This window comes from Enterobacter quasiroggenkampii, from assembly GCF_043972695.1.
GTDB lineage: Bacteria > Pseudomonadota > Gammaproteobacteria > Enterobacterales > Enterobacteriaceae > Enterobacter > Enterobacter quasiroggenkampii.
Genome location: NZ_CP143745.1, coordinates 1,893,629 through 1,951,299 on the forward strand (window position 1 = coordinate 1,893,629; position 57,671 = coordinate 1,951,299).

The 57,671-nt window shown below is 55.7% G+C and carries 52 protein-coding genes and 5 tRNA genes (2 of these 57 running past the window's edge); 38 read left to right on the forward strand and 19 right to left on the reverse strand.

Annotated elements, in window-relative coordinates:
• The 3 genes from fldA to ybfF all read right to left on the reverse strand — a co-directional run.
• Positions 1-294, reverse strand: partial view of a flavodoxin FldA gene (gene fldA / locus V1572_RS09040; RefSeq protein ID WP_008501067.1) — the 5' portion only. It extends 237 nt beyond the left edge of the window; the window shows 294 of its 531 coding nt (coding positions 1-294); its start codon is at positions 292-294; its stop codon lies off the left edge, out of view.
• A gap of 155 nt (positions 295-449) precedes the next feature.
• Positions 450-737: a LexA regulated protein gene (gene ybfE, locus V1572_RS09045; RefSeq protein WP_023310772.1), complete on the reverse strand. Its 288-nt coding sequence runs from the start codon at positions 735-737 to the stop codon at positions 450-452.
• Between the two features lie 128 nt (positions 738-865).
• Positions 866-1,639 (reverse strand): esterase, encoded by a 774-nt coding sequence (gene ybfF / locus V1572_RS09050; RefSeq protein ID WP_048226102.1) that lies wholly within the window; start codon positions 1,637-1,639, stop codon positions 866-868.
• 183 nt (positions 1,640-1,822) lie between these two features.
• Between ybfF and seqA the strand changes: the two genes are divergently transcribed.
• A complete protein-coding gene (gene seqA / locus V1572_RS09055; RefSeq protein WP_008501070.1) occupies positions 1,823-2,371 on the forward strand; it encodes a replication initiation negative regulator SeqA in 549 nt (182 codons plus the stop codon).
• A gap of 24 nt (positions 2,372-2,395) precedes the next feature.
• The gene (pgm, locus tag V1572_RS09060) at positions 2,396-4,036 is read left to right on the forward strand and encodes a phosphoglucomutase (alpha-D-glucose-1,6-bisphosphate-dependent) (RefSeq protein WP_048026964.1); all 1,641 of its coding nucleotides are present in this window, start codon (positions 2,396-2,398) and stop codon (positions 4,034-4,036) included.
• A 104-nt stretch (positions 4,037-4,140) separates the two neighbouring features.
• Here pgm and potE read toward each other — a convergent pair whose 3' ends face one another.
• The 9 genes from potE to kdpF form a co-directional block, all read right to left on the reverse strand.
• Positions 4,141-5,454 carry a putrescine-ornithine antiporter gene (gene potE, locus V1572_RS09065; RefSeq protein WP_008501072.1) on the reverse strand — a complete coding sequence of 438 codons (1,314 nt, stop codon included), beginning with the start codon at positions 5,452-5,454 and terminating at the stop codon, positions 4,141-4,143.
• Positions 5,451-7,649, reverse strand: coding sequence for an ornithine decarboxylase SpeF (gene speF, locus V1572_RS09070; protein ID WP_395299882.1), 2,199 nt, complete (start codon positions 7,647-7,649; stop codon positions 5,451-5,453). Before speF ends, potE begins: the two co-directional genes overlap by 4 nt.
• Before the next feature lie 254 nt (positions 7,650-7,903).
• The gene (gene speFL, locus V1572_RS09075; protein WP_003858645.1) at positions 7,904-8,008 is read right to left on the reverse strand and encodes a leader peptide SpeFL; all 105 of its coding nucleotides are present in this window, start codon (positions 8,006-8,008) and stop codon (positions 7,904-7,906) included.
• Positions 8,009-8,287: 279 nt separating this feature from the next.
• The gene (gene kdpE, locus V1572_RS09080; RefSeq protein WP_008501074.1) at positions 8,288-8,965 is read right to left on the reverse strand and encodes a two-component system response regulator KdpE; all 678 of its coding nucleotides are present in this window, start codon (positions 8,963-8,965) and stop codon (positions 8,288-8,290) included.
• Complete coding sequence (kdpD, locus tag V1572_RS09085) at positions 8,962-11,649, reverse strand: two-component system sensor histidine kinase KdpD (protein ID WP_196364874.1); 2,688 nt, start codon at positions 11,647-11,649, stop codon at positions 8,962-8,964. Before kdpD ends, kdpE begins: the two co-directional genes overlap by 4 nt.
• Positions 11,650-12,225, reverse strand: a complete 576-nt coding sequence (kdpC, locus tag V1572_RS09090) for a potassium-transporting ATPase subunit KdpC (RefSeq protein WP_021241023.1) — start codon at positions 12,223-12,225, stop codon at positions 11,650-11,652. It lies immediately after the preceding gene.
• 12 nt (positions 12,226-12,237) lie between these two features.
• Complete coding sequence (gene kdpB, locus V1572_RS09095; RefSeq protein ID WP_008501077.1) at positions 12,238-14,286, reverse strand: potassium-transporting ATPase subunit KdpB; 2,049 nt, start codon at positions 14,284-14,286, stop codon at positions 12,238-12,240.
• 18 nt (positions 14,287-14,304) lie between these two features.
• On the reverse strand, positions 14,305-15,984 hold the full coding sequence (gene kdpA / locus V1572_RS09100) for a potassium-transporting ATPase subunit KdpA (RefSeq protein WP_252077417.1): 1,680 nt from the start codon (positions 15,982-15,984) through the stop codon (positions 14,305-14,307).
• Positions 15,984-16,073 (reverse strand): K(+)-transporting ATPase subunit F, encoded by a 90-nt coding sequence (gene kdpF / locus V1572_RS09105; protein ID WP_014069365.1) that lies wholly within the window; start codon positions 16,071-16,073, stop codon positions 15,984-15,986. The genes kdpA and kdpF overlap by 1 nt, the downstream gene beginning before the upstream one ends.
• 309 nt (positions 16,074-16,382) lie before the next feature.
• On the opposite strand from kdpF, the gene V1572_RS09110 reads away from it, so the two are divergent.
• From V1572_RS09110 to nei, 7 genes are all read left to right on the forward strand, one after another.
• Entirely contained in the window at positions 16,383-16,589 is a 207-nt protein-coding gene (locus V1572_RS09110; protein ID WP_045630853.1) for a YbfA family protein, read from the forward strand.
• A 592-nt stretch (positions 16,590-17,181) separates the two neighbouring features.
• Positions 17,182-18,594 carry a deoxyribodipyrimidine photo-lyase gene (gene phrB / locus V1572_RS09115; protein ID WP_248220977.1) on the forward strand — a complete coding sequence of 471 codons (1,413 nt, stop codon included), beginning with the start codon at positions 17,182-17,184 and terminating at the stop codon, positions 18,592-18,594.
• A 10-nt stretch (positions 18,595-18,604) separates the two neighbouring features.
• Positions 18,605-19,348 carry a type 2 GTP cyclohydrolase I gene (locus V1572_RS09120; protein ID WP_045909572.1) on the forward strand — a complete coding sequence of 248 codons (744 nt, stop codon included), beginning with the start codon at positions 18,605-18,607 and terminating at the stop codon, positions 19,346-19,348.
• A gap of 14 nt (positions 19,349-19,362) precedes the next feature.
• Positions 19,363-20,019: a 5-oxoprolinase subunit PxpB gene (gene pxpB / locus V1572_RS09125; RefSeq protein ID WP_048226116.1), complete on the forward strand. Its 657-nt coding sequence runs from the start codon at positions 19,363-19,365 to the stop codon at positions 20,017-20,019.
• Entirely contained in the window at positions 20,013-20,945 is a 933-nt protein-coding gene (gene pxpC, locus V1572_RS09130; protein WP_395299883.1) for a 5-oxoprolinase subunit PxpC, read from the forward strand. The genes pxpB and pxpC overlap by 7 nt, the downstream gene beginning before the upstream one ends.
• Complete coding sequence (gene pxpA, locus V1572_RS09135) at positions 20,932-21,672, forward strand: 5-oxoprolinase subunit PxpA (RefSeq protein ID WP_048226139.1); 741 nt, start codon at positions 20,932-20,934, stop codon at positions 21,670-21,672. Before pxpC ends, pxpA begins: the two co-directional genes overlap by 14 nt.
• 18 nt (positions 21,673-21,690) lie before the next feature.
• On the forward strand, positions 21,691-22,482 hold the full coding sequence (gene nei, locus V1572_RS09140; protein WP_395299884.1) for an endonuclease VIII: 792 nt from the start codon (positions 21,691-21,693) through the stop codon (positions 22,480-22,482).
• A gap of 89 nt (positions 22,483-22,571) precedes the next feature.
• Here nei and V1572_RS09145 read toward each other — a convergent pair whose 3' ends face one another.
• Positions 22,572-23,855 (reverse strand): citrate synthase, encoded by a 1,284-nt coding sequence (locus V1572_RS09145; protein WP_045909567.1) that lies wholly within the window; start codon positions 23,853-23,855, stop codon positions 22,572-22,574.
• Between the two features lie 639 nt (positions 23,856-24,494).
• Here V1572_RS09145 and sdhC point away from each other — a divergent pair.
• The 8 genes from sdhC (at position 24,495) to sucD (ending at position 34,146) form a co-directional block, all read left to right on the forward strand.
• Positions 24,495-24,899 (forward strand): succinate dehydrogenase cytochrome b556 subunit, encoded by a 405-nt coding sequence (gene sdhC, locus V1572_RS09150; RefSeq protein WP_263906637.1) that lies wholly within the window; start codon positions 24,495-24,497, stop codon positions 24,897-24,899.
• Positions 24,893-25,240, forward strand: a complete 348-nt coding sequence (gene sdhD, locus V1572_RS09155; protein ID WP_008501088.1) for a succinate dehydrogenase membrane anchor subunit — start codon at positions 24,893-24,895, stop codon at positions 25,238-25,240. The genes sdhC and sdhD overlap by 7 nt, the downstream gene beginning before the upstream one ends.
• Positions 25,240-27,006 carry a succinate dehydrogenase flavoprotein subunit gene (gene sdhA, locus V1572_RS09160; RefSeq protein WP_008501089.1) on the forward strand — a complete coding sequence of 589 codons (1,767 nt, stop codon included), beginning with the start codon at positions 25,240-25,242 and terminating at the stop codon, positions 27,004-27,006. The genes sdhD and sdhA overlap by 1 nt, the downstream gene beginning before the upstream one ends.
• Positions 27,007-27,021: 15 nt before the next feature.
• Entirely contained in the window at positions 27,022-27,738 is a 717-nt protein-coding gene (sdhB, locus tag V1572_RS09165) for a succinate dehydrogenase iron-sulfur subunit SdhB (RefSeq protein ID WP_008501090.1), read from the forward strand.
• A 234-nt stretch (positions 27,739-27,972) separates the two neighbouring features.
• Positions 27,973-30,780, forward strand: a complete 2,808-nt coding sequence (sucA, locus tag V1572_RS09170; protein WP_008501092.1) for a 2-oxoglutarate dehydrogenase E1 component — start codon at positions 27,973-27,975, stop codon at positions 30,778-30,780.
• Between the two features lie 14 nt (positions 30,781-30,794).
• Positions 30,795-32,015, forward strand: a complete 1,221-nt coding sequence (odhB, locus tag V1572_RS09175) for a 2-oxoglutarate dehydrogenase complex dihydrolipoyllysine-residue succinyltransferase (protein WP_008501093.1) — start codon at positions 30,795-30,797, stop codon at positions 32,013-32,015.
• A 95-nt stretch (positions 32,016-32,110) separates the two neighbouring features.
• A complete protein-coding gene (gene sucC, locus V1572_RS09180) occupies positions 32,111-33,277 on the forward strand; it encodes an ADP-forming succinate--CoA ligase subunit beta (RefSeq protein WP_006809579.1) in 1,167 nt (388 codons plus the stop codon).
• Positions 33,277-34,146, forward strand: a complete 870-nt coding sequence (sucD, locus tag V1572_RS09185) for a succinate--CoA ligase subunit alpha (protein WP_008501094.1) — start codon at positions 33,277-33,279, stop codon at positions 34,144-34,146. The genes sucC and sucD overlap by 1 nt, the downstream gene beginning before the upstream one ends.
• Before the next feature lie 83 nt (positions 34,147-34,229).
• On the opposite strand, the gene V1572_RS09190 is transcribed toward sucD, so the two are convergent.
• Positions 34,230-34,946 (reverse strand): GntR family transcriptional regulator, encoded by a 717-nt coding sequence (locus tag V1572_RS09190; protein ID WP_395299885.1) that lies wholly within the window; start codon positions 34,944-34,946, stop codon positions 34,230-34,232.
• 170 nt (positions 34,947-35,116) lie between these two features.
• Between V1572_RS09190 and mngA the strand changes: the two genes are divergently transcribed.
• The 20 genes from mngA (at position 35,117) to pnuC (ending at position 51,984) form a co-directional block, all read left to right on the forward strand.
• Complete coding sequence (gene mngA, locus V1572_RS09195) at positions 35,117-37,033, forward strand: PTS 2-O-a-mannosyl-D-glycerate transporter subunit IIABC (protein ID WP_111967397.1); 1,917 nt, start codon at positions 35,117-35,119, stop codon at positions 37,031-37,033.
• Between the two features lie 23 nt (positions 37,034-37,056).
• A complete protein-coding gene (gene mngB / locus V1572_RS09200) occupies positions 37,057-39,687 on the forward strand; it encodes a mannosylglycerate hydrolase (RefSeq protein WP_111967398.1) in 2,631 nt (876 codons plus the stop codon).
• Positions 39,688-40,365: 678 nt separating this feature from the next.
• The gene (gene cydA / locus V1572_RS09205; RefSeq protein WP_008501098.1) at positions 40,366-41,934 is read left to right on the forward strand and encodes a cytochrome ubiquinol oxidase subunit I; all 1,569 of its coding nucleotides are present in this window, start codon (positions 40,366-40,368) and stop codon (positions 41,932-41,934) included.
• A 15-nt stretch (positions 41,935-41,949) separates the two neighbouring features.
• The gene (gene cydB / locus V1572_RS09210; RefSeq protein ID WP_048226125.1) at positions 41,950-43,089 is read left to right on the forward strand and encodes a cytochrome d ubiquinol oxidase subunit II; all 1,140 of its coding nucleotides are present in this window, start codon (positions 41,950-41,952) and stop codon (positions 43,087-43,089) included.
• A 14-nt stretch (positions 43,090-43,103) separates the two neighbouring features.
• On the forward strand, positions 43,104-43,217 hold the full coding sequence (gene cydX, locus V1572_RS09215) for a cytochrome bd-I oxidase subunit CydX (RefSeq protein ID WP_003858598.1): 114 nt from the start codon (positions 43,104-43,106) through the stop codon (positions 43,215-43,217).
• Entirely contained in the window at positions 43,217-43,507 is a 291-nt protein-coding gene (gene ybgE / locus V1572_RS09220) for a cyd operon protein YbgE (RefSeq protein ID WP_008501100.1), read from the forward strand. Before cydX ends, ybgE begins: the two co-directional genes overlap by 1 nt.
• Before the next feature lie 148 nt (positions 43,508-43,655).
• The gene (gene ybgC, locus V1572_RS09225; RefSeq protein ID WP_003858593.1) at positions 43,656-44,060 is read left to right on the forward strand and encodes a tol-pal system-associated acyl-CoA thioesterase; all 405 of its coding nucleotides are present in this window, start codon (positions 43,656-43,658) and stop codon (positions 44,058-44,060) included.
• Complete coding sequence (gene tolQ / locus V1572_RS09230; RefSeq protein ID WP_008501101.1) at positions 44,057-44,749, forward strand: Tol-Pal system protein TolQ; 693 nt, start codon at positions 44,057-44,059, stop codon at positions 44,747-44,749. Before ybgC ends, tolQ begins: the two co-directional genes overlap by 4 nt.
• Positions 44,750-44,752: 3 nt before the next feature.
• Complete coding sequence (gene tolR / locus V1572_RS09235) at positions 44,753-45,181, forward strand: colicin uptake protein TolR (RefSeq protein ID WP_003858589.1); 429 nt, start codon at positions 44,753-44,755, stop codon at positions 45,179-45,181.
• Positions 45,182-45,209: 28 nt separating this feature from the next.
• Entirely contained in the window at positions 45,210-46,478 is a 1,269-nt protein-coding gene (gene tolA, locus V1572_RS09240) for a cell envelope integrity protein TolA (protein ID WP_008501102.1), read from the forward strand.
• 134 nt (positions 46,479-46,612) lie between these two features.
• A complete protein-coding gene (tolB, locus tag V1572_RS09245) occupies positions 46,613-47,905 on the forward strand; it encodes a Tol-Pal system beta propeller repeat protein TolB (RefSeq protein ID WP_008501103.1) in 1,293 nt (430 codons plus the stop codon).
• 35 nt (positions 47,906-47,940) lie between these two features.
• Positions 47,941-48,462 carry a peptidoglycan-associated lipoprotein Pal gene (gene pal / locus V1572_RS09250; protein ID WP_003858578.1) on the forward strand — a complete coding sequence of 174 codons (522 nt, stop codon included), beginning with the start codon at positions 47,941-47,943 and terminating at the stop codon, positions 48,460-48,462.
• 9 nt (positions 48,463-48,471) lie between these two features.
• Entirely contained in the window at positions 48,472-49,266 is a 795-nt protein-coding gene (gene cpoB / locus V1572_RS09255; protein ID WP_025912850.1) for a cell division protein CpoB, read from the forward strand.
• A 161-nt stretch (positions 49,267-49,427) separates the two neighbouring features.
• Positions 49,428-49,503: transfer RNA gene (locus V1572_RS09260), tRNA-Lys, on the forward strand.
• A 127-nt stretch (positions 49,504-49,630) separates the two neighbouring features.
• Positions 49,631-49,706: transfer RNA gene (locus V1572_RS09265), tRNA-Val, on the forward strand.
• Positions 49,707-49,709: 3 nt separating this feature from the next.
• Positions 49,710-49,785, forward strand: a tRNA-Lys gene (locus tag V1572_RS09270).
• Positions 49,786-49,831: 46 nt separating this feature from the next.
• A tRNA-Lys gene (locus tag V1572_RS09275) sits at positions 49,832-49,907 on the forward strand.
• A 24-nt stretch (positions 49,908-49,931) separates the two neighbouring features.
• Positions 49,932-50,007: transfer RNA gene (locus tag V1572_RS09280), tRNA-Lys, on the forward strand.
• 191 nt (positions 50,008-50,198) lie between these two features.
• Complete coding sequence (gene nadA / locus V1572_RS09285; RefSeq protein WP_104949096.1) at positions 50,199-51,242, forward strand: quinolinate synthase NadA; 1,044 nt, start codon at positions 50,199-50,201, stop codon at positions 51,240-51,242.
• 22 nt (positions 51,243-51,264) lie between these two features.
• A complete protein-coding gene (gene pnuC, locus V1572_RS09290; protein WP_395299886.1) occupies positions 51,265-51,984 on the forward strand; it encodes a nicotinamide riboside transporter PnuC in 720 nt (239 codons plus the stop codon).
• Here the strand turns inward: pnuC and zitB are convergent.
• Positions 51,981-52,919: a CDF family zinc transporter ZitB gene (gene zitB, locus V1572_RS09295; RefSeq protein ID WP_048026976.1), complete on the reverse strand. Its 939-nt coding sequence runs from the start codon at positions 52,917-52,919 to the stop codon at positions 51,981-51,983. The genes pnuC and zitB overlap by 4 nt on opposite strands.
• A gap of 105 nt (positions 52,920-53,024) precedes the next feature.
• Positions 53,025-53,405 carry a protein YbgS gene (locus tag V1572_RS09300; protein ID WP_069719594.1) on the reverse strand — a complete coding sequence of 127 codons (381 nt, stop codon included), beginning with the start codon at positions 53,403-53,405 and terminating at the stop codon, positions 53,025-53,027.
• A gap of 303 nt (positions 53,406-53,708) precedes the next feature.
• Between V1572_RS09300 and aroG the strand changes: the two genes are divergently transcribed.
• A complete protein-coding gene (gene aroG, locus V1572_RS09305) occupies positions 53,709-54,761 on the forward strand; it encodes a 3-deoxy-7-phosphoheptulonate synthase AroG (RefSeq protein WP_008501110.1) in 1,053 nt (350 codons plus the stop codon).
• A 61-nt stretch (positions 54,762-54,822) separates the two neighbouring features.
• On the opposite strand, the gene gpmA is transcribed toward aroG, so the two are convergent.
• The 3 genes from gpmA to galK all read right to left on the reverse strand — a co-directional run.
• Positions 54,823-55,575, reverse strand: a complete 753-nt coding sequence (gpmA, locus tag V1572_RS09310; RefSeq protein WP_008501111.1) for a 2,3-diphosphoglycerate-dependent phosphoglycerate mutase — start codon at positions 55,573-55,575, stop codon at positions 54,823-54,825.
• Positions 55,576-55,781: 206 nt separating this feature from the next.
• On the reverse strand, positions 55,782-56,822 hold the full coding sequence (gene galM, locus V1572_RS09315) for a galactose-1-epimerase (protein WP_229225505.1): 1,041 nt from the start codon (positions 56,820-56,822) through the stop codon (positions 55,782-55,784).
• A protein-coding gene (gene galK / locus V1572_RS09320) for a galactokinase (protein WP_063417487.1) crosses the window boundary here: on the reverse strand, positions 56,816-57,671 show its 3' portion. The gene runs 293 nt beyond the window's last position; the window shows 856 of its 1,149 coding nt (coding positions 294-1,149); its start codon lies beyond the right edge, outside the window; the stop codon is at positions 56,816-56,818. Before galK ends, galM begins: the two co-directional genes overlap by 7 nt.

Here is a 57,671-nt window from a genome sequence, read left to right on the forward strand (position 1 = left end):
GAAGTACTCGGCGTAGTCTTCCTGATCGCCGCAGCCAAACAGGGCGACCAGCTTACCGTTGAAGTCCACTTCTTCTAGCGTCGGGAAGAAATCATCCCAGTCACACTGGGCTTCACCGTAGTACCAGGTCGGAATACCCAGCAGCAGAATGTCATAGCCTTCGAGATCTTCTTTGCTGCTCTTGGCGATGTCATGCACATCAGCAACGTCTTTACCGAGCTGTTTTTGAATGTTTTTCGCGATATTTTCGGTATTGCCGGTATCACTGCCAAAGAAAATGCCGATGATTGCCATGAGTAAAATAACCTCTTGAAACTTAATAGTATGGTGGCGCAATTCGGCCACGGATAAGGGCAATAATAGCAGAACTGGCAACCCTGCGGAAACAGCTATCGCGCAGGACTGCACTCTGTGCTACATGAAAAGGGTAATTAAGGGAATTTTCAGACTTATGCCTGGCCGCGCAATGTCTCAAGCTGGGCGATCAGCATCTCTTCAATGAGCTCGCTGCGGCTGATATTTCGCGCCTCGGCCAGCTCGTTAAGTGCATCGACCGCGTCAGCGTTGAGCTTCAGTTCGACACGCTTAAGCCCACGATTTTTATCGCGTTTAAGCTGATTGCGTTTATTGATACGCAGCTGTTCATCGCGCGAAAGCGGATTCGTCTTCGGTCGTCCCGGGCGACGCTCATTCGCGAACAGATCTAGTGTCGTACGGTCCGTTTGTTCTTTGGCCATGATTCTGAGACTTCGGGGGAAACACGCCGCCCTGCTAATGCCCGGGCGATAAGCGCGCCATCATACATCACCAAAAACGGCGCGCCAACGACTGGAAGCCCGCAGCCTTCCAGTCGCTCTCTTTTTAATCAATTTGCAGTATCAGCAAGATAGCGGCGAATGGCGCGCAGTACGGCGTCAGGTTTTTCCGCATGCACCCAGTGCCCGGCTCCGGCAATGACGTGGGCGCGAGCCTGCGGGAATTGCGCCAGTATGGCGTCGCGGTACGCGTCGGTAACGTAAGGGGAGTTACCGCCGCGAATAAAGAGGGTAGGGTGCGGCCAGGCGGGTACGGTTTGCCAGCCCACAATATTGTTGTACTGGTTCCAGAGCACCGGCACGTTAAAACGCCACTGGCCGTCAACAAACGACTTCAGCAGGAACTGCACGACGCCTTCTTCATCAAGATGCTCACGCATGACGGTAGCTGCCTGCTGGCGGGTCGCGACACCCGCTTCGGTGACCGCATTGATGGCGGCAAAAATCTCGTCGTGACGGCGCACGTCGTAATCCACGGGCGCAACATCAATCACCACCAGGCCGTTAATACGCTCCGGGGCCAGCGCCGTCAGGGCCATCACCGCTTTGCCGCCCATTGAATGCCCGATGAGGGTGACCTTTTGCAGATCGTTGGCATCCAGCGTATCCAGCAGATCCTGCGCCATCGCGGCGTAGGTCATCTCGTCGGAACGGCCGGAAAGACCGTGATTGCGCATATCGACCTGTAGGATATCGTGATCGGTAACCAGATCGCGCGCCAGCACGCCCAGGTTATCCAGGCTGCCAAAAAGCCCGTGAACCAGTACGATGGGAGAATTATTGTTCGGCGATTGTGCAGTTTGCGCTCGGGTATTCAATTTCATGGCAAAGTTCTTTTTTTACGTATGTCAGGTTAGGGTATCATGTTGACCATTCTGCCGCCCGGCTGCAAGGTTCCAGTTTAATCTGACTTTTGCCGCCAACCTGGTTTGACGCTATCCGCTGTTGGGATTTGACCTTATAATCCCAATGACTTGTATTCAGATAAGATATCGCACTGGATTAAGATGAAAACAATCGAAGTTGATGACGAACTCTATCAGTATATTGCCAGCCAGACGCGGCATATCGGGGAGAGCGCGTCCGACATTTTACGGCGCATGCTTAAAATTTCCGCCGCTTCACAGCCTGCTACCCCAGTCACCAAAGATGTCGTGTCTCAGCCAAGCGTTGTTGCACAAGCAAAACCTGCCGTGACGCCGGCAAAAGATAAAGTGCGCGCGATGCGCGAGCTGCTGCTCTCCGATGAATACGCGGAGCAGAAAAAGGCGGTTAACCGCTTTATGCTGGTGCTGTCTACACTTTATTCACTGGATAACAAAGCGTTTGCTGAAGCGACCGAGTCGCTGCACGGTCGTACTCGCGTCTACTTCGCGGGCGACGAGCAGACGCTGCTGCAAAATGGCAATCAAACCAAACCCAAACATGTTCCTGGCACCCCGTACTGGGTGATCACCAATACCAATACGGGCCGCAAGTGCAGCATGATTGAACACATCATGCAGTCCATGCAGTTCCCGGCGGAATTGATTGAAAAGGTTTGCGGTACAATTTAACCCTTGCATCAGAAGGACCCGGTAATGGCAAATCACAGCCGTGCAGGCCAACCTGCACAACAAAGCGATTTGATTAACGTCGCTCAGCTGACCGCGCAGTATTACGTGCTGAAGCCGGTCGTGGGCAACGCAGAACACGCAGTGAAGTTTGGTACATCTGGTCACCGCGGCAGCGCGGCGCGCCACAGCTTTAACGAACCGCATATTCTGGCCATTGCTCAGGCCATTGCGGAAGAGCGCGCTAAAAACGGCGTTACCGGTCCGTGCTACGTGGGGAAAGATACCCATGCCCTGTCTGAACCGGCCTTTATTTCCGTGCTGGAAGTTCTGACAGCGAACGGCGTTGATGTGATTGTTCAGGAGAACAACGGCTTCACCCCAACGCCTGCGGTGTCTAACGCCATCCTGGTACACAACAAAAAAGGTGGCGCGCTGGCTGACGGTATCGTTATCACGCCATCCCACAACCCGCCGGAAGACGGTGGTATTAAATACAACCCGCCTAACGGTGGCCCGGCAGACACCAACGTCACCAAAGTGGTTGAAGATCGTGCGAACGCCTTGCTGGCCGACGGTCTGAAAGGCGTGAAGCGCATCTCTCTGGATGCGGCCATGGCGTCCGGCCACGTAAAAGAGCAGGATCTGGTTCAGCCGTTCGTGGAAGGTCTGGCGGATATCGTCGATATGGCGGCCATCCAGAAAGCCGGCCTGAAGCTGGGGGTGGATCCGCTGGGCGGCTCCGGTATTGAATACTGGAAACGTATTGCCGAGCACTACAAGCTGGATCTGACCATCGTGAACGATCACGTCGATCAGACCTTCCGTTTTATGCACCTGGACAAAGACGGCGCGATCCGCATGGACTGCTCCTCCGAGTGCGCAATGGCGGGCCTGCTGGCGCTGCGTGATAAATTCGATCTGGCGTTTGCTAACGACCCGGATTACGACCGCCACGGTATCGTCACCCCTGCCGGGCTGATGAACCCGAACCACTATCTGGCAGTCGCGATTAACTACCTGTTCCAGCACCGTCCGCAGTGGGGCAAAGAGGTGGCTGTCGGTAAGACGCTGGTTTCCTCCGCGATGATCGACCGCGTGGTGGACGCGCTGGGCCGCAAGCTGGTGGAAGTGCCGGTGGGCTTCAAATGGTTTGTTGACGGTCTGCACGACGGCAGCTTTGGCTTCGGTGGTGAAGAGAGCGCGGGAGCTTCTTTCCTGCGCTTCGACGGCACGCCGTGGTCAACCGATAAAGACGGTATCATCATGTGCCTGCTGGCGGCGGAAATCACCGCGGTCACCGGTAAAAACCCGCAGGAACATTACAACGACCTGGCGGCACGCTTTGGTGCGCCAAGCTATAACCGTATTCAGGCCAGCGCAACGTCAGCCCAGAAAGCAGCCCTGTCCAAACTCTCTCCTGAGATGGTCAGCGCAAGCACCCTGGCCGGCGACCCGATTACTGCGCGTCTGACGGCGGCACCGGGTAACGGCGCCTCCATTGGTGGGCTGAAAGTGATGACCGAAAACGGCTGGTTCGCTGCGCGTCCATCCGGCACGGAAGATGCGTATAAAATCTATTGCGAAAGCTTCCTCGGCGCTGAGCATCGTCAGCAGATTGAGAAAGAAGCGGTAGAGATTGTCAGCGAAGTGCTGAAAAACGCGTAAGTGGTTTTCTGGTGCGGGCTGATGCCCTCACCCCGGCCCTCTCCCACGGGGAGAGGGAGAAAACATTAAAAACGGCAACCCTTGGGTTGCCGTTTTGCTTTTACCTAACTGTGCTTATTCTTCAATTCAAACCGCGGTGACACCAGACCGTACAGCGTCCAGCCCATAAAGGTCACCATCGCGCCATACAGCATCGCTTCCTGGCCGGAGGAATAGAGCGCGTAGAAGCTATAGATTGCCCCAATCAGCGCCACGATATTGGCCGCTCGCGCCTTGCGTGGATCAACCTTCGCGACTTTCTGAATAATCACCAGCGCCGCCATCGACAGGATATACGGAATGATATTCGTCACAACCGCCAGGTTGACCAGCACGTTGAACTGGCTGTTCAGCGACGGGCTAATGGTCATCAGCGACAATCCGCTCTGGAAAATGACAATCGCCAGCATGCCCTGCACCGGTGCATCGGCTTTGGTGACGCGGGAGAAGATTTTTGGGAAGTAACCTTCATCAGCCGAGGATTTAAACACCTGCGCGATGGTGAACTGCCAGCCAAGGAGTGAACCGCAGCACGACATGACCATCAGACCCATAATCACTTTCCCGACTTCCGGCGTGAACATCTGCGCGAAGGCCAGCCCGAACGGCGCCGTGGAGTTGGCCAGATCCATGTTCGGAACGATGCCCGCAATGACGTTCGTCGAGACGATATAGATCACCGCCGCGCCCAGCGTACCGCCGAGGACCGCAATCGGGACGTTCTTTTCCGGATTATCAACGACTTCTGCGTTCGCGCAGGCGGATTCCAGACCGAGGAAGGCCCAGAGCGTCATGGCGATAGAAGAGCCGACTGCGCTGAAGAACGGCACATGGTGCGGGTTCCAGGAGTTGGCGTACAGGGTCGGGCTGAACCAGAACCAGCCGATGATGCACAGGCCGACAACCGGAATAATCACGCCCCAGACGGTGATGCTGCTGAGCTGTCCGGTGATACGCGCACCGCCAAAGTTAGCCACGGTGCAGATCCACAGCACGCCGATGGTGGCTAAACCAATCTGTACCGGGCTGAGCGTCGCGCCAAACAACTCCGTACCGTAGCCCACGGCGGAGATGGCAATCGCCACGTTGGCGATCAGCAGTGATACCCCGTAGGTATAGTTGGCCATAAAGTTGCCCGACTTGCCAAAGGCATACTCGGCGTAGCCTCCCATGCCGCCTGACTTGCGGCTGAACATCCCGCACTTGGCAAATGCCCATGCCAGCGCCATTGAGCCTACGGCGGTCACCAGCCAGGAGATAATCGAAATGGTTCCTACTTCGGCAAGCTTGGTGGGCAGCATGATGATGCCGGAGCCCATCATGTTCACCATGGTGAGGATGGTCAGCTGCACCACGCCCATCTTATTGGACTTACTCATAATTTCTCTCCTTTCAGCAGCGCGGGCTGAGCGGCGGGTTGTTTGATGACGTTACAGCGAACCTGTTTACGGCCCTCACACTCCTCGACGTACACACCCTGCAGCTCCGGTGCAAAGCCCGGCAGCAGGTTGATGCCTTCTTCCAGCGCGGTGAAGTAGCGCAGCACGGAGCCGCCCCAGACCTCCCCCGGGACAACGCACAGCACCCCCGGCGGATAAGGTAGGGCGCCTTCCGCGGCGATGCGGCCTTCCGCGTCGCGAAGGGAGACCAGTTCAACCTCACCGCGCAGATAGGCGTAGTTCGCGTCCTGCGGGTTCATCATCACGCGTGGGAAATGGGACTTGCGGAACATCTCTTTCTGCAGCTGTTTCACATTGTGACGGGCGTACAGGTCATGCATCTCCTGGCAGATCTGGCGCAGGGTGTAATCCGCGTAACGTTCCGGATGTTGTTTGTAGAGAGAAGGCAGGACGTCTTTCAGCGGAGCATTGCTCTCAAGCAGTTTTTCGAAGCGCACCAGCTGCGCCACCAGCTGCTGCAGTTTGCCCATATCTTCCGCTGGCGTGAGCAGGAACAGGATCGAGTTGAGATCGCATTTCTCCGGCACGATGCCGTTTTCACGCAGGAAGTTGGCGAGGATGGTGGCGGGTACGCCGAAATCGTCATACTCGCCGGTGCGGGCGTTAATGCCCGGCGTGGTTAGCAGCAGCTTGCACGGGTCGATAAAATACTGATGCTCAGCGTAACCTTCAAAAGCGTGCCAGTTTTCACCCGGCACGAAGTGGAAGAAGCGCAGATCGGTCGCAATCTCCGCCGTGTCCCAGCTTTCCCACGGACGACCCTCCACCGTCTCCGGCACGAAGGGGCGCAGATACCGGCAGTTCTCCAGGATTAGCTTACGCGCTTCAATACCGTTCACCACGCAGTCCATCCACATGTTGCGGCCGCTCTGGCCTTCATGCATACGGGCGTTGATGTCCAGCGCGGCAAACAGCGGATAGAACGGGCTGGTGGAGGCGTGCATCATAAAGGCATTATTCAGCCGCTTATGCGGGACATAGCGCTGCTGGCCTTTGATGTGGCTGTCTTTCTTGTGAATTTGCGAGGTCTGGGAGAAGCCTGCCTGCTGTTTATGCACGGACTGGGTAACCAAAATCCCCGGATCGTTTTCGTTCAGCTCCAGCAGCAGCGGCGAGCAGTCGGCCATCATCGGAATAAACTGCTCGTAACCCACCCAGGCGGAGTCAAACAGGATGTAATCACACAGATGCCCAATCTTATCCACCACCTGACGGGCGTTGTAGATGGTGCCATCGTAGGTGCCCAGCTGGATCACCGCCAGACGGAACGGACGCGCATCGCGCGCACGGCCCGGTGCAACTTCGGCCACCAGCTCGCGCAGGTAATGTTCTTCAAAACAGTGGGCATCAATGCCGCCGATAAAGCCGTACGGATTGCGCGCCGTTTCCAGATAGACCGGCGTTGCGCCTGCCTGGAGGAGGGCACCGTGATGGTTGGATTTGTGGTTATTACGGTCGAACAGTACCAGGTCGCCCGGGGTGAGCAGGGCGTTAAGCACCACTTTGTTAGATGACGAGGTGCCGTTCAGCACGAAGTAGGTCTTATCGGCATTAAAGACCTTCGCTGCATGTTGCTGCGCAATGCACGGCGCGCCCTCGTGAATCAGCAGATCGCCCATTGCGACGTCGGCGTTACACAGATCGGCGCGGAAAAGCCTCTCGCCAAAGAAATCAACGAACTGATTACCGGCAGGATGGCGGCGGAAGAACTGGCCGCCCTGATGACCCGGGCAGTCAAACGCGCTGTTGCCCTGCTTCACATAGTCGACCAGGGCGCGGAAAAACGGCGGGCGCAGCTGGGTTTCATACCGCAGGGCAGCCGCTTCCAGTTGGCGTCCATAAAAGTCGTTGCTGGTGTCTGAATACTCAAATACGCCATGAATGCGCGATAAATAGTCTGCCGGAATGATCTCTTCTTTATGCGTCGCAACAAAAACAGGAATGCCAAATCCGGTGGCTTCTATTTCCTCCAGTATGCCGTCGGTAATATCACTGACCGCCAGCACAATAGCGGCAACGTCGATATAATCAGAGGTTCTGACATCCACCAGTTCACGCTGGGTGGTAAAGCAATCCGGGCATGCACGGCTGGCTGCGATTTTTAAACTTTTCATCTTTCTCTCTTTATTTTAGGTAATAAGCGTCCCTCGATTTCTTGCAAGAAAGAAATCGATAATTTTCCGGAAAAAAAGCAAAGGGTGGCCGCTGATTAAAATCAGTACATTGCTTTTTTGATGATTGAAATTCAGTCCGCCCGGTGCGGATGAGTCTGAATCAAAATGAATGAGCGCACGAGTTCACAGGCAAAAGCCTGTAAAATAAGATGTTTCAGGATAACCTGTAAGCGAGTGCGCCAGAAGTCGAAGGACTACCGGGCATTAAAGAGATGAAAGTCAAAGCAGTTTCGGTGGGCAAACATCATGATATGTGTTGTCCGCCTTATATGGGGCATTAAACGATTGTTGTTTTCCATGATTCATTTTCCTTTCAGTAATTGAAAGCACGGTCATTTTATCCAGGAAAAGGCGATTAACTGTGAAGAAGATCACCGTTAACCGATCATTTCAGAAATAAATAGTCGTTTTTTGATGAATATCGCAGATCAAAACTCTGATTTGTTACCGATGAGTTAACAGGACGTTTTATCAATGTTTTAAATGGACATAAATAATCCAAAAAACACTGACTGGATTATTTTTGATATATTTTCTGAGAGGTTTTTATTTTAATTAAAAATAAAATGAATAGTTATTCAGAGCATAAACCGATAACCGATACCGGTTTCAGTTAATAAATGGCGAGGGCGAGCGGGGTCGACTTCGAGTTTCTGACGAAGGTGTCCCATATATATGCGTAAATAGTGACTATGTTCCACGGCGTTGGGTCCCCACACCTGACTTAACAGCTGGCGCTGGGTGAGAACCTTACCGTGATTGTTAAGCAGCACGGCGAGCAGGCGAAATTCAATGGGCGTGAGGTGAATTTCCTCTTCGCCGCGCACAATGCGCCGCGCGGCCAGGTCAACCCGGATATCCCCAAACGTGTAGGTTGGATCGGCAGGCGTGGTGGCGCTGTGGCGACGCAGCGCCACGCGAAGGCGAGCCTGTAGCTCGCCGATACCAAATGGTTTAATCAGATAGTCATCCGCCCCGGCATCCAGCGCGGCGATTTTATCCGTCTCTTCCGTACGGGCGGAGAGCACGAGGATCGGCATCTGGCTCCACTGCCGGACTTCACGAATAAAATCGATGCCGTCGCCGTCCGGGAGTCCAAGATCGAGGATCACCAGGTCCGGCTTGCGGGTGGCGGCTTCAATTAAACCCCGCTGAAGCGTACCCGCATCATGGACGCGCAGACCGTCTCCTTCCAGCGCAGCGCGCAGAAAACGGCTAATGGCGATCTCATCTTCAACAATCAGAACGTTGATCACAAATCCTCTGGTAATTCATTAAGTTCTGGCGGGGTTTCCAGAGGAAGTGTAACACAAAAACGTGCGCCGCCTTCGGGACGATTCTCTGCGGAAATGGACCCGCCGTGGACGTCAATGATCGCCTGACATATTGCCAGCCCCAGCCCCACGCCCGGAATGGCCGACTCCTTATTGCCGCGTGCAAATTTCTCGAAAATAGCCAACTCCTGCCCGGCTGGAATGCCGGGGCCGGTATCCCAGACGTTAAGGCGAAGCGTGCCATCTTCCACTGTCGCATCCACCCCAATCTGAGCACTGGCACCCGCATATTTGGCGGCATTTTCCAGCAGGTTGATCAGCACCCGCTCGAATAAGGGCCCATCAACGTGAATTAAGGTCAGGGGCTCGGGCATGTTCAGCGCAATATGTCGCCCGCCCAGGCCCGGCTCGAGCATTTTCAGCGCGCTGCCCACCACCTCTTCCAGCGTTAGCCACTCTTTTTTGAGGTTAAATCCGCCTGACTGGATACGCGCCATGTCGAGCAGGTTATTCACCAGGCGCGTGGTATTCAGCACGTGCTGGCGGATCTCGCTGGCCTGAAGGGCATGTTTAGAGCCTTCCGCCGCCAGGTCCAGCGTCAGAATTTCTGACTGACCAAACAGGACGGTGAGCGGGGTACGCAGATCGTGAGACAGCGCCGCCAGCAGCGAGTTACGAATGCTTTCACGCTCGCTCGCCAGCCGGGCCTGTTCCTCGCTGGCGGTGAGGGCCAGTCGTTCCAGCGCGCTGGCAACCAGCAGCGTAAACGTCTCCAGTAAACGCTGCTGTTCGGGGATCATCAGCTGGCGCAGGTTGGAAGGCTCCACGATGACCAGCCCCTGATTTTTATCGGCACTGCGCAGCGGCAGAATTTGATAGGGCACGCCGGGGAGGGTGTCCGTCCCCGCGCCCGCCGGTAAGCCTTTGTCAAAGCTCCAGCGTGCGATGGCCTCGTCCCAGGGCGTCATGCCGGTGGCCGAGGTCAGCGGGCGCAGCTTACCGTGTTCGTCCGGGAGTAAAATCAGGTTGCTGGCATGAAACGTCGAGCGAATAAACTGCTCGCTGGTCTGCACGATATCCAGCGGCGTACGGCCCACCGCCAGCGATTTCGACATCTCGTAGAGATGACGCGTACGCTGTTCGCGATAGCGGGCGATACGCGCCTGATAGCGCACGCCCGCCGTCAGATTCCCGATCACCAGCCCGACGGTGAGCATCACCGCGAAGGTGAGGATGTACTGTACGTCCGAGACGGCCAGCGTCCCGCGGGGGGCAATAAAGAACAGATCGAAGCTGATGACGTTAACAACCGTCGCCAGGACCGACGGCCAGCGGCCGTAAAAGAGCGCCACCACCACCACGCCCAGAAGGTAGATCATCACCAGGTTAGCGGCATCAAACGCAATCAGCCACTGGCTGGCAATCACGGTAATCAGGGTGCAGAGCACGACGGCGACAAGACAGCCGCGAAGCTGAATGCGCCATTTATCGCTGAAGGTGCGGCTGTCCGGCGCACGATTGGGTAAGGGGGTAGGTTTGTCGTCCAGCGCCACGATCACCAGATCCAGATCCGGCGCACGACGGGCCAGCTTGTCGGCAAAGGATTCGCGGCTAAACCAGCGGCGATGCTGGCGACGGCCGATGACAATTTTCCCCAGGTTATGCTCGCGCGCGTAGCGCAGAATGGCTTTATCTTCCTGCGGATCGGAAAGGGTGGCGGTTTCCGCGCCGAGCTCCTGCGCCAGGCGCAGCGAACTCAGGATCGCGCGACGCTGGTTTTCGGGCAGCGCGTGCAACTGCGGCGTTTCGACATACACCGCATGCCAGACGCTGCCAAATTTGGCCGCCAGGCGCGCGGCGGTGCGGACAAGTTTTTCGTTGCCGCTGCCGTGGCCCACGCACAGCAGGATAGCATCTCGCGTGTGCCAGACGCGTTCCTGGCCCTGCAGGTCCCGCCAGGCGCGCATCTGATCGTCCACCCGGTCGGCGGTTCGGCGCAGGGCCAGCTCGCGCAGGGCAATCAGGTTGCCTTTGCGGAAGAAATGTTCGATGGCGCGCTCGGCCTGGCCGGCGATATACACTTTGCCTTCGTGCAGGCGCTGGCGCAAATCATCGGGCGGCAGGTCAACCAGCACCACCTCGTCCGCGGAATCAAAGAAGGGGTCGGGCACCGTCTCGCGCACCTGAATGCCGGTCACGCCACTGACCACGTCGTTCAGGCTTTCGAGATGCTGAACGTTAACCGTGGTGAACACATCGATACCGGCTTCAAGTAATTCTTCAACATCCTGCCAGCGTTTTGGATGGCGTGAGCCAGGCGCATTGCTGTGCGCCAGCTCGTCCATCAGGATAAGCGCGGGACGGCGGGCGAGGGCGGCATCGAGATCGAATTCAGTGACTAACCGACCGCGATGGCTGATGCGGCGGGGCGGCTGGGTAGCCAGCCCCTTCAGCAGTGATGCTGTCTCTTTACGTCCGTGGGTTTCAACCACGCCGATCAGAATATCGAGCCCCTGCGCCCGAAGCCGCTGGGCTTCCGTCAACATGGCGAAGGTTTTCCCGACGCCCGCGCAGGCGCCGAAGAAAATTTTCAGTTTGCCGCGATGGGCTTCAGCTGTTTGTTCGAGCAGCCTGTCCGGATCCGGGCGCATGGGCTCGTCGGTCATTTAGTTTTTCCTTAGCGCGTCCAGCGCCAGATTCAGCTCAACAATATTTACCACAGGCATGCCGATGAAGCTGACCAGCGGCTTTTGCGTGTGCTCTGCCACCAACTGGCTCACCTGTTCGACGGTCAGCTGACGGGCAGCGGCAACGCGCGGGATCTGCCATGCCACCGCTGCCGGCGTCAGGCTGTAGTCCAGCCCGCTGGCCGAGGCGGTCACCAGCTCCACGGGCACGTCACGGCTGGCCTGCGGATTCGCGGCGCGCAGGGCTGCTACGCGCTCCGCGACGGCTTTGTCCAGTTCAGGGTTACTGCCCGCCAGGTTGCTGCCGCCGGATGCCATCGGATTATACGGGCTTTCGGCAGTGGCGGAAGGGCGTCCCTGGAAGTAGCGGGCATCCGTAAAGTTCTGACCAATCAGGCGAGAGCCGCGGTTTTCACCATTTTGCAGTATCAGCGAGCCGTTAGCCTGATCCTTAAACCACCACTGGCCCAGCGCGGTGGTCACCAGCGGGTACAGCCCGCCGGTAATGAGAGACAGCAGAATAAACAGAAGTATAGCGGGGCGTAACATGGTCATTTGATTCACCTTTTAAACCAGGCCGAACAGCGTCAACAGCAGGTCGATAACCTTGATACCGACGAAGGGCACCACCAGCCCGCCCAGGCCATAAATCCACAGGTTACGGCGCAGCATGGCGGCCGCCGTGAGCGGCTTATAGCTCACGCCCTTCAGCGCCAGCGGGATCAGGAAGACAATAATCAGGGCGTTAAAGATGACTGCGCTCAGAATGGCCGAGGCCGGAGAGTGCAGGTGCATCACGTTCAACGCATTTAATTGCGGATAGGTCGCGGCAAACGCGGCCGGAATGATGGCGAAATACTTCGCCACGTCGTTGGCGATGCTGAACGTGGTCAGCGACCCGCGCGTCATCAGCATCTGCTTGCCGATGTGCACCACCTCAATCAGCTTGGTCGGGTTAGAGTCGAGGTCGACCATATTGCCCGCCTCTTTTGCCGCCTGGGTTCCGGAGTTCATCGCCACCGCCACGTCGGCCTGTGCCAGGGCAGGGGCATCGTTGGTCCCGTCGCCGGTCATCGCCACCAGACGGCCTTCCGCCTGATACTGACGAATCAGTGCCAGCTTGGCTTCCGGGGTGGCTTCAGAAAGGAAATCATCCACGCCCGCTTCGGCGGCAATCGCCGCGGCGGTAAGACGGTTATCCCCGGTGATCATTACCGTTTTGATCCCCATCTTACGCAACTGGGCAAAGCGCTCCTTGATGCCGCCTTTGACGATATCCTTCAGCGCAATCACCCCGAGCACGCGAGCGCCTTCGGCCACCACCAGCGGCGTCGCCCCCTGACGGGCCACGCTTTCGACCAGACTGTCCACTTCCGGCGGGAAGTGACCATTGTTGGCCTCAATGTGGCGGCGAATCGCGTCAACCGAGCCTTTACGGATCATGCGATCCTGGATGTTGATGCCGCTCATGCGGGTTTGCGCCGTGAAGGGCACGAAGGTGGCGTGCAGGCTCTGAACGTCGCGCTGGCGCAGGTTAAAGCGCTGCTTGGCGAGGATCACAATACTGCGGCCTTCCGGGGTTTCATCGGCAAGAGATGAGAGCTGGGCGGCATCCGCCAGCGTTTTTTCATCCACGCCCGGGGCGGGTAAGAAATCAGACGCCTGGCGGTTACCGAGGGTAATGGTGCCGGTTTTATCCAGCAGCAAGACATCCACGTCACCGGCGGCTTCTACGGCACGCCCGCTGGTGGCGATGACGTTGGCACCGAGCATACGGCTCATGCCAGCCACGCCGATGGCCGACAGCAGGCCGCCGATGGTGGTAGGGATCAGACAAACCAGCAGCGCCACCAGCACCGTGACGGTGACCGCGGTACCACCATAGGCGGAGAACGGCCACAGCGTGGCGGTTGCCAGCAGGAAGACGATGGTCAGGGCCACCAGCAGGATGGTCAGGGCAATCTCGTTTGGCGTTTTCCGGCGCTGTGCGCCTTCCACCATGGCGATCATCCGGTCGAGGAAGGTTTCACCCGGGTTAACGCTGCACTGGATCACCAGCCAGTCGGAGAGAATGCGCGTCCCGCCCGTCACGGAGGCGAAATCGCCGCCGGACTCACGGATCACCGGCGCGGATTCACCGGTGATGGCGCTTTCATCCACCGATGCGCCCCCTTCAATGACTTCGCCGTCGCAAGGGATGATGTCACCGGCTTCCACCAGCACCACATCGCCTTTACGCAGTTCATCCGCCGGAACGTGGTCCATCTGGGCACCGTATTTCGGCTCACGTAACTTGCGCGCGAAGGCGGTTTTTTTCACCCCTTTCAGGCTGTTGGCCTGGGCTTTGCTCCGGCCTTCCGCCAGCGCTTCCGCAAAGTTGGCGAACAGCACGGTAAACCACAGCCACAGGCTGATGGCGCCGGTAAACATCGCATTTCCCGGCATATGGCCCGTTCCCATGGCAATCGCCAGGGCGGTGGTCAGGACGCTTCCCGCCCAGACGATAAACATCACCGGGTTGTGCCACTGCACGCGCGGGCTCAGCTTTTTCACCGCATCCATGAGCGCCTGGCGAACTAATGACGGTTCGAACAGGGCCAGTTGTTTACGACTCATGACAATTTCTCCGCAAAATCAGCGTAAAGAGAGGTATTCCGCGACCGGGCCTAACGCGAGGGCGGGGATAAAGGTCAGGGCGCCGACCAGCAACACGGTGCCCGTTAGCAGGCCGATAAACAGCGCGCCGTGGGTCGGTAATGTCCCGGTGGTGGTCGGTTGGATTTTTTTGTTCACCAGCGATCCGGCTATCGCCATAACCGGCACAATGATCCCGAAGCGGCCCACGAACATGCAGAACGCCAGCAGACAGTTCCAGAACGGAGAGTTGGCGCTTAAGCCTGCAAAGGCGCTGCCGTTGTTGTTGGCGGCAGAGGAGACGGCATACAGCACTTCACTAAAACCGTGAATGCCGGGGTTAAAGATGCCGCTGCGTCCGGCCTCGGTCATCAGCGCCAGCGCGGTGCCGAGCAGCACGAGAGCCGGGGTGACCAGGATTGCCAGCGCGGTTAATTTCATCTCGCGGACGTCGATTTTTTTACCCAGATATTCCGGGGTGCGGCCAATCATCAGACCGGCAATAAACACCGCCAGCAGCACGAACAGCAGCATGCCGTAAAGACCGGAGCCCACGCCGCCAAACACCACCTCGCCAATCTGCATCAGCCACATCGGGATCATGCCGCCCAGCGCCGTAAAGGAATCATGCATGGCATTGACGGCCCCGCACGACGCAGCCGTGGTGACCACCGCATACAGGCTGCTGGCGAGAATGCCAAAGCGGCTCTCTTTACCTTCCATATTGATTGCTCTATCGGCCCCGAGTGAGAGGAAATGCGGATTACCCTGCCATTCGGCCCACATCACCAGCGCAACACAGACCACGAAGATAAGCGACATGGTCCAGAGCAGGGTACGCCCCTGACGGCGATCGTTAACCACGTCGCCAAAGGCAAAGCAGAGCGCGGCGGGGATCAGGAAAATCGCCAGCATCTGCACAAAATTGGTCAGGGCGGTAGGGTTTTCAAACGGGTGCGAGGAGTTGGCGTTGAAGAAGCCGCCACCGTTCGTCCCGAGCATTTTGATGGCTTCCTGCGACGCCACTGGCCCCATAGGCAGGAGCTGTTTTGCGCCTTCCAGCGAGGTATAAGGTGCGTAAGGCAGCAGGTTTTGCAGGCTGCCCTGCTGAATGAAGAACAGCGCGATCAGCAGCGCAATCGGCAGCAGGATCCACAGCGTAATGCGCGTCAGGTCTACCCATGCGTTACCTAACGTACTCACTTTCTGACGTGCAAACGCACGCGTCAGCGCGAAGATCACCGCAATACCGCTGGCGGCAGAGAGGAAGTTCTGCACGGTTAATCCGACCATCTGGCTGAAGTAGCTGAGCGTGGTTTCACCGGAATAGGACTGCCAGTTGGTGTTGGTGACAAAACTGACTGCCGTGTTCAGTGCAAGATGCCAGGACAGGCCCGGTAATTGTTGCGGATTCAGCGGCAGGATGCCTTGCAACATCAGCATGGCAAAAAGCGCAATGAGTCCGACAATGTTCAGCAGCAGAATGGCGATCAGATAGTCACGCCAGTTCATCTCCCGATCGTCTACACCCAGTACGCGCCAGATCCCTTTTTCAACGCTTCCCGTGCCGGGCAGGGGAACGTTATTGATCAGCCGTGCCAGCCCCGAGCCCAGTGGCCTTGCCAGGACGAACAACACCACTAAGAAACTGGCAATAAGCAAAAACGCCTGAGCAGCCATCAGAATGCCTCCGCATTAATCAGGGCATAAACCAGATAACCCAATAACAGGAACACCAGCACGATGCCGGCAATAAGACCTGCACTCACAATCCACCTCCGGGTGACTTTTGTTGTTGTGCTAACGGTAGGATTTATGGCGCAAAGATTTCGCAAAAATGAGAAGGGTGGGTGTAAAAAAAGTATAAAAATGGCAAAGCCCACAATTTAACTATTGATAAGTAAATTGTTAACTTTTTTGTAACTTAATTACGGCGTGAATGTAAATTTTGGCTAAACGGACGAAAATAAGTGGTCGGATGAGTAGTAAAATTACAAACAAAGCGATATTATTTTAGCCAGGTCACAGATTTTGAATTTTCCGGATGACGTTTCCGGCCAACTATAGGGGAGAAAAATATGGATCTTTATAAAGAGTTTCCGGCTCATATCGTGTTCATACGCCGCGCTTTCGCCGTAGTGGCTGGCGTGCTGGCTCTGCCGGTGATGCTGTTCTGGAAAGATCGTGCACGTTTTTATAGCTATCTGCACCGCGTCTGGGCGAAAACCAGCGAGAAGCCGGTATGGATGGATCAGGCCGAGAAAGCGACCTGCGACTTCTACTAAGACGACACACAGCAATAAAAAAACCGCCAACAGCAATGTGGCGGTTTTTTTGTCCCTCGGGATTCGCGGTCCGTTGGGTGGTCTTGCAGCCCCTACCCGGGATTTTTATCATACCCTCCTGTAAGCAGATGGCAATCCCTCCAGGCCTTTATAAAGTCCTAATTTTCTTCGAGTATCTTACCTTTGCAGCGGATGTTCATTATGATGCGGCGTCCCTTTCCGCCATCTCGCAAATGGGCATCGGTCCTGGGAAAGGTATTTTTACAGCCGTAAAGCAGCCCGCCTACCCGGGCTTGTGTCCACCGACTTATCACCGGTGGTGAACGGTGGAGCGGTTAGCAGCAGGGACCGCATAATGAAACGCTATTTTTGCATCGCGTTCATTGTCGCCAGCGTACTCGTTGTCAAAAGTGATGAACCGATCGGGTTTGTTGCATTTACCACGATAGCGCAGGACAAGTAGCGTTAAGGCCGCCTTGGGCGGCCTTTTTTATTTCATCCCGTCTACACTTCATGGCAAAGTAGTTCAATGCATGCTTTTTCCTTTTACGGCATGCCCTTACGGACATAATGGATATTTGCCTGGAGTTTTATGCCCACCCATCTGGTTTGGTTTCGCGCGGACCTGCGCGTACATGACAACATCGCCCTGGCGGCGGCCTGCCGCGCCAAAGACGCTAACGTACTGGCTCTGTTTGTGGCTACGCCCGAGCAGTGGCGGCAGCATGATATGGCGCCACGCCAGGCGGCCTTGCTGCGTGCGTATCTGACCGATCTGCAGCATTCGCTTGCCGGAAAAGGCATACCGCTGATTTATAAAGAGGTAAGTGATTTTGCCGCACAGCTGCAGACGGTGCAGGAGACCTGTAAGCAGCACAACGTCACGCATCTTTTTTACAACTATCAGTACGAATTCAACGAGCAGCAGCGCGACCGTCAGCTGGAGAAGATGCTGGAGGATGTGGTCTGTGAAGGATTTGATGACAGCGTGATGCTGGCGCCGGGCAGCGTGATGACCGGCAACCGTGAGATGTATAAAGTTTTCACTCCGTTTAAAAATGCCTTTATCAAGCGTCTGAAAGAGTCGCTGCCGGAGTGCGTTGCCGCGCCTGCCGCGAGGGGCGAACCCCTGAAGGACCTGTCTGAACTGACGTTTGACTACCCACAGGAGCCGTTTGATAAAACGCTGTTCCCCGCCGATGAAAAAGCGGCTATCGCTCAACTCCGCCAGTTCTGCAAACAGGACGCGGCCAACTACGACGTGCGGCGGGATTTTCCGGCCATCGAGGGCACCAGCCGCCTGTCGGCCTGTCTGGCGCTGGGCGCGATCTCTCCTCGCCAGTGTTTACACCGTCTTCTGGCCGAGCAGCCGCAGGCGCTGGATGGAGGCACCGGTTCTGTCTGGCTGAACGAGCTTATCTGGCGTGAGTTCTACCGCCATCTGATGACGTATCATCCCGATCTCTGTAAGCATCGTCCGTTCATTCCCTGGACCGACAACGTAAAATGGCAGCATGATGAGGCACTTTTACAGGCCTGGAAAAAAGGGGAGACGGGCTATCCGATTGTTGATGCCGCGATGCGTCAGCTCAATGAGACGGGGTGGATGCACAACCGCCTGCGAATGATTACCGCGAGTTTTCTGGTAAAGGATCTGCTTATCGACTGGCGTATCGGAGAGCGCTATTTTATTTCTCAACTGATCGACGGCGATCTCGCCGCGAATAACGGCGGCTGGCAGTGGGCGGCCTCTACGGGCACCGATGCGGCTCCCTATTTCCGGATTTTTAATCCAACCACTCAGGGACAAAAATTTGATGAGAACGGCGAGTTTATCCGCCGCTGGCTCCCTGAACTAAAAGAGATACCGGCTAAAGCGATCCACGAACCGTGGGCATGGGCGGATAAACAGCGTGTAAAACTGAATTATCCCCGTCCGATCGTCGACCATAAACAGGCGCGTGTCGCCACGCTGGCTGCGTACGAAGCGGCCCGCAAAGCATAAGAGAGTGATGATGAAAAACAGCGAACTGGAACGCCTGATTAACGAAAAACTCAATACCGCCTCCTTCAGCGACTACGGTCCAAATGGCCTGCAGGTAGAAGGGCGCGAAACGGTGCAGAAAATTATCACCGGCGTCACGGCAAGCCAGGCACTGCTGGACGAGGCTGTCCGTCAGGAAGCCGATGCGGTGATTGTCCATCACGGTTACTTCTGGAAAAACGAATCACCGATTATTCGCGGCATGAAGCGCAACCGCCTGAAAACGTTGCTGGCAAATGACATCAACCTGTACGGTTACCACCTGCCGCTGGACGCGCACCCGGAGCTTGGCAACAACGTTCAGCTTGCCCGACTGTTGGGGATCACCGTAATGGGCGAAATCGAGCCACTGGTGCCGTGGGGCGAGCTGGCGATGCCGGTTCCCGGACTGGAGCTGGCCTCGTGGATTGAAGCGCGCCTGGGGCGTCGTCCGCTGTGGAGCGGCGATACCGGTCCGGATACGGTGAAGCGTGTTGCCTGGTGCACCGGGGGCGGGCAGGGCTTTATCGACAGCGCCGCGCGCTTCGGTGTCGATGCCTTTATCACCGGCGAGGTTTCCGAGCAGACCATTCATTCGGCACGTGAACAGGGGCTGCATTTCTACGCGGCCGGGCATCATGCCACCGAGCGCGGCGGTATTCGTGCCCTCAGCGAGTGGCTGACGGAAAATACCGATCTGGATGTAACCTTTATTGATATCCCTAATCCGGCCTGATGAGAGGTGCCTGAGTGCAGCGAGCGCGTTGTTATCTTCTGGGAGAAACGGCAGTGGTTCTGGAGCTCGAGCCGCCGGTGACCCTTGCCACGCAAAAGCGTATCTGGCGGCTAACCCAGCGTCTGGTCGATCTGCCGGACGTGGTTGAAGCCATTCCGGGGATGAATAACATCACGGTGGTGCTGCGTAGTCCGCATACGCTGGCGCTGGATGCCATTGAACGTTTACAGCGCTGGTGGGAAGAGAGCGAGGCGCTGGAGCCGGAATCGCGTGCCATTGAGATCCCGGTCGTTTATGGCGGTACGGGGGGACCGGATCTTGGTGTGGTCGCAGACCATTGCGGACTCACCGAAAAGCAGGTTGTTGAGCTGCACAGTTCGGTGGATTACGTCGTCTGGTTCCTGGGGTTCCAGCCCGGATTCCCGTATCTGGGGGGATTATCTCCCCGGCTGCATACGCCGCGCCGCGCTGAACCGCGCCTGAGCGTACCGGCGGGGACGGTCGCGATTGGTGGCGAGCAGACCGGCGTATATCCGCTGACTTCGCCCGGTGGTTGGCAGCTTATTGGGCATACCGCCACCCCGTTATTTGACCCTGGGCTGGCGTCGCCAATACTCCTGCGCCCGGGCGATACCCTTCGCTTTATCCCGCAGAAGGAGGGGGTATGTTAACGCTTATTCGCGCCGGGCTTTATACCTCCGTACAGGATGCCGGCCGCTTTGGCATGCGCCAGTCGGGCGTGAGCTATTGTGGCGCGCTGGACCGTCCTGCGCTGGAAATCGCTAACGTGCTGGTGGGCAACCCCGGCAGCACGGCGGCGCTCGAAATTACGCTCGGCCAGTGTGTGATTGAGTTTGGTCAGGAGACGTGGTTCGCGCTCACCGGCGCAGGCTGTGATGCCACGCTGGACGGCAAAGCGGTGTGGACCGGCTGGCGTCTGCGGGCGAAAGCCGGACAGCGTCTGACCTTAAAGCGTCCTTTGCACGGCGTACGTAGCTATCTCGCGGTGGCTGGTGGCATTGATGTGCCTGAGGTGCTGGGCTCATCCAGTACCGATCAGAAAGCCGGGATTGGTGGTCACGAAGGACGTTTGTTGCGCGATGGCGATCGCCTGGCGATTATGCCCTCCTCGCGTCACTTTTCGACGGCGCAGGGGGTGAAACAACTTCTCTGGGGAAACCAGATCCGCGCCTTACCGGGGCCGGAATATCATGAGTTCGGCGAGGCCTCCAAAGAGTCCTTCTGGCGCTCGCCGTGGAAGCTCAGTCCGCAGAGTAACCGTATGGGCTACCGCCTGCAGGGGCAGCCGCTGATCCGGACGACCGACAGGGAACTGCTTTCCCACGGTTTACTGCCTGGGGTTATTCAGGTGCCGGGCAACGGGCAACCGATCGTGTTAATGAACGACGCGCAGACGACGGGTGGTTATCCGCGAATTGCCTGCATCATTGAAGCCGATCGCTACCATCTGGCGCAAATTCCCCTCGGACAGCCGATTCACTTCGTGCAGTGTTCGCTGGAGGAGGCGCTAAAGGCGCGGCAGGATCAGCAGCGCTATCTCGAACAGCTGGCGTGGAGGCTCGATGGTAAAGATTGATTTGAATGCCGATCTGGGCGAGGGCGGCAGCGCCGATGCGGCGCTGATGACGCTGGTCTCCTCGGTCAATATCGCCTGCGGCTTTCACGCGGGCGATGCGCAAACCATGCTAGAGAGCGTGCGTCATGCCATCAAAAATGGCGTGGCGATTGGCGCTCACCCGAGCTTCCCTGACCGGGAAAACTTTGGCCGCACCGCGATGGACCTGCCGCCTGAGACGGTCTACGCTCAGGTGCTCTACCAGATTGGCGCGCTGGAGGCGATGGTTCGCGCCGGGAAGGGCGTGCTGCGCCACGTGAAGCCGCACGGCATGCTCTATAACCAGGCTGCAAAAGATCCGGCGCTGGCGGAGGCGATTGCCCGCGCGGTACGCGATTGCAACCCGCAGCTGATCCTTGTGGGGCTGGCAGGCAGCGAGCTTATTCGCGCCGGCCAGCGTCTGGGGTTAACCACGCGGCAGGAGGTCTTTGCCGACCGGGGTTATCAACCCGATGGCAGTCTTGTACCGCGTACGCAAGCTGGTGCGTTGATAACGGACGAAGGTCAAGCGCTGGCGCAGACGCTGGAGATGGTGCGCGCCGGGCGAGTGACCGCCGTGGATGGCACATCAGCGCACGTTCAGGCTGATACGGTATGTTTACATGGTGATGGCGAGCATGCGCTCCAGTTCGCGCGCCGCTTGCGGGCAGCGTTCTCTGAAGAGGGCATTCTTGTCAGCGCAGACTAATCATGAAAGGACAGAAAAATGCCAGAAGGCCCGGAGATCCGCCGCGCGGCGGATAGCCTCGAGGCGGCGATAAAGAGCAAACCCCTGACGGAGGTCTGGTTTGCTTTTCCTCAACTGAAACCGTTTGAATCACAGCTAGTGGGGCAGTCGGTAACGCATATTGAAACGCGCGGCAAAGCGCTGCTCACGCATTTTTCCCATAACCTGACGTTATATAGCCATAACCAGCTTTACGGCGTCTGGCAAGTGGTGGAGGCGGGTGAACAGCCGCAGACTACCCGCGTGCTGCGCGTCAGGCTGCAAACGGCCGATAAGGCGATCCTGCTCTATAGCGCCTCTGATATCGAAATATTAACGCCGGAGCAACTCCTCACGCACCCGTTTCTACAGCGAGTGGGGCCGGACGTGCTGGATATGCGTCTGACGGCGAGCGATGTGAAGGCCCGACTGCTATCGCCCACATTCCGCAACCGACAGTTTTCCGGCCTGTTTCTTGACCAGGCGTTTCTGGCCGGGCTTGGCAACTACCTGCGGGTGGAGATCCTCTGGCAAGTCGGACTGGCGCCGCAGCACAAAGCCTCCCAGCTGAGCGATGAACAGCTGGAGGCGCTGTCTCACGCGCTGCTGGACATCCCGCGGCTATCGTACAACACGCGCGGCATCGTAGATGAAAACAAGCACCACGGGGCGCTGTTCCGGTTCAAAGTGTTTCATCGGGCGGGGAAAAAGTGCGAGCGGTGCGGCGGCGTGATTGAGAAGGCTACGATCTCTTCCAGACCGTTTTACTGGTGTCCAGGGTGCCAGATGTAAAAAAGCCGGGTGGCGGCTACGCCTTACCCGGCCTACGTTTCGCATTTATTTGTAGGCCCGGTAAGCGGTAGCGCCACCGGGCTTAACTTTTAGCGCTTCAGGTCAGACTTAAAATCACGCTGCTCGTAGCCGGTATACAGCTGACGAGGACGGGCGATCTTCATGCCTTCGCTGTGCATTTCGTTCCAGTGCGCAATCCAGCCTACGGTACGGGCCATCGCGAAGATGACGGTGAACATGGAAGACGGAATGCCCATCGCTTTCAGAATAATGCCAGAGTAGAAATCGACGTTCGGGTAGAGTTTCTTCTCGATGAAGTACGGATCGTTCAGCGCGATGTGTTCCAGCTCCATCGCTACTTCCAGCAGGTCATCTTTGGTACCCAGCTCTTTCAGCACTTCGTGGCAGGTCTCACGCATCACGGTGGCGCGTGGGTCGTAGTTTTTGTAAACACGGTGACCGAAGCCCATCAGGCGGAAGGAGTCATTCTTGTCTTTCGCGCGACGCACGAACTCAGGAATATGCTCAACGGTGCTGATCTCTTCCAGCATCTTCAGTGCCGCTTCGTTCGCGCCGCCGTGCGCCGGTCCCCACAGGGAGGCGATGCCCGCAGCGATACAGGCGAACGGGTTCGCGCCTGAAGAACCTGCGGTACGAACGGTTGAGGTAGAGGCGTTCTGTTCGTGGTCAGCGTGCAGGATCAGAATACGGTCCATCGCGCGTTCCAGAACCGGGTTCACTTCATACTCTTCGCACGGCGTGGAGAACATCATGCGCAGGAAGTTGCCCGCGTAGGAGAGGTCGTTGCGCGGATACACAAACGGCTGACCGATGGAGTATTTGTAACACATCGCCGCCATGGTCGGCATTTTGGACAGCAGACGGTAAGCGGCGATTTCACGGTGACGCGGATTATTCACGTCAAGGGAATCGTGGTAGAACGCTGCCAGTGCACCGGTAATCCCGCACATCACCGCCATTGGGTGAGAGTCACGACGGAACGCATGGAACAGACGGGTAATCTGCTCATGGATCATGGTGTGACGGGTCACGGTGGTTTTAAATTCATCGAACTGGGCCTGCGTCGGTTTTTCGCCGTTCAGCAGGATGTAGCACACTTCCAGATAGTTGGATTCGGTGGCTAACTGATCGATAGGGAAGCCGCGATGGAGCAGGATACCTTCGTCACCGTCAATGAAGGTGATTTTGGATTCGCAAGATGCGGTAGAGGTAAATCCAGGGTCAAAGGTAAACATCCCTTTGGAACCCAGCGTACGGATATCAATAACATCCTGACCGAGCGTGCCTTTTAGCACATCCAGTTCAATAGCAGTGTCACCATTTAGGGTGAGCGTTGCCTTTGTATCAGCCATTTACGGTCTCCTTAGCGCCTTATGCTTAAGACTGCGCTTTACCGGATTTGCTTTCAGCTGTTAATCACCGTTACCAGATTGTTATTTGGCTTACCGCTCAGCTCACGAGGACAAACCAGGGTACAGAGCTATGGCGCCTTGCAGGTAAACGAATGAAATATCAGTGAAACAACAGCAAATCAGCGTTTTTGCAGTCCGAATTATTCAAACCTGTATATCACTAATAACTGTCCTGATAACTTCGGTCAATACCATCACACTGTTACATAACTATTTGTCAGGTGAAAGAGAGACCTCATAACTTTTGCGCATTATATGCCTTTTCTGATGACGTTTGTAACAATATTGTTTAACATTTGTCAAATCAGATGATTAAAAATTAAAAAGATGTTGTTATCGTGACCCTGATCACTGTTCCAGAGAAAACCCGACAAACTGTATGTAGGTTAATTGTAATGATTTTGTGAACGGCCTATACTGCCGCCAGGTCTCCGGAACACCCTGCAATCCCGAGCCACCCAGCGTTGTAATGTGTCGTTTAAGCATCTGGAAGCACTGTTTTGCATGACGCGCAGTTATAGAAAAGGAACGCTGTCTGACCCGCATCGCAGTCCGGAGGAAGGAAACAATAAGAACAGCATGTGGGCGTTATTCATGATAAGAAATGTGAAAAAACAAAGACCTGTCAATCTGGATCTCAAAACGATCCGGTTCCCCGTAACAGCAATAGCGTCCATTCTGCACCGTGTTTCTGGTGTGATTACGTTTGTGGCGGTCGGTATTCTGCTGTGGTTACTGGGCACCAGCCTCTCTTCCCCTGAAGGATTCCTCCGGGCCTCAGCCATCATGAACAGCTTCTTCGTGAAATTCATCATGTGGGGCATTCTGACCGCACTGGCGTACCACGTTGTGGTGGGTGTTCGCCATATGCTGATGGACTTTGGCTACCTGGAAGAAACCTTCGAAGCCGGAAAACGCTCCGCTAACATTTCATTTGTGATTACAGTCGTGCTTTCACTTCTCGCAGGAGTTCTCGTATGGTAAGCAACGCCTCCGCATTAGGACGCAACGGCGTACATGACTTCATTCTGGTCCGTGCTACCGCCATCGTTCTCACCCTCTACATCATCTATATGATCGGTTTCTTCGCGACCAGCGGCACGCTGACGTGGGAAATCTGGAGTGGGTTCTTCGGATCCGCCTTCACCAAAGTGTTCACCCTGCTGGCCCTGTTCTCCATCCTTATTCATGCCTGGATTGGCATGTGGCAGGTGTTGACCGATTACGTTAAACCGCTGGCGATTCGCCTCCCACTGCAGCTGGCCATTGTCGTTGCACTGGTGGTTTACGTTATTTATGGATTCGTTGTGGTGTGGGGTGTGTAATGAAACTGCCAGTCAGAGAATTTGATGCTGTTGTGATTGGTGCCGGTGGCGCAGGTATGCGTGCCGCACTGCAAATTTCCCAGAGCGGCCAGAGCTGTGCGCTGCTCTCTAAAGTTTTCCCGACCCGTTCCCACACTGTGTCCGCGCAGGGCGGTATCACCGTTGCGCTGGGTAACTCCCATGAAGATAACTGGGAATGGCACATGTATGACACGGTAAAAGGTTCCGATTACATCGGCGACCAGGATGCCATCGAATATATGTGTAAAACCGGACCGGAAGCGATTCTGGAGCTGGACCACATGGGGCTGCCGTTCTCCCGTCTGGAAAATGGCACCATCTATCAGCGTCCGTTTGGCGGCCAGTCGAAAAACTTCGGCGGCGAGCAGGCGGCACGCACCGCGGCGGCGGCTGACCGTACCGGTCACGCGCTGCTGCACACCCTGTATCAGCAGAACCTGAAAAACCACACCACCATCTTCTCCGAGTGGTATGCGCTGGATCTGGTGAAAAACGCCGATGGCGCAATTGTTGGCTGTACCGCGCTGTGTATCGAAACCGGTGAAGTGGTTTACTTCAAAGCCCGCGCTACCGTGCTGGCGACCGGCGGTGCAGGCCGTATTTACCAGTCCACCACCAACGCCCACATCAACACCGGTGACGGTGTCGGTATGGCTATCCGCGCGGGCGTGCCGGTGCAGGATATGGAGATGTGGCAGTTCCACCCAACCGGTATCGCCGGTGCGGGCGTTCTGGTGACGGAAGGCTGCCGTGGTGAAGGTGGCTACCTGCTGAACAAACACGGCGAGCGCTTCATGGAGCGTTATGCCCCGAATGCGAAAGACCTTGCGGGTCGTGACGTGGTGGCGCGTTCTATCATGATCGAAATCCGTGAAGGTCGCGGCTGTGACGGCCCATGGGGTCCACACGCCAAGCTGAAACTCGACCACCTGGGTAAAGAAGTGCTGGAGTCCCGTCTGCCGGGCATCCTGGAACTCTCCCGCACCTTCGCGCACGTCGATCCGGTAAAAGAGCCGATTCCGGTTATCCCAACCTGCCACTACATGATGGGCGGTATTCCGACCAAAGTGACCGGTCAGGCGCTGACCGTGAACGAGCAGGGCGAAGACGTGGTCATTCCTGGCCTGTTCGCGGTAGGCGAAATTGCCTGCGTATCCGTACACGGCGCAAACCGTCTGGGCGGCAACTCGCTGCTGGATCTGGTGGTGTTTGGTCGTGCGGTGGGTCTGCATCTGCAGGAATCCATTGCCGAGCAGGGCGCGCTGCGTGACGCAACCGACGACGAAATTGATGCCTCTCTTGAGCGCCTCAACCGCTGGAACGGCAACCGTAACGGCGAAGATCCGGTGGAAATCCGCAAAGCGCTGCAGGAGTGCATGCAGCACAACTTCTCGGTATTCCGTGAAGGCGACGCGATGGCCAAAGGTCTTGAGCAGCTGAAAGCGATCCGCGAGCGTCTGAAAAATGCCCGTCTGGACGATACCTCCAGCGAGTTCAACACCCAGCGCGTTGAGTGCCTGGAGCTGGATAACCTGATGGAAACCGCGTTCGCGACCGCGATGTCGGCAAACTTCCGTACCGAAAGCCGTGGCGCGCATAGCCGCTTCGACTTCCCGGAGCGTGATGACGAAAACTGGCTGTGCCATTCCCTGTATCTGCCAGAGTCGGAAACCATGACGCGTCGTAGCGTCAATATGGAACCGAAACTGCGTCCGGCGTTCCCGCCGAAGATTCGTACTTACTAATGCGGAGACAGGATAATGAAACTCGAATTCTCAGTTTATCGTTATAACCCGGATGTAGACGACGCTCCGCGCATGCAGGATTACACGCTGGAAGCGGAAGAAGGTCGTGACATGATGCTGCTGGATGCCTTAATCCAGCTGAAAGAAAAAGATCCAACCCTGTCGTTCCGCCGCTCCTGCCGTGAAGGGGTGTGTGGCTCTGACGGTGTGAACATGAACGGCAAAAATGGCCTGGCCTGCATCACGCCAATTTCAGCGTTGCAGCGTCCTGGTCAGAAAATTGTTATCCGTCCTCTGCCAGGCCTGCCGGTCGTGCGTGATTTGGTGGTAGACATGGGGCAATTCTATGCACAATATGAGAAGATTAAGCCTTACTTATTGAATAATGGGCAAAATCCACCGGCTCGCGAGCACTTACAGTCGCCTGAGCAGCGTGAAAAACTCGATGGTCTGTACGAGTGTATTCTCTGCGCATGCTGTTCTACGTCCTGCCCGTCGTTCTGGTGGAACCCGGACAAGTTTATCGGCCCGGCCGGTCTGCTGGCTGCCTATCGCTTCCTGATCGATAGCCGCGACACCGAAACCGACAGCCGTCTGGAAGGACTGAGTGACGCTTTCAGCGTATTCCGCTGCCATAGCATCATGAACTGCGTCAGTGTGTGTCCGAAGGGGCTGAACCCGACGCGCGCCATCGGCCATATTAAGTCGATGCTGCTGCAGCGCAGTGCGTAAGTAAATTTGCCGGATGGCGCTGCGCTTATCCGGCCTACGAAACTGTAGGCCCGGTAAGCGTAGCGCCACCGGGCAAAATGCAGAAACCTTTAAAAACTGCCCTGAAGTCTAGACAGTTTCTAAAGGTTCCTTCGCGGGCCACAAAGAGCTCGCAGGTGAACCCCGGCACGTACACGTGGTGTGCGTGGTAGTTTCTACGGCGAAAGTAAGCATAAAAATGCTTAAGGGATCACGATGCAGAACGGCGCAATGAAAGCCTGGCTGGACTCTTCTTACCTCTCTGGTGCCAACCAGAGCTGGATAGAACAGCTCTATGAAGACTTCTTAACCGATCCTGACTCAGTGGACGCAAACTGGCGTTCCATGTTCCAGCAGTTGCCTGGTACAGGGGTCAAACCGGATCAATTCCATTCCAAAACACGTGATTATTTCCGTCGTCTGGCGAAGGATGCCTCACGTTACTCTTCTGCGATTTCCGACCCTGACACCAATGCGAAGCAGGTTAAAGTCCTGCAGCTTATCAACGCTTATCGCTTCCGTGGTCACCAGCATGCGAATCTCGATCCGCTGGGACTGTGGAAACAAGACCGTGTGGCCGATCTCGATCCGGCGTATCACGATCTGACCGAGGCCGATTTCCAGGAAAGCTTTAACGTAGGTTCCTTTGCCATCGGCAAAGACACGATGAAGCTGGGCGATCTGATTGACGCGCTCAAGCAAACCTACTGCGGCTCCATCGGCGCGGAATACATGCACATTACCTCTACCGAAGAGAAGCGCTGGATCCAGCAGCGCATCGAATCCGTAGCGGGCCACGCGACCTTCTCGGCTGACGAGAAAAAACGCTTCCTCAGCGAACTGACCGCAGCGGAAGGCCTTGAGCGCTATCTGGGCGCGAAGTTCCCGGGCGCAAAACGCTTCTCGCTGGAAGGCGGTGACGCCCTGGTGCCGATGCTGAAAGAGCTGATTCGTCACGCAGGCAAGAGCGGCACCCGTGAAGTGGTGCTGGGCATGGCACACCGTGGTCGTCTGAACGTACTGGTCAACGTGCTGGGTAAAAAACCGCAGGACCTGTTCGACGAATTCGCGGGCAAACATAAAGAACACCTCGGCACCGGCGACGTGAAGTACCACATGGGCTTCTCGTCTGATATCGAAACCGAAGGCGGTCTGGTTCACCTGGCGCTGGCGTTTAACCCGTCACACCTGGAAATCGTCAGCCCGGTGGTTATCGGTTCCGTGCGCGCGCGTCTGGATCGTCTGGACGAGCCGAGCAGCAACAAAGTTCTGCCAATCACCATCCACGGTGATGCGGCGGTGACAGGGCAGGGCGTGGTGCAGGAAACCCTGAACATGTCGAAAGCGCGTGGTTATGAAGTGGGCGGTACCGTTCGCATCGTAATCAACAACCAGGTGGGCTTCACCACCTCTAACCCGCTGGACGCGCGTTCTACCCCGTACTGCACCGACATCGGTAAGATGGTGCAGGCGCCGATCTTCCACGTTAACGCGGATGACCCGGAAGCCGTGGCTTTCGTTACCCGTCTGGCGCTGGACTTCCGTAACACCTTCAAACGCGATGTGTTCATTGACCTCTTCTGCTACCGCCGTCACGGCCACAACGAAGCGGATGAGCCAAGTGCAACCCAGCCGCTGATGTACCAGAAAATCAAAAAACACCCGACCCCGCGCAAAATCTATGCTGACAAGCTTGAGAGCGACAAAGTGGCGACGCTGGAAGATGCGACCGAAATGGTCAACCTCTACCGCGACGCGCTGGATGCGGGTGAGTGCGTAGTGAAAGAGCTGCGCCCGATGAACATGCACTCCTTTACCTGGTCGCCGTACCTCAACCACGAGTGGGATGAGAGCTACCCGAACAAGGTGGAGATGAAGCGCCTGCAGGAGCTGGCTAAACGCATCAGCACCGTGCCGGACGCTATCGAGATGCAGTCTCGCGTAGCGAAAATTTATGCTGACCGTCAGGCCATGGCGGCAGGTGAGAAGCTGTTCGACTGGGGCGGCGCGGAAACGCTGGCTTACGCGACGCTGGTTGACGAAGGCATTCCTGTGCGTCTGTCCGGTGAAGATGCGGGCCGTGGAACCTTCTTCCACCGTCACGCGGTCGTTCACAACCAGTCTAACGGTTCAACCTACACCCCGCTGCAGCACGTGCACAACGGTCAGGGCCAGTTCAAGGTCTGGGACTCCGTGCTGTCTGAAGAAGCGGTACTGGCTTTCGAGTACGGTTACGCCACGGCAGAACCGCGCACCCTGACCATATGGGAAGCGCAGTTCGGCGACTTCGCCAACGGTGCGCAGGTGGTTATCGACCAGTTCATCTCCTCCGGCGAGCAGAAGTGGGGCCGTATGTGTGGCCTGGTGATGCTGCTGCCGCACGGCTATGAAGGCCAGGGTCCGGAGCACTCCTCCGCGCGTCTGGAACGTTATCTGCAGCTCTGCGCCGAGCAGAACATGCAGGTTTGCGTGCCGTCGACCCCGGCGCAGGTTTACCACATGCTGCGTCGTCAGGCGCTGCGCGGTATGCGTCGTCCGCTGGTGGTCATGTCGCCGAAATCCCTGCTGCGTCACCCGCTGGCGGTGTCCAGCCTGGAAGAGCTGGCTAACGGTACCTTCCTGCCAGCCATCGGCGAAATTGACGAGCTGGATCCACAGGCCGTGAAGCGTGTGGTGATGTGTTCTGGTAAGGTTTATTACGACCTGCTGGAACAGCGCCGTAAGAACGATCAGAAAGATGTCGCCATCGTGCGTATCGAACAGCTTTATCCGTTCCCGCACCAGGCGGTGCAGGAAGCGCTGAAACCGTACGCTCACGTTCATGATTTTGTCTGGTGCCAGGAAGAGCCGCTCAACCAGGGCGCATGGTACTGCAGCCAGCATCATTTCCGTGAAGTGATTCCATTTGGGTCAGCCCTGCGCTATGCAGGTCGCCCGGCCTCCGCCTCTCCGGCGGTAGGGTATATGTCCGTTCACCAGAAGCAGCAACAAGATCTGGTCAATGACGCGCTGAACGTCGATTAATTAAAGGATACATAATGAGTAGCGTAGATATTCTTGTTCCCGACCTGCCTGAATCTGTAGCAGATGCGACCGTCGCTACCTGGCACAAAAAACCAGGCGATGCCGTTAAGCGCGATGAAGTGCTGGTAGAAATCGAAACTGACAAAGTGGTACTGGAAGTACCGGCTTCGGCGGATGGCGTTCTGGACGCGGTGCTGGAAGATGAAGGTACCACCGTGACTTCTCGTCAGATCCTGGGTCGCCTGCGTGAAGGCAACAGCGCGGGCAAAGAGTCCAGCGCGAAGTCTGAAGAGAAAGCCTCTACGCCGGCTCAGCGCCAGCAGGCCTCTCTGGAAGAGCAGTCCAACGACGCCCTCAGCCCGGCGATCCGTCGCCTGCTGGCGGAACACAGCCTTGACCCGGCAGCCATTAAAGGCACCGGTGTGGGCGGTCGTCTGACCCGCGAAGACATCGACAAGCATCTGGCGAAAGCGCCTGCTCAGGCAGAAGCGAAAGCCCCTGCGGCAGCACCGGCAGCACAGCCTGCGCTGGGCGCACGCAGCGAAAAACGCGTGCCAATGACCCGCCTGCGTAAGCGCGTGGCCGAGCGTCTGCTGGAAGCGAAAAACTCTACCGCGATGCTGACCACCTTCAACGAAGTAAACATGAAGCCAATCATGGACCTGCGTAAGCAGTACGGTGACGCGTTTGAAAAACGTCACGGTATCCGTCTGGGCTTTATGTCCTTCTACGTGAAGGCGGTGGTTGAAGCGCTGAAACGCTACCCGGAAGTGAACGCGTCCATCGATGGCGATGACGTGGTTTACCACAACTACTTCGACGTCAGCATGGCGGTTTCGACCCCACGTGGCCTGGTGACCCCGGTTCTGCGTGATGTGGATACCCTGGGTATGGCTGACATCGAGAAAAACATTAAAGAGCTGGCTGTGAAAGGCCGCGACGGCAAGCTGACCGTAGACGATCTGACCGGCGGTAACTTCACCATTACCAACGGCGGCGTATTCGGCTCGCTGATGTCTACCCCGATCATTAACCCGCCGCAGAGCGCGATCCTGGGTATGCATGCCATTAAAGATCGTCCTATGGCGGTAGACGGTAAAGTTGAGATCCTGCCGATGATGTACCTGGCGCTCTCTTACGACCACCGCCTGATCGACGGCCGCGAGTCCGTGGGCTTCCTGGTTGCCATTAAAGAGCTGCTGGAAGATCCAACGCGTCTGCTGCTGGACGTCTAGTCACGATTTAGCATCACCTGCCCCGTGGACCGGCACACGCTGCGCCGGTCTACAGGTTTGAAGATAACGATTACCCTGAAGGATGGATAGAACACATGAACTTACATGAATATCAGGCCAAACAGCTGTTTGCCCGGTATGGCTTACCGGCTCCGGTGGGTTATGCCTGTACTACCCCGCGTGAAGCAGAAGAAGCCGCATCTAAAATCGGTTCCGGCCCGTGGGTAGTTAAGTGTCAGGTTCACGCTGGTGGCCGTGGTAAAGCGGGCGGTGTGAAGGTTGTTAAGAGCAAAGAAGAGATTCGTGCGTTTGCTGAACATTGGCTCGGTAAGCGTCTGGTAACGTACCAGACAGATGCGAACGGCCAGCCGGTTAACCAGATCCTGGTTGAAGCGGCGACCGACATCGCGAAAGAGCTGTATCTGGGCGCGGTGGTTGACCGTAGCTCCCGTCGCGTGGTGTTCATGGCGTCTACCGAAGGCGGCGTGGAAATCGAAAAAGTGGCGGAAGAAACCCCACACCTGATCCACAAAGTGGCTATCGATCCGCTGGCGGGCCCAATGCCTTACCAGGGACGCGAGCTGGCGTTCAAACTGGGTCTGGAAGGTAAACTGGTTCAGCAGTTCACCAAGATCTTCATGGGTCTGGCGACCATCTTCCTGGAGCGCGATCTGGCGCTGATCGAGATCAACCCGCTGGTGATCACGACCCAGGGCGATCTGATCTGCCTCGACGGCAAGCTGGGTGCTGACGGCAACGCGCTGTTCCGCCAGCCGGATCTGCGCGAAATGCGCGACCAGTCTCAGGAAGACCCGCGTGAAGCGCAGGCGGCACAGTGGGAACTGAACTACGTGGCGCTGGACGGTAACATCGGCTGCATGGTTAACGGTGCGGGCCTGGCGATGGGCACCATGGACATCGTTAAGCTGCACGGCGGTGAGCCAGCAAACTTCCTCGACGTGGGCGGTGGCGCTACCAAAGAGCGCGTAACCGAAGCGTTCAAAATCATTCTCTCCGACGACAACGTGAAGGCCGTTCTGGTTAACATCTTCGGCGGCATCGTCCGTTGTGACCTGATCGCCGACGGTATCATCGGCGCGGTAGAAGAAGTAGGTGTTAACGTTCCGGTGGTTGTGCGTCTGGAAGGTAACAACGCTGAACTCGGCGCGAAAAAACTGGCTGACAGCGGCCTGAATATTATTGCAGCGAAAAGTCTGACGGATGCAGCTCAGCAGGTTGTTGCCGCAGTGGAGGGGAAATAATGTCAGTTTTAATTAATAAAGATACCAAGGTTATCTGCCAGGGCTTCACCGGTAGCCAGGGGACTTTCCACTCCGAACAGGCGATTGCCTACGGTACGCAGATGGTTGGCGGTGTAACGCCAGGTAAAGGCGGTACCACGCATCTGGGCCTGCCGGTGTTCAACACCGTGCGTGAAGCGGTAGAAGCGACGGGCGCAACCGCGACCGTGATCTACGTTCCGGCGCCGTTCTGCAAAGACTCCATTCTGGAAGCGATCGACGCAGGTATCAAACTGATCATCACCATCACTGAAGGCATCCCGACGCTGGATATGCTGACCGTGAAGGTGAAGCTGGATGAAGCTGGCGTACGTATGATCGGCCCGAACTGCCCAGGCGTTATCACCCCGGGCGAATGCAAAATTGGCATCATGCCGGGCCACATTCACAAGCCGGGTAAAGTGGGCATCGTGTCCCGTTCCGGTACCCTGACCTATGAAGCGGTTAAGCAGACCACCGACTACGGTTTCGGCCAGTCCACCTGTGTGGGCATCGGCGGTGACCCAATCCCGGGCTCTAACTTCATCGACATCCTGAAGCTGTTCCAGGAAGATCCACAGACCGAAGCGATCGTGATGATCGGTGAGATCGGTGGTAGCGCGGAAGAAGAAGCGGCTGCTTACATCAAAGAACACGTGACCAAGCCAGTTGTGGGTTACATCGCGGGTGTGACTGCGCCGAAAGGCAAGCGTATGGGTCACGCAGGCGCGATCATCGCCGGTGGTAAAGGTACGGCTGATGAGAAATTCGCAGCGCTGGAAGCCGCAGGCGTGAAAACCGTTCGCAGCCTGGCGGATATCGGCGAAGCACTGAAATCCATCATTAAGTAAGTCCTCTCTGCTCCCCGAAAGGGGGGCGTTGCAGTATAAAAATGTCCGTTTCGACATGGTTGGCCGCTGTAAAGCGGCCTTTTTTATTGCCTGCGTCTGGCGACTAGCGTGAACTTGTAATCATCGGTATTGAACACGTTGCGGCTGTATTCAAATACCCGTCCGTCCTTCAGAAACCCGCGGGAGACTTTTTCCAGGATCGGCTTTGCCGGATCGAGCGACAGCGCGGCGATCGCCTCCTCTGACGGCATGATCGGCACCAGCTCCTGCTCGCTGCGATCGATAACCAGCTTTTTGATCTGCTCAACGTAGTGGTATTTCGAATTCTCCATCACTTCCCAGGTGAGGTCGGGGAACAGGGCCAGCGGCATCCACGTTTCTTCCAGATTTACCGGTTTTTGTTTAATAAAGCGGACGCGTTTGACGTGCCAGACTTTATCGTCATGAGAGAGATTCAGCTTTTCGGCAAGTTTTGCATCGGCTTTCAGCACTTCGAAAATGCTCACCTCACTGTGGGTATCCACGTTCCGGTCCGCCAGTTTTTCGTAAAACCCGGTGAGCTGGTAAATATCGTAATTGACGCGCTCTTCTTTTACGTAGGTGCCGCTGCCCTGAATGCTCTCGACGATCTGCTCTTCCGTAAGCAGCTTCAGCGCCTGTCTCACCGTGACGCGACTCACGTTGAATGCCTCCTGAAGGCTGGATTCCGTCGGTAACGCATCGCCAGGCTTTAACTCTCCCTCACTGATTTTCTCGCGAAGCGCATCGGCTATTTGCCGGTACATCGGTTTGTTACTCATCGAATCTGCCTTTCTAATACCTTTTCATGGAATTATGCCTCCCACTTAAGATTTGTAAATAATACAACTTGAATACAAATTTGCATTGTTAGTGAAAGTGATCACATAAATGTATTGTGTTACCTGCCACAATTGCCGCCAGACAATAACAACTTATGTGTGAGGATCTTATGAACCTGACGACTCTGACCCACACCAGTGCTGTCTGCGTGCAGGCGCGCTATGCCAGCCGTGATGAGGCCATTCGCCAGCTTACAATGCGGCTGGTGGCGCTGGGCAAAATTACAGATGGCGATGCATTTTTGGCGGAGGTCTACCGTCGCGAATCGCAGGGGCCAACCGCACTGGGTGAAGGGCTGGCTGTCCCGCATGGTAAATCGAACGCGGTGAACGAAGCGGCTTTTGCGGTTGCTACGCTGCGCGAACCGCTGGAGTGGGAGGGGGTGGACGGCCCTGAAAGCGTAGAGCTGATCGTCCTGCTTGCCATCCCGCCAGCTGAAGCGGGATCCACGCATATTCAGGTGCTGACGGCGCTGACGTCTCGCCTTGCCGATGATGCCCTCCGGGAGCGCGTTATGGCTGCCGAGACGGCAGAGGATCTGCTTGATGCGCTGAACGGTGTCTCGAAGGAAGACGAGGCTGATACGCCGGTGAATGCACCAACCGTCGTCTGTGTCACCGCCTGTCCTGCGGGGATCGCGCATACCTATATGGCCGCAGAGTACCTGGAGAAAGCGGGACGTAAGCTCGGCGTCAACGTGGTGGTCGAAAAGCAGGGGGCGAACGGTATCGAAGGGCGAATTACTGCCCAGCAGTTGCAGGAGGCGAAAGCGTGTATTTTTGCCGCAGAAGTGGCGATCAAAGAGAGTGAGCGCTTTCAGGGGATCCCCGCCATTTCCGTGCCCGTCGCGGAACCCCTGCGCCATGCTGAAGCGCTGATTGAGCGCGCGCTGGTGCTTCAGCCTTCTAGCGATGCGCGCCAGGCGCAAGTCGATACCGAAACGAAAAAGCGCGTTAAAACTGAACTCAAGCAGGCGCTTCTCAGCGGCATCTCTTTTGCGGTGCCGCTGATCGTCGCCGGCGGTACGGTGCTGGCCGTATCGGTACTGCTGGCGCAAATCCTTGGCCTGCAGCACCTGTTTGACCAGGAAAACTCATGGCTGTGGATGTACCGCAAGCTTGGCGGCGGCATGCTCGGCATTTTGATGGTGCCTGTCCTGTCGGCCTATACCGCCTACTCGCTGGCGGATAAACCTGCGCTGACGCCGGGCTTTGCGGCCGGTCTGGCTGCCAACATGATCGGCTCCGGTTTTCTTGGCGCTATCGTCGGCGGGCTGATCGCGGGCTATCTGATGCGCTGGGTGAAAAACCATATCCGGCTCAGTAGCCGCTACAACGGCTTTCTGACTTTTTATCTCTATCCGGTGATTGGCGTGCTGGGCGCGGGCAGCCTGATGCTGTTTGTGATTGGCGAACCGGTGGCCTGGCTCAATAACACGCTCACCGTCTGGCTTAACGGTCTGTCCGGCGCGAATGCGCTGCTTCTGGGGGCGATCCTCGGGTTTATGTGCTCATTCGATTTGGGTGGCCCGGTCAACAAAGCCTCTTACGCGTTCTGCCTGGGGGCGATGGCGAACGGGGTATACAGTCCCTATGCGATCTTTGCCTCCGTCAAAATGGTCTCAGCCTTCACCGTCACGGCGTCAACGATGCTGGCACCGAAGCTGTTTAAGTCGTTTGAAATTGAAACCGGCAAATCCACCTGGCTGCTCGGCCTCGCGGGCATTACCGAAGGGGCGATTCCGATGGCGATAGAAGATCCGCTTCGCGTTATTGGCTCATTTGTACTCGGATCCATGGTGACAGGCGCGGCTGTCGGTGCGATGGGGATCGGGTTGTCTACGCCGGGGGCCGGGATTTTCTCTCTTTTTTTACTTCACGATGCCGGGTTGGGTGGTGTGGTTGCTGCGGCGGGCTGGTTTGGCGCGGCGCTGGTGGGTACCGCTATCTCCACTCTGGTTCTGCTGCTCTGGCGACGCCAGGCGGTAAAAAAGGGCAACTACGTCACTGAAGACGCCTTATCGTAAAAACGCACAAACAGGAAACGAAGATGAAAGCTGTATCTCGCGTTCATATCACGCCGCATATGCACTGGGACCGTGAGTGGTACTTCACCACCGAAGAGTCGCGTATTCTTCTGGTCAATAATATGGAAGAGATCCTGACCAGGCTGGAGCAGGATGATGAGTACAAATACTATGTTCTCGATGGACAGACGGCGGTACTGGAGGATTATTTTGCCGTTGTGCCCGAAAACCGCTCTCGCGTGAAGGCGCTTGTCGAACGTGGAAAGCTGATTATCGGCCCCTGGTATACCCAGACCGATACCACGATCGTGAGCGGCGAGTCGATTGTCCGCAACCTGATGTACGGCATCCGGGATTGTATGGCCTTCGGCGAGCCGATGAAGATCGGCTATCTGCCGGATTCGTTTGGCATGTCCGGCCAGCTTCCGCATATCTATAACGGGTTTGGCATTACACGCACGATGTTCTGGCGCGGTTGTTCTGAACGCCACGGGACCGATAAAACCGAATTTCTCTGGCAGAGCCAGGACGGGAGTGAAGTGACGGCACAGGTGCTGCCACTGGGCTACGCGATTGGTAAGTACTTACCGGAGGACGAAGCGGGGCTGCGAAAACGGCTCGACAGCTATTTCGAGGTTCTGGAAAAGGCGTCCGTCACCAAAGCGATTTTGCTGCCCAACGGACACGACCAGATGCCGCTGCAGCAGAACATTTTCTCGGTGATGGAGAAGCTGCGTGAAATCTATCCGCAGCGTCAATTTGTGATGAGCCGGTTTGAGGAGGTCTTTGATCGCATCGACGCGCACCGCGATGACCTGGCGACCTTAAAAGGTGAGTTTATCGACGGGAAATACATGCGCGTGCACCGGACCATCGGCTCCACGCGCATGGATATCAAAATCGCCCATGCGCGTATTGAGAACAAAATTGTCAATATCCTTGAGCCGCTGGCGACGCTTGCCTGGACGCTGGGCTTCGACTACCACCACGGCTTGCTGGAGAAAATGTGGAAAGAGATCCTCAAAAACCACGCTCACGACAGCATCGGCTGCTGCTGCAGCGACAAGGTGCATCGCGAGATTGTCTCCCGCTTCGAGCTGGCTGAGGACATGGCAGACAACTTGGCGCGTTTCTATATGCGCAAGATTGTCGACAACATGCCGCAAAGCGATGCCGATAAGCTGGTGATGTTCAACCTGATGCCCTGGCCGCGTGAAGAGGTGATGAACACCACGATTCGACTGCGCGCCAGCCAGTTCCGTCTGCGGGATGACAAAGGCAACGAGATCCCGTATTTCATCCGCAGCGCGCGAGAGCTCGACCCGGGCCTCATTGACCGACAGATTGTTCACTACGGCAATTACGAACCGTTTATGGAGTTTGATATTCAGCTCAGCCAGATACTGCCGGCGATGGGCTACCGTACGCTGTTTATCGAACCTAACGTGGCCGGGAAGGTACTCTCTCCGGGGGAAAACACCGCATCCTTACTTGAAAACGCCTTCTGGCAGATTGACGTAAATGACGACGGTACACTGCGCCTGCGCGACAAAGAAACCGGGCTTGTTTATGACCGCGTGCTGGAAATCGAAGAGAGCTCGGATGATGGCGACGAGTACGACTACTCGCCTTCGCGGGAAGAGTGGAGACTCACTTCCGCGCAGGGCGGGCATGAATTTGAGGTTACGCATGAAGGCTGGCAGAGCAGGGCGGTTATCCGCCATCGAATCGCCGTTCCGGCGAACCTGGCCGAACGCGCGGCGCGCCAGCGAAACGGCTATCTCGACGCTGAATTTGAGATTACGCTAAGCCATAACAGCAGACGCATTGACGTGGTGGTGTGCCTGGATAATCAGGCCGATGACCACCGCATTCGCGTGCTGATCCCAACGCCGTTTATGACAGAGGAAGTGTTAGCGGATACGCAGTTTGGCTCGATCACTCGCCCGGTGCAGGACGCAGCGATGCAAAACTGGCAGGAGGAGGGGTGGAAAGAAGCGCCGGTTCCCGTCTGGAATTTACTTAACTACGCCGTCCTGCAGGAAAAACGAAACGGGCTTGCGCTATTTACCGAGGGGCTGCGTGAATTTGAAGTCGTGGGCGATGAACAAAAAGCATTTGCTCTGACCTTGCTGCGCGGCGTGGGGGTACTCGGCAAAGAAGATCTGCTCCTGCGCCCCGGCAGACCATCCGGTATCAAAATGCCGGTCCCGGACTCTCAGGTGCGTGGTCCGCTAAGCTGTCGCTTTAGCCTCTTCAGCTTCAGCGGCTCGCCGGAAAACGCGGGTGTCGCGCAGCAGGCTCAATCGTGGTTAACGCCAGTGCAGTGTTATAACAAGATCCCCTGGGATGCAATGAAGTTGAATCGCGCGTCGTTGACCACGCCGGAAAGCTACAGCCTGTTAGCGCTTTCGCCAACGGGATGCGTACTCAGTGCGATCAAAAAAGCGGAAGCTCGTGATGAGCTCATTCTTCGTCTGTTCAATCCTTCACAGTCCAGCGCATGTGATGCGACGCTATCCGTCAATCCGGCGGTGAAGCGGTGCTGCGAAACGGACATGAATGAACGGCTGATGGACCACGGTGAAGACGAAGGCATTGTCGGGGCGTTCAGACCAGGACAGTCGCGAACCTTTAGCCTTCTTCTTGCCTGAGAACCGCTGATATCATTAAAAGGCTGCACTGTTTGCGGCCTTTTTCATTAAATAGTCACTCCTCGGTGTTAAGTTATGGGGTGACAAAAGTAAAATAAATGTAATTACGAAGGGTTGCATAAATGCCATGGAAAAATAACCTGGCCCGACTATGCTTTATTGTTTGCCGCGCATCGAAATGAGGCTTTTGTTTCGCGTTAATTAAAATCACTTCTGTTTATATTTTTTTCCGTCTTCGATAACCAATCACATCTTAGCATGCACATATCATTAACATGGTTTTTACCATTCTTACCACGATTAAACATAGTTAACATCAAGGTTTGTTTTTGATTTAAATCAAAGTTTAATCCTTGGAAAAAGGTGCTGAAAAGCGCTAAATTGTCCCCGATCAAAATGGCCGAAAAGTGGTAATTTTGCTATAAATTGATCACCGTCGAAAAACGTAAATGTGACTCTATAAAAACCTGTTTATTGTAAGGGTTTTGCAGCGTATTATATTTGCGGGATCAATTTGAGTTTTTTATTAACGTATTTGTAACCTCACGTCATCGTTTTTATCCTCCTTCAGGGTAATAACGACGACAAGGATGCGAATAATTTGTATTGGGGCATGCGTGTGGATCGCTTTGACGGGGTTCACTCTCGGAGTCTTCATGCGATGAGCAAGGAGTCATAATGTTAGATATAGTCGAACTGTCGCGCTTACAGTTTGCCTTGACCGCGATGTACCACTTCCTGTTTGTGCCACTGACGCTCGGTATGGCGTTCCTGCTGGCCATCATGGAAACGGTATACGTTCTCTCCGGCAAACAGATTTATAAAGATATGACCAAGTTCTGGGGCAAGTTGTTTGGTATCAACTTCGCACTGGGCGTGGCCACCGGTCTGACCATGGAGTTCCAGTTCGGGACTAACTGGTCTTACTATTCCCACTATGTGGGGGATATCTTCGGTGCGCCGCTGGCCATTGAAGGTCTGATGGCATTCTTCCTCGAATCCACCTTTGTAGGTCTGTTCTTCTTCGGTTGGGACCGTCTGGGTAAAGTCCAGCATATGGCGGTGACCTGGCTGGTGGCATTAGGTTCGAACCTGTCCGCGCTGTGGATCCTGGTTGCGAACGGCTGGATGCAGAACCCTATCGCGTCTGATTTTAACTTCGAAACCATGCGTATGGAGATGGTCAGCTTTGCCGAGCTGGTCCTGAACCCGGTTGCTCAGGTTAAATTCGTTCACACCGTCGCTTCTGGCTATGTGTGCGGCGCGATGTTTGTACTGGGCATCAGTTCTTACTACATGCTGCGCGGTCGTGACTTCGCGTTTGCTAAGCGCTCCTTTGCTATCGCTGCAAGCTTCGGTATGGCTGCCATCCTCTCCGTTATCGTTCTGGGTGATGAATCCGGTTACGAAATGGGTGACGTGCAGAAAACCAAACTGGCCGCCATCGAAGCCGAATGGGAAACCCAGCCGGCGCCTGCTGCCTTTACGCTGTTCGGTATTCCGGATCAGGACGCGCAGGAAAACCGCTTCGCCATTCAAATCCCTTATGCGCTGGGTATCATCGCCACCCGTTCTGTTGATAAGCAGGTGACGGGTCTGAAAGAGCTGATGGTGCAGCACGAAGAGCGTATCCGTAACGGTATGAAAGCCTACTCGCTGCTGGAACAGCTGCGTGCCGGTTCTACCGACCAGGCCGTTCGCGACCAGTTTAACGATGTGAAGAAAGATCTGGGTTACGGTCTGCTGCTGAAGCGTTATACCCCGAACGTGTCTGATGCGACGGAAGCGCAGATCCAGATGGCAACCAAAGACTCGATTCCACGCGTTGCGCCACTGTACTTCGCATTCCGTATCATGGTGGGCTGCGGCATCATCATGCTGCTGATCATTGCGGCGTCCTTCTGGTCCGTGATTCGCAACCGTATCGGCGAGAAAAAATGGCTGCTGCGCACTGCGCTGTACGGTATTCCACTGCCGTGGATCGCAATTGAATCCGGCTGGTTTGTGGCGGAGTATGGCCGTCAGCCATGGGCGATCGGTGAGGTGCTGCCAACGGCGGTAGCGAACTCGTCCCTGACCGCAGGCGACCTGATCTTCTCCATGCTGCTGATTTGTGGTCTGTACACCCTGTTCCTGGTGGCTGAACTGTTCCTGATGTTCAAGTTCGCGCGCCTTGGCCCAAGCAGCCTGAAAACCGGTCGCTATCACTACGAGCAGTCCACTGCGACTACTCAGCCGGCACGCTAAGACAGGAGTCATCAAATGATCGATTATGAAGTATTGCGTTTTATCTGGTGGCTGCTGGTTGGCGTTCTGCTGATCGGTTTCGCCGTCACGGATGGTTTCGACATGGGGGTGGGGATGCTCACCCGTTTCCTCGGTCGTAATGACACCGAGCGTCGAATCATGATCAACTCCATCGCCCCGCACTGGGACGGTAACCAGGTGTGGCTGATCACCGCAGGCGGCGCGCTGTTCGCTGCCTGGCCGATGGTCTACGCGGCTGCGTTCTCCGGTTTCTATGTGGCGATGATTCTGGTGCTGGCCTCTTTATTCTTCCGTCCGGTCGGTTTCGACTACCGTTCCAAGATTGAAGATACCCGCTGGCGCAATATGTGGGACTGGGGCATCTTCATCGGTAGCTTCGTTCCACCGCTGGTGATCGGCGTGGCGTTCGGTAACCTGTTGCAGGGCGTGCCGTTCCACCTGGACGAATACATGCGTCTTTACTACACCGGTAACTTCTTCCAGCTGCTGAATCCGTTTGGTCTGCTGGCTGGTGTCGTGAGCGTGGCGATGATCATCACTCAGGGCGCAACCTATCTGCAGATGCGTACCGTGGGTGAGCTGCATCTGCGTTCTCGCGCGACGGCTCAGGTTGCTGCGCTGGTTACGCTGGTCTGCTTCGCGCTGGCCGGTGTGTGGGTGGTGTACGGTATTGATGGCTACGTGGTGACGTCTGCGATCAACCACACCGCACCGTCTAACCCGCTGACCAAAGAAGTGGCGCGTCAGGCGGGGGCATGGCTGGTGAACTTCAACAATACCCCTGTGCTGTGGGCGATCCCGGCTCTGGGCGTGCTGCTGCCGCTGCTGACCGTGCTGACGTCTCGTCTGGAAAAAGGCGCGCTGGCGTTCGTGTTCTCTTCACTGACCCTGGCATGCATTATCCTGACGGCGGGTATTGCGATGTTCCCATTCGTTATGCCATCCAGCACCATGCTGAATGCTAGCCTGACCATGTGGGATGCAACGTCCAGCCATATGACGCTGAACCTGATGACGTATGTTGCTTGCGTGTTCGTTCCGATCGTTCTGGCCTACACCATCTGGTGTTACTGGAAAATGTTCGGTCGTATCACGAAAGAACATATCGAAAGCAACACCCACTCTATGTACTAAGTAAGGAGCTGAATATGTGGTATTTCGCATGGATTTTAGGGACGCTTCTTGCCTGTGCATTTGGTGTCATCACTGCCCTGGCGCTTGAGCACGTAGAAGCGACCAAAGCGGGTGAAGAAAAACACTGATGAATATTATCGCGAAACTTTACGCGGTAATGGACAAGCGCCCGTTACGGGCGCTTTCTTTAGTGATGGCATTACTGCTGGCAGGCTGTATCTTCTGGGACCCTTCGCGCTTTGCAGCGAAAACCAGCGAGCTTGAAATCTGGCACGGCTTCCTCATTATGTGGGCGGTGTGCGCAGGTGTGATCCACGGCGTGGGCTTTCGTCCGAAAGCCGTTCACTGGCAGGGAATTTTCTGCCCGCTGATTGCCGATCTGGTGCTTCTCGCCGGTTTGATTTTCTTCTTCTTCTGAATAAGAAATGTCCGTTAACGTTATGGGCTTACCCGAGCCCATAAAAATTTACTCTCCGTTTACTTTCCCCCATTCCAAACCATCTTTCCCGCGCGTATAGTAGCGAAGTTTAAAAGCTCTAACTTTTGTTGCATTACTGGGATGTAAAGTGAATACAACGCTGTTTCGATGGCCGGTTCGTGTCTATTACGAAGATACCGATGCCGGTGGTGTGGTTTACCACGCCAGCTACGTTGCTTTTTATGAACGGGCACGCACAGAGATGCTGCGCCATCATCACTTTAGTCAACAGGTGCTGTTGGCTGAGCGAGTTGCCTTTGTGGTACGCAAGATGACGCTTGAGTATTTTGCGCCTGCCAGACTCGACGATATGCTCGAAGTCCAAACTGAAATTACATCAATGCGCGGGACCTCACTGGTTTTCACGCAGCGGATAGTCAACGCAGAGAACACCGTACTGAACTCAGCTGAAGTACTGATTGTTTGTGTTGATCCAACCATAATGAAGCCTCGTGCGCTTCCTAAGTCTATTGTCGCGGAGTTTAAGCAGTGACTGACATGAATATCCTTGATTTGTTCCTGAAGGCAAGCCTTCTGGTTAAACTTATCATGTTGATTTTGATTGGTTTTTCAATCGCATCCTGGGCCATCATCATCCAGAGAACGCGTATCCTCAATGCCGCCGGCCGTGAAGCTGAAGCGTTTGAAGATAAGTTCTGGTCGGGCATTGAGCTTTCTCGTCTGTACCAGGAGAGCCAGGGACGCCGTGAAAACCTGACCGGCTCCGAGCAAATTTTCTATAGCGGTTTCAAAGAGTTCGCCCGTCTGCATCGTGCAAACAATCATGCGCCGGAAGCGGTGGTGGAAGGTGCCTCGCGCGCGATGCGCATTTCCATGAACCGTGAGCTGGAAAACCTTGAAACGCATATTCCTTTCCTCGGTACTGTCGGTTCCATCAGCCCGTATATTGGTCTGTTTGGTACCGTGTGGGGGATCATGCACGCCTTTATCGCGCTGGGCGCGGTGAAGCAGGCGACGTTGCAGATGGTTGCACCGGGTATCGCTGAAGCACTGATTGCGACCGCTATCGGTCTGTTTGCGGCAATTCCGGCAGTTATGGCCTATAACCGTCTGAACCAGCGCGTGAACAAACTGGAACTGAACTACGACAACTTTATGGAAGAGTTCACTGCGATTCTGCACCGTCAGGCGTTTACCAGCACCGAGAGCAACAAGGGGTAAACCATGGCCAGATCGCGTGGACGAGGTCGTCGCGAGCTCAAGTCCGAAATCAATATCGTTCCACTGCTGGACGTCCTGCTGGTACTGCTGCTGATCTTCATGGCAACAGCGCCAATCATTACCCAGAGCGTGGAAGTGGATCTGCCGGATGCGACAGAATCACAGGCGGTGAGCACCAATGACGATCCTCCGGTTATCATTGAAGTTTCCGGCGTAGGGCAATACAGCGTCGTGGTAGAGAAGGATCGTATGGATCAGCTGCCACCTGAGCAGGTTATTGCCGAAGCGCAGCGTCGCCTGGAGTCAAATCCGAAAACGGTCTTCTTAATCGGTGGCGCGAAAGACGTACCCTACGATGAAATTATTAAAGCGCTGAACTTGCTACATAGTGCGGGTGTTAAGTCAGTTGGCTTAATGACCCAACCTATTTGATCATCCGCGTAGTTTTTGGGAACCGATAGTGTCAAAGGCAACCGAACAGAACGACAAGCTTAAGCGAGCGATAATCGTCTCCGCAGTGCTGCACGTTATTCTTTTTGCAGCGCTGATCTGGAGTTCGTTCGACGAGCATATTGATGCATCAGCCGGCGGCGGTGGAGGGTCTTCCATTGACGCCGTGATGGTGGATCCCGGTGCGGTAGTACAGAACTATAATCGCCAACAACAGCAGAAGGCGAGTGCAAAACGGGCTGAAGAGCAGCGTGAAAAACAGGCGCAACAGCAAGCGGAAGAACTGCGTGAAAAGCAGGCCGCAGAGCAGGAGCGTCTGAAGCAGCTTGAGAAAGAACGTTTGCAGGCGCAGGAAGCCGCGAAAGCGCAGGCAGAACAGCAGAAACAAGCCGAAGAGGCCGCGAAAAAAGCACAGGAACAGCAAAAGCAGGCGGAAGAGGCGGCAGCAAAAGCCGCAGCGGACGCGAAAGCACAGGCTGATGCCCAGGCGAAATTAGCGGCAGAAGCGGCGAAGAAAGCGGCTGCTGATGCCCAGAAGAAAGCGGAAGCCGAAGCCGCGAAGAAAGCCGCCGCTGATGCTCAGAAGAAAGCGGAAGCCGAAGCCGCAAAGAAAGCCGCAGCTGATGCTCAGAAGAAAGCAGAAGCGGAAGCCGCGAAGAAGGCCGCTCAGGAAGCAGAGAAGAAAGCTGCTGCCGAGGCCGCGAAGAAAGCGGCTGCTGCCGAGAAAGCTGCAGCAGAAAAAGCCGCGGCAGAAAAAGCGGCAGCCGCCGAAAAAGCCGCTGCTGACAAAAAAGCTGCAGCTGAGAAGGCCGCTGCCGATAAGAAAGCAGCAGCTGAAAAAGCGGCTGCTAAAAAGGCTGCCGCCGCTGAAAAAGCCGCTGCTGCCGCAGGGGTTGACGATCTGCTGGGCGATTTAAGCTCCGGTAAGAATGCGCCGAAAACGGGCGGTGGGGCGAAAGGAAACAACGCAGCGCCGACCGGAAGTGGTAACACTAAGAGTAACGGTGCGACAGGGGCTGAAATCAACGGTTATGCCGCGCAGATTAAATCCGCTATTGAAAGCCGATTCTATGATGCGTCTTCCTATACCGGTAAAACGTGTACGTTACGTATAAAACTGGCTCCGGATGGCATGCTGCTGGATATTAAGTCTGAAGGTGGCGACCCGGCTTTATGTACTGCGGCCCTGGCTGCAGCGCGTCAGGCGAAGATGCCTAAACCGCCTTCGCAGGCAGTCTACGAAGTCTTCAAAAATGCGCCGCTGGACTTCAAACCTTAAGTTACATTTTCCCCGTGCAAACGGGGAAAAATAGACCAGGTTTAGTCACAGGGTTCGGGTAGTTTTGTCTATTTGAGTTTGTTAACATTCTGCTAAATTATCGTGGGTAAGGTTACCCGGATAAGGGAGATATGATGAAGCAGGCATTACGTGTAGCATTTAGTTTTTTAATGCTGTGGGCAGCAGTACTGCACGCAGAAGTACGTATCGAGATCACCCAGGGGGTGGACTCGGCACGCCCAATCGGTGTTGTTCCGTTCCAGTGGGCCGGTCCTGGCGCTGCACCTGAAGATGCCGGTGGCATCGTGGCGGCTGACCTGCGTAACAGCGGTAAATTCAACCCGTTAGATCGTTCTCGTCTGCCTCAGCAGCCGGGTAGCGCGCAGGAAGTTCAGCCTGCAGCATGGTCTGCACTGGGTATTGATGCCGTGGTTGTGGGTCAGGTTACCCCTAATCCAGACGGTTCATACAACGTGGCCTGGCAGCTGGTGGATACCGGCGGTGCACCAGGTACCGTTCTGGCCCAGAACTCTTACAAGGTCACTAAGCAGTACCTGCGCTACGCGGCACACGCTGCCAGCGATGCGGTATTTGAAAAACTGACCGGCATTAAAGGTGCGTTCCGTACCCGTATCGCGTACGTGGTGCAGACCAACGGTGGTCAATTCCCGTATGAGCTGCGCGTATCTGATTACGATGGCTACAACCAGTTCCTGGTGAAACGCTCTTCGCAGCCACTGATGTCTCCAGCCTGGTCTCCGGACGGTTCTAAGCTGGCGTATGTCACCTTCGAAAGCGGCCGTTCTGCGCTGGTTATCCAGACGCTGGCAAACGGTGCGGTTCGTCAGGTGGCGTCTTTCCCACGTCACAACGGTGCGCCTTCGTTCTCTCCAGATGGCTCTAAACTGGCGTTTGCGTTGTCTAAAACCGGTAGCCTGAACCTGTACGTGATGGACATTGGCTCTGGCCAGATCCGTCAGGTGACCGACGGTCGCAGCAACAACACCGAACCTTCATGGTTCCCGGACAGTCAAAACCTGGCGTTTACTTCTGACCAGGCCGGCCGTCCACAAATCTATAAAGTCAACATCAACGGCGGTGCTCCGCAGCGTATTACCTGGGAAGGTTCACAGAACCAGAACTCAGACGTGAGCAGCGACGGTAAATTTATGGTAATGGTCAGCTCTAACGGTGGGCAGCAGCACATTGCCAAACAAGATCTGGTAGCGGGTGGCGTTCAAGTTCTGTCGTCAACGTTCCTGGATGAAACGCCAAGTCTGGCACCTAACGGCACGATGGTAATCTACAGCTCTTCTCAGGGGATGGGATCTGTGCTGAATCTGGTTTCTACAGATGGGCGTTTCAAAGCGCGTATTCCGGCTACTGATGGACAGGTAAAATCACCTGCCTGGTCGCCGTATCTGTAAATAATAATTAATTGATTACTAAAGGAATCATAGAAATGCAACTGAACAAAGTGCTGAAGGGGCTGATGATCGCTCTGCCTGTAATGGCAATCGCAGCGTGTTCTTCTAACAAGAACGCCAGCAATGACCAGAGCGGCGAAGGCATGATGGGTGCCGGCACCGGTATGGACGCGAACGGCAATGGCAACATGTCTTCTGAAGAGCAGGCGCGTCTTCAGATGCAGCAGCTGCAGCAGAACAACATCGTTTACTTCGATCTGGATAAATACGACATCCGTTCTGACTTCGCTGCGATGCTGGATGCGCACGCTAACTTCCTGCGTAGCAACCCATCTTACAAAGTCACCGTAGAAGGTCACGCGGACGAACGTGGTACTCCAGAGTACAACATCTCCCTGGGTGAACGTCGTGCTAACGCTGTTAAAATGTACCTGCAGGGTAAAGGTGTTTCTGCTGACCAGATCTCCATCGTTTCTTACGGTAAAGAAAAACCTGCAGTACTGGGTCACGACGAAGCGGCTTACTCCAAAAACCGTCGTGCCGTACTGGTTTACTAAGAGAATTGCATGAGCAGTAACTTCAGACATCATCTGTTGAGTCTGTCGTTACTGGTTGGAATAGCGGCCCCCTGGGCCGCTTTTGCTCAGGCACCAATCAGTAGTGTCGGCTCAGGCTCGGTAGAAGACCGGGTCACTCAACTCGAGCGTATTTCTAACGCTCACAGCCAGCTTTTAACCCAACTCCAGCAACAACTTTCCGATAACCAGAATGATATTGACTCTCTCCGCGGTCAGATTCAGGAAAGCCAGTATCAGCTTAACCAGGTTGTGGAACGTCAGAAGCAAATCTTGTTGCAGATCGATAGCCTGAGCAGTGGTGGTGCAGCAGCACAGCCAGCCGCAGGCGATCAGAGCGGTGCGGCGACGTCTACGCCAGCGCCATCTGCTGATACGTCAGCCTCAACAGGCGCGCCTGTACAGAGCGGTGACGCGAATACGGACTACAATGCGGCCATTGCCCTGGTACAGGATCAATCTCGTCAGGATGACGCGATTGCTGCGTTTCAGAGCTTTGTTAAGAAATACCCGGATTCCACTTATCAGCCAAATGCCAATTACTGGCTCGGTCAGTTGAATTACAACAAGGGTAAAAAGGACGATGCGGCGTTTTATTTTGCCTCAGTGGTGAAAAATTACCCAAAATCGCCGAAAGCGCCCGATGCGATGTATAAGGTTGGCGTGATCATGCAGGACAAAGGCGACACGGCGAAAGCCAAAGCGGTTTATCAGCAGGTGGTCGCAAAATTCCCGGGTACCGAAGGTGCTAAGCAGGCGCAAAAACGTCTGAATTCGATGGGATGATTATCGCATGACCAGAAATCGCGTTATTTCTGGTCGTGCAGCATGATTACTAAGCAGTTAAGTGATCTTCATCGAAATTTTTGTTGCGCAGAATTCTTAAATCAGTAATATATGCCGCCGTTGCCACGGGATATCAAACAACGTGAAAGCAGCATAAAAGTGGGTCGTTAGCTCAGTTGGTAGAGCAGTTGACTTTTAATCAATTGGTCGCAGGTTCGAATCCTGCACGACCCACCACTAAGTCAGGTGGAAGTAGTAGTAAAACGTGAAGGATAACGTTGCGTCAGCAACGGCCCGTAGGGCGAGGCGAAGCCGAGTCATCCTGCACGACCCACCACTTAACGCAGTTCCGGCAGTACAGAGTGGGTGATTAGCTCAGTTGGTAGAGCATCTCCTTTACACGGAGGGGGTCGGCGGTTCGAGCCCGTCATCACCCACCACTCGGGTCGTTAGCTCAGTTGGTAGAGCAGTTGACTTTTAATCAATTGGTCGCAGGTTCGAATCCTGCACGACCCACCACTTTAAAGTGGTACCGAGTAAAAATCTTCGAAGTCAGCACCCGAATGGGTCGTTAGCTCAGTTGGTAGAGCAGTTGACTTTTAATCAATTGGTCGCAGGTTCGAATCCTGCACGACCCACCACTTCGAAGAAAAAAATCCCGCAAGGGGTCGTTAGCTCAGTTGGTAGAGCAGTTGACTTTTAATCAATTGGTCGCAGGTTCGAATCCTGCACGACCCACCAGTGTAGAAAGGCGCCCTAAAGGCGCCTTTTTGCTATCTGCGGTACAACTAATGCTCCGCCCATCTATTCCCGGTGACTTTTCACGCCAGATTCGCTATCTTGTTTAGTATACAAAACACAATTGCCACGCGTTTTGCTATGTCAGGCAAATGAAAGGCAATATTGTTAAGCCCGTAAAACGAGAAGCCATAATGAGTGTGATGTTTGATCCTGAAGCCGCAATCTATCCGTTTCCGCCAAAGCCTGTCCCGCTGAGCCAGGACGAAAAGCAATTCTACCGCGAGAAGATCAAACGTCTTCTTAAAGCGCGCGATGCGGTAATGGTGGCCCATTACTACACCGACCCGGAGATCCAGCAACTGGCGGAAGAGACCGGCGGCTGCATTTCTGACTCACTGGAGATGGCGCGCTTCGGTGCACGACATCCCGCTTCCACGCTGCTGGTTGCCGGCGTGCGTTTTATGGGCGAGACGGCAAAGATTCTGAGCCCGGAAAAAACCATTCTGATGCCCACGCTTAACGCGGAGTGTTCCCTGGATCTCGGCTGTCCGATTGACGAATTCACGGCCTTCTGTGACGCTCACCCTGACCGGACCGTGGTGGTCTACGCTAACACCTCTGCGGCGGTAAAAGCGCGGGCTGACTGGGTGGTTACGTCGAGCATCGCCGTTGAGCTGATTGAACATCTGGACAGCCTGGGGGAAAAAATTATCTGGGCGCCTGATCGTCATCTCGGCAATTATGTTCAGAAGCAGACGGGGGCTGACGTTCTTTGCTGGCAGGGTGCCTGCATTGTGCATGATGAATTCAAAACTCAGGCGCTGGCGCGCATGAAGGCGCTTTATCCTGACGCCGCCATTCTTGTTCACCCCGAGTCACCGCAGTCAATTGTCGACATGGCGGATGCCGTGGGCTCAACCAGCCAGCTTATCAACGCGGCCAGGACGTTGCCTCACAAGCAGCTCATTGTCGCGACCGATCGCGGTATCTTCTATAAGATGCAGCAGGCCGTGCCGGAGAAAGAGCTGCTTGAAGCGCCAACGGCGGGCGAGGGCGCAACGTGTCGCAGCTGCGCGCATTGTCCCTGGATGGCGATGAACGGCCTAAAAGCGATTGCCGAAGGGTTAGAAACCGGTGGTGCGGCGCATGAAATCCATGTGGATGCCGCCCTGCGTGAAGGCGCGTTAATTCCGCTTAACCGCATGCTGGATTTTGCGGCTACACTACGTACTTAATTCAACTCGCCCCGGGGAAAAGATGGATTTTTTTAGCACACATAACATTCTGGTTCATATACCGATTGGTGCAGGTGGCTATGACCTGTCATGGATTGAGGCCGTTGGTACGCTGGCGGGCTTATTGTGTATCTGGCTGGCAAGCCTGGAGAAGATCAGTAACTACGCGTTCGGGCTGATTAACGTCACGCTGTTTGCGATTATCTTTTTCCAGATCCAGCTGTACGCCAGCCTGCTTTTGCAGCTGTTCTTCTTTGCCGCCAATATTTACGGCTGGTATGCCTGGTCGCGTCAGAACAGCCAGCAGGAGGCCGAGTTGCAGATCCGCTGGCTGCCCCTGCCGAAAGCCATCGCCTGGTTCGTCGCCTGCGTGGTGGCCATTGGCTTAATGACCGTTTACATCAACCCGGTGTTTGCCTTCCTGACCCGCATTGCTGTTTCGGTCATGTCCGGCATCGGCCTGAACGTAACGATGCCAGAACTCCAGCCGGATGCTTTCCCGTTCTGGGATTCCTGCATGATGGTGCTGTCGATTGCGGCAATGATTCTGATGACCCGTAAATACGTTGAGAACTGGCTGCTGTGGGTCATCATCAACGTGATCAGCGTGGCGATCTTCGCCCTGCAGGGCGTCTATGCCATGTCGCTGGAATATCTGCTGCTGACCTTCATCGCGCTGAACGGCAGCCGAATGTGGATTAACAGCGCGCGTGAGCGAGGCTCTCGCGCGCTTTCCAGCTAGTGGTCATGATGATGTGAATGACCGGACTGCGCCTCGTTAAGGTGGCAGTCCGGTCCGCTACAGGGCTGATACTCCATCTGAACGGTAGCGTGGCTAATGTCGTAGTGGTGCTCCAGGAAGTGCTGAATGCGATCGAGCAGCGCATCGTGGTCGTGAGGTGGGATCACCTGGACATGCAGCGTCATGACCGGTTTCTCTCCCACCAGCCAGACGTGCACGTGATGGACATTACGGACTTCCGGGACAGTACGGCGCAGGTTACGCTTCAGCTCGTCGATGTCCATGGATGCTGGCGCCCCTTCAAGCAGTTCGTTCACGCTCTCCTTCAGCAGCCGCCAGGCGCTGCGCAAGACCAGACACGACACCAGTACGGACAGAATCGGATCGACAGGCGTCCAGCCGGTATAGAGGATCACCAGCGCGGCGACAATCGCCCCGACGGAACCGAGCAAATCCCCCAGCACATGCAGTGCCGCCGCGCGCACGTTGAGGTTCTTTTCCCCGCTCCCGCGGTGCAGGATCCAGAAGGCCAGAATATTCGCCAGTAACCCTGCCACGGCAATGACCATCATTGTCGCCCCGGCGATCGGCTGTGGATGCCGAAAGCGCTGTATGGCCTCCCAGACGATAAGCACGGTAATGACCACCAGCGCAATGGCGTTAACAAACGCGGCCAGGGTGGTCAGCCTCAGCCAGCCGAAGGTGTGGCGCGCATTCGGTGGGCGGCGCGCAAACTGCACGGCCAGCAGGGCGAAGAGCAGGGCGGCGGCATCGGTCAGCATATGTCCGGCATCGGCCAAAAGCGCCAGAGAGCCGGAAACCAGGCCGCCAATGACCTCGATAATCATAAACGTTGCCGTGACGCCAAAGGCCAGCATCAGTCGTTTAGCGTTGTCGTTGCCGGGTGCATGCGAGTGGGAATGGGAGTGCGCCATGTCTGCTTTCCTGAAGTGTTATTGTTTTTAGTGTAGCGTTTTTAATAGGTTACTCCAAAAAGAAAGGAGAGCCTGGGCTCTCCTTTTTCTGACGGTGCATACAAATTACTGTGTGGTACCATCCGTTTTGGTATTGGCGTCGTTACCCACTTTGTCGTTAGGGTCCGGGCATTTGCCGTCCTTACACATGGAGTTCTTGTGGACCTCGTCTGAACTCATATTGTCATGGTTCATGGTGCCGGAACCGCTACCGTCTGGATGCAGCATGGTGCCGCCAGTGTTGGTATTGCCGGTATTGATCTGGCCGTTGTCGACGTTATTCGGGGCAATATTCTGTTTTGCATCAGGTGCAGGCTGACCTGCCGCCGCAGCCGCATTCGCGTCACCGTTGCTCTCTGAGGTGCCCGTTTCGGCGGCCAGGACGCTGCCGCTGGCCAGGGTAAGGGTGGCGGTCAGGAAGAGGGTTGCCAGTTTTGTCATTTTCATCATGGTGCTCCTGTTCTTGTCGTTACGCTGGATAACATTCTCCAACAGTGCATCTTTTTTGAGGCGAAAGATTCCGCTTTACGGACTTACGTCAGTAGGGAATCGCGTTTAAGCGTTTAAAATTGGTTGTTACAGTTAAAAAGCTTAGGTTAGATCTCATTTTTCGCTATTTTGTGGCGATTTTTAGGCGAATTCCAGGAATTATCTGCGTGAAGTGTAAAACCGTGTTTACACTTCCTGGTCGACAAGATAGATTGAAAGGATTGCTTTCATTACTAAAGATATGGCAGAGCTGGAACGAAAATGAATTATCAGAACGACGATTTACGCATTAAAGAGATCAATGAGTTATTACCTCCTGTAGCACTCCTTGAGAAATTCCCCGCCACTGAAAATGCCGCAAACACGGTTTCTCATGCTCGTAAAGCGATCCATAAGATCCTGAAAGGTAATGACGATCGTCTTCTGGTGGTGATTGGCCCGTGCTCGATTCACGATCCTGCTGCCGCGAAAGAATACGCAGCCCGTCTGCTCACCCTGCGTGAAGAGCTGAAGGACGAGCTGGAAATCGTCATGCGTGTCTACTTTGAAAAACCGCGCACCACCGTGGGCTGGAAAGGGCTGATTAACGATCCGCACATGGATAACAGCTTCCAGATCAACGACGGTCTGCGCATTGCGCGCAAGCTGCTGCTGGAGATCAACGACAGCGGCCTGCCTGCGGCCGGTGAATTCCTGGACATGATTACGCCGCAGTACCTGGCAGACCTGATGAGCTGGGGGGCAATTGGTGCCCGCACTACTGAATCTCAGGTTCACCGCGAGCTGGCGTCCGGTCTCTCTTGTCCGGTGGGCTTCAAAAATGGCACTGACGGCACCATTAAGGTGGCTATCGACGCCATCAACGCAGCGGGCGCACCGCACTGCTTCCTGTCCGTGACCAAATGGGGTCACTCTGCCATCGTTAACACCAGCGGTAACGGTGACTGCCATATCATTCTGCGCGGCGGCAAAGAGCCTAACTACAGCGCAAAACATGTGGCCGAAGTCAAAGTCGGGCTGGAAAAAGCCGGGCTGCCACCGCAGGTGATGATCGATTTCAGCCACGCCAACTCCAGCAAGCAGTTTAAAAAGCAGATGGAAGTGGGCGCAGACGTCTGTCAGCAGATTGCCGGCGGTGAGAAGGCGGTGATTGGGGTGATGATCGAAAGCCATCTGGTTGAAGGTAACCAGAACCTGGAAGGCAGCGAGCCGCTGGTGTATGGCAAGAGCGTGACCGATGCCTGCATCGGCTGGGACGATACCGACGCCATCCTGCGCCAGCTGGCTAACGCAGTGAAAGCGCGTCGCGGTTAATTCTGACGGCTCAAATAAAAAAGCGCGGACGGTTCCGCGCTTTTTTTATGGTCAGCGAAAATTACTTCGCTTTACCCTGGTTCGCAACGGCCGCCGCTTTCGCTGCGATTTCGTCCGCGTTACCCAGGTAGTAGTGTTTGATTGGCTTGAAGTTTTCGTCGAACTCATACACCAGCGGTACGCCAGTTGGGATGTTCAGTTCGAGAATTTCGTCTTCACCCATGTTGTCCAGGTATTTCACCAGCGCACGCAGGGAGTTACCGTGAGCCGCGATAATCACGCGCTCGCCGCTTTTCAGACGTGGCAGAATGGTTTCGTTCCAGTAAGGCACAACGCGGTCGATGGTCAGCGCCAGGCTCTCGGTGGTTGGCAGCTCAGCGTCGGTCAGTTTCGCGTAACGCGGGTCGTGGCCCGGGTAGCGCTCGTCATCTTTGGTCAGCTCTGGTGGGGTGACCGCGAAGCCGCGACGCCACTGTTTAACCTGCTCGTCACCGTATTTCTCAGCGGTTTCCGCTTTGTTCAGGCCCTGCAGCGCACCGTAGTGACGCTCGTTCAGTTTCCAGGATTTCTCAACCGGCAGCCAGGCCTGGTCCAGTTCGTCCAGCACGTTCCACAGGGTGTGGATGGCACGTTTCAGCACAGAGGTGTAAGCAAAATCAAAGCTGAAGCCTTCTTCCTTCAGCAGTTTACCTGCTGCTTTTGCTTCGCTTACGCCTTTCTCAGACAGATCAACGTCGTACCAACCGGTAAAGCGGTTTTCGTTGTTCCACTGGCTTTCGCCGTGACGCACCAGAACCAGCTTAGTAATAGCCATCTCTTACTCCTCAAGCATTTTTAGAATGATAACAATTCTCATTATATTGCCGTGGCCGTGCCAGCAGCAACGCTTAACCCTAACCATAGCGAAAATAGTCTCTGAGTGTAAGATGCTTGTGAATCCAGGGTTATGATTTTGTCTGCGATCGGCGCTATTTTCAGCAAGGCGCGCAGAAAAAAGCCCTCCAGAGGGAGGGCTGAAGATTAATGTGGAATAAAATGATATTCCGTCACGCTAACGTACTCTTCACCCGGGCGCAGCACGCAGTCCGGCTGCGGCCATTCCGGATGATTCGGGCTGTCCGGCAGGAACTCGCTCTCCAGCGCCAGGCCTTGCCAGTCGCTGTACTCTTCGTGTTCGCGCGCCGTTGTGCCGCCGAGATAGTTACCTGAGTAGAACTGCAGGGCAGGGGCAGTGGTATAAACCGTCATCTGCAGCTTCTCATCCGCAGACCAGACCTGTGCGGCAGGTTGTTTCACATCACCTTTGGCCTGCAGCAGGAACGCGTGGTCGTAACCTTTCACCTTGCGCTGATCGTCATCGCTCAGGAAATCCTGGGCGATCGTTTTCGCGCGGCGGAAATCAAAGCTGGTCCCGCTCACGTCTTTGAGCCCCTGATACGGAATGCCCATTTCGTCAACCGGCAGATACGCATCCGCCAGGATCTGCAGCTTGTGCTCACGCACGTCGCACTGGTTGCCGTCCAGATTAAAGTACGCGTGATTGGTCAGGTTGACCGGACACGGCTTGTCGACCGTCGCACGGTATTCAATGGCGATACGGTTGTCGTCGGTCAATGTAAAGCGCGCGGAGGCGATAAGGTTACCCGGGAAGCCCTGATCGCCGTCCTGAGAATCCAGCGAGAACAGCACTTCGCCGTCGTTTTGACGAACAATCTTCCAGCGGCGTTTATCAAAGCCTTGCGGGCCGCCGTGAAGCTGGTTTTCACCCTGGCTTGGAAGCAGGGTGTACTGTACGCCGTCGAGCTCAAAGCGGCTCTTCGCGATGCGGTTAGCATAGCGTCCTACGGATGCGCCCAGATAGGCGGACTGATTAACATACTGCTCGGGCGATGCGCAGCCGAGCAGGGTTTCGCGCACGCTGCCGTCCGGCATCGGTACGCGGGCTGAAAGCAGGGTTGCACCCCAGTCCATAAGCGTAACCACCATCCCCGCGCGGTTGCGCAGGGTTAACAGGCGATACGGCAGACCATCCGGTGCGAGGGTAGGTGTTTCGTTTAGCACTGTCCGGCTCCTTGTGATGCTTTGCAAACATAGAAGGTTTCTTTGATACCTGTTTTCGCTTCGTACTGCTTCGCCACGGCGTCCTGTACGGCAGGGACCAGCTCTTCCGGGACCAGCGCAACGATGCAGCCGCCAAAACCGCCGCCTGTCATGCGTACACCGCCTTTGTCGCCAATGACCGCTTTGACGATCTCCACCAGGGTGTCGATTTGCGGAACGGTGATCTCGAAATCATCGCGCATAGAGGCGTGCGATTCTGCCATCAGCTCACCCATGCGTTTCAGGTCACCTTTCGCCAGCGCGGAGGCGGCTTCAACGGTACGGGCATTTTCCGTCAGCACGTGACGAACGCGTTTGGCGACAATCGGATCCAGCTCGTGCGCCACTTTGTTAAATTCATTGAGCGTCACGTCGCGCAGGGCGGGCTGCTGGAAGAAGCGGGCGCCGGTTTCGCACTGCTCGCGGCGGGTGTTGTACTCGCTGCCCACCAGCGTGCGCTTAAAGTTGCTGTTGATGATCACGACAGCCGCGCCTTTTGGCAGAGGAACGGCTTTGGTGCCAAGCGAGCGGCAGTCGATCAGCAGCGCGTGTTCTTTTTTGCCCAGCGCGGAGATCAGCTGGTCCATGATGCCGCAGTTGCAGCCCACGAACTGGTTTTCCGCTTCCTGACCATTCAGGGCGATTTGTGCGCCATCCAGCGGTAAATGATAGAGCTGCTGGAACACGGTGCCCACGGCGACCTCCAGAGACGCAGAGGAGCTTAAGCCCGCCCCCTGCGGCACGTTGCCGCTGATAACCAAATCGGCGCCGCCGAAGTTTTTATTACGCTTCTGCAGATGCTTCACCACA

What these genes read in the sequence shown, in the direction of transcription:
- cpoB (WP_025912850.1), top strand. Translation starts at nt 48,472, where the DNA reads ATGAGCAGTAACTTCAGACATCATCTGTTGAGTCTGTCGTTACTGGTT.
- pgm (WP_048026964.1), top strand. Translation starts at nt 2,396, where the DNA reads ATGGCAAATCACAGCCGTGCAGGCCAACCTGCACAACAAAGCGATTTG.
- V1572_RS09300 (WP_069719594.1), bottom strand. Translation starts at nt 53,405, where the DNA reads ATGAAAATGACAAAACTGGCAACCCTCTTCCTGACCGCCACCCTTACC.
- kdpD (WP_196364874.1), bottom strand. Translation starts at nt 11,649, where the DNA reads ATGACCGACGAGCCCATGCGCCCGGATCCGGACAGGCTGCTCGAACAA.
- pxpA (WP_048226139.1), top strand. Translation starts at nt 20,932, where the DNA reads ATGGTAAAGATTGATTTGAATGCCGATCTGGGCGAGGGCGGCAGCGCC.
- V1572_RS09120 (WP_045909572.1), top strand. Translation starts at nt 18,605, where the DNA reads ATGAAAAACAGCGAACTGGAACGCCTGATTAACGAAAAACTCAATACC.
- gpmA (WP_008501111.1), bottom strand. Translation starts at nt 55,575, where the DNA reads ATGGCTATTACTAAGCTGGTTCTGGTGCGTCACGGCGAAAGCCAGTGG.
- zitB (WP_048026976.1), bottom strand. Translation starts at nt 52,919, where the DNA reads ATGGCGCACTCCCATTCCCACTCGCATGCACCCGGCAACGACAACGCT.
- tolB (WP_008501103.1), top strand. Translation starts at nt 46,613, where the DNA reads ATGAAGCAGGCATTACGTGTAGCATTTAGTTTTTTAATGCTGTGGGCA.
- odhB (WP_008501093.1), top strand. Translation starts at nt 30,795, where the DNA reads ATGAGTAGCGTAGATATTCTTGTTCCCGACCTGCCTGAATCTGTAGCA.
- mngA (WP_111967397.1), top strand. Translation starts at nt 35,117, where the DNA reads ATGAACCTGACGACTCTGACCCACACCAGTGCTGTCTGCGTGCAGGCG.
- V1572_RS09190 (WP_395299885.1), bottom strand. Translation starts at nt 34,946, where the DNA reads ATGAGTAACAAACCGATGTACCGGCAAATAGCCGATGCGCTTCGCGAG.
- sucD (WP_008501094.1), top strand. Translation starts at nt 33,277, where the DNA reads ATGTCAGTTTTAATTAATAAAGATACCAAGGTTATCTGCCAGGGCTTC.
- kdpB (WP_008501077.1), bottom strand. Translation starts at nt 14,286, where the DNA reads ATGAGTCGTAAACAACTGGCCCTGTTCGAACCGTCATTAGTTCGCCAG.
- cydX (WP_003858598.1), top strand. Translation starts at nt 43,104, where the DNA reads ATGTGGTATTTCGCATGGATTTTAGGGACGCTTCTTGCCTGTGCATTT.
- sucC (WP_006809579.1), top strand. Translation starts at nt 32,111, where the DNA reads ATGAACTTACATGAATATCAGGCCAAACAGCTGTTTGCCCGGTATGGC.
- sucA (WP_008501092.1), top strand. Translation starts at nt 27,973, where the DNA reads ATGCAGAACGGCGCAATGAAAGCCTGGCTGGACTCTTCTTACCTCTCT.
- speF (WP_395299882.1), bottom strand. Translation starts at nt 7,649, where the DNA reads ATGAAAAGTTTAAAAATCGCAGCCAGCCGTGCATGCCCGGATTGCTTT.
- pxpC (WP_395299883.1), top strand. Translation starts at nt 20,013, where the DNA reads ATGTTAACGCTTATTCGCGCCGGGCTTTATACCTCCGTACAGGATGCC.
- kdpC (WP_021241023.1), bottom strand. Translation starts at nt 12,225, where the DNA reads ATGACCATGTTACGCCCCGCTATACTTCTGTTTATTCTGCTGTCTCTC.
- sdhA (WP_008501089.1), top strand. Translation starts at nt 25,240, where the DNA reads ATGAAACTGCCAGTCAGAGAATTTGATGCTGTTGTGATTGGTGCCGGT.
- aroG (WP_008501110.1), top strand. Translation starts at nt 53,709, where the DNA reads ATGAATTATCAGAACGACGATTTACGCATTAAAGAGATCAATGAGTTA.
- ybfE (WP_023310772.1), bottom strand. Translation starts at nt 737, where the DNA reads ATGGCCAAAGAACAAACGGACCGTACGACACTAGATCTGTTCGCGAAT.
- tolR (WP_003858589.1), top strand. Translation starts at nt 44,753, where the DNA reads ATGGCCAGATCGCGTGGACGAGGTCGTCGCGAGCTCAAGTCCGAAATC.
- kdpA (WP_252077417.1), bottom strand. Translation starts at nt 15,984, where the DNA reads ATGGCTGCTCAGGCGTTTTTGCTTATTGCCAGTTTCTTAGTGGTGTTG.
- sdhB (WP_008501090.1), top strand. Translation starts at nt 27,022, where the DNA reads ATGAAACTCGAATTCTCAGTTTATCGTTATAACCCGGATGTAGACGAC.
- V1572_RS09145 (WP_045909567.1), bottom strand. Translation starts at nt 23,855, where the DNA reads ATGGCTGATACAAAGGCAACGCTCACCCTAAATGGTGACACTGCTATT.
- speFL (WP_003858645.1), bottom strand. Translation starts at nt 8,008, where the DNA reads ATGGAAAACAACAATCGTTTAATGCCCCATATAAGGCGGACAACACAT.
- sdhD (WP_008501088.1), top strand. Translation starts at nt 24,893, where the DNA reads ATGGTAAGCAACGCCTCCGCATTAGGACGCAACGGCGTACATGACTTC.
- ybfF (WP_048226102.1), bottom strand. Translation starts at nt 1,639, where the DNA reads ATGAAATTGAATACCCGAGCGCAAACTGCACAATCGCCGAACAATAAT.
- phrB (WP_248220977.1), top strand. Translation starts at nt 17,182, where the DNA reads ATGCCCACCCATCTGGTTTGGTTTCGCGCGGACCTGCGCGTACATGAC.
- nei (WP_395299884.1), top strand. Translation starts at nt 21,691, where the DNA reads ATGCCAGAAGGCCCGGAGATCCGCCGCGCGGCGGATAGCCTCGAGGCG.
- cydB (WP_048226125.1), top strand. Translation starts at nt 41,950, where the DNA reads ATGATCGATTATGAAGTATTGCGTTTTATCTGGTGGCTGCTGGTTGGC.
- potE (WP_008501072.1), bottom strand. Translation starts at nt 5,454, where the DNA reads ATGAGTAAGTCCAATAAGATGGGCGTGGTGCAGCTGACCATCCTCACC.
- mngB (WP_111967398.1), top strand. Translation starts at nt 37,057, where the DNA reads ATGAAAGCTGTATCTCGCGTTCATATCACGCCGCATATGCACTGGGAC.
- ybgE (WP_008501100.1), top strand. Translation starts at nt 43,217, where the DNA reads ATGAATATTATCGCGAAACTTTACGCGGTAATGGACAAGCGCCCGTTA.
- nadA (WP_104949096.1), top strand. Translation starts at nt 50,199, where the DNA reads ATGAGTGTGATGTTTGATCCTGAAGCCGCAATCTATCCGTTTCCGCCA.
- pal (WP_003858578.1), top strand. Translation starts at nt 47,941, where the DNA reads ATGCAACTGAACAAAGTGCTGAAGGGGCTGATGATCGCTCTGCCTGTA.
- pnuC (WP_395299886.1), top strand. Translation starts at nt 51,265, where the DNA reads ATGGATTTTTTTAGCACACATAACATTCTGGTTCATATACCGATTGGT.
- V1572_RS09110 (WP_045630853.1), top strand. Translation starts at nt 16,383, where the DNA reads ATGGATCTTTATAAAGAGTTTCCGGCTCATATCGTGTTCATACGCCGC.
- sdhC (WP_263906637.1), top strand. Translation starts at nt 24,495, where the DNA reads ATGTGGGCGTTATTCATGATAAGAAATGTGAAAAAACAAAGACCTGTC.
- seqA (WP_008501070.1), top strand. Translation starts at nt 1,823, where the DNA reads ATGAAAACAATCGAAGTTGATGACGAACTCTATCAGTATATTGCCAGC.
- cydA (WP_008501098.1), top strand. Translation starts at nt 40,366, where the DNA reads ATGTTAGATATAGTCGAACTGTCGCGCTTACAGTTTGCCTTGACCGCG.